At 72.1% G+C, this 56856-nt stretch carries 52 protein-coding genes (2 of these 52 only partly in view); 21 read left to right on the top strand and 31 right to left on the bottom strand.

What is annotated here, in order from left to right; translation table 11 throughout:
• Nucleotides 1-697, bottom strand: partial view of an ATP-binding protein gene (locus VIS07_16245; GenBank protein ID HEY8517062.1) — the 5' portion only. Its footprint begins 1457 nt before the window's first position; only the first 697 of its 2154 coding nucleotides appear in the window; it begins with the start codon at nt 695-697; its stop codon lies off the left edge, out of view.
• A gap of 88 nt (nt 698-785) precedes the next feature.
• A complete protein-coding gene (locus VIS07_16240; GenBank protein HEY8517061.1) occupies nt 786-1415 on the bottom strand; it encodes a lysoplasmalogenase in 630 nt (209 codons plus the stop codon).
• A gap of 113 nt (nt 1416-1528) precedes the next feature.
• Here VIS07_16240 and VIS07_16235 point away from each other — a divergent pair, with 113 nt between their 5' ends.
• The 6 genes from VIS07_16235 (at nt 1529) to VIS07_16210 (ending at nt 6748) form a co-directional block, all read left to right on the top strand.
• On the top strand, nt 1529-2590 hold the full coding sequence (locus VIS07_16235) for an MBL fold metallo-hydrolase (GenBank protein ID HEY8517060.1): 1062 nt from the start codon (nt 1529-1531) through the stop codon (nt 2588-2590).
• A gap of 10 nt (nt 2591-2600) precedes the next feature.
• A complete protein-coding gene (locus tag VIS07_16230) occupies nt 2601-3830 on the top strand; it encodes an alkyl sulfatase dimerization domain-containing protein (protein HEY8517059.1) in 1230 nt (409 codons plus the stop codon).
• Nucleotides 3831-3840: 10 nt separating this feature from the next.
• On the top strand, nt 3841-4932 hold the full coding sequence (locus VIS07_16225) for a glutathione S-transferase family protein (GenBank protein HEY8517058.1): 1092 nt from the start codon (nt 3841-3843) through the stop codon (nt 4930-4932).
• Between the two features lie 408 nt (nt 4933-5340).
• Nucleotides 5341-5538: a hypothetical protein gene (locus VIS07_16220; GenBank protein ID HEY8517057.1), complete on the top strand. Its 198-nt coding sequence runs from the start codon at nt 5341-5343 to the stop codon at nt 5536-5538.
• A 195-nt stretch (nt 5539-5733) separates the two neighbouring features.
• The gene (gene merB, locus VIS07_16215; GenBank protein HEY8517056.1) at nt 5734-6342 is read left to right on the top strand and encodes an organomercurial lyase; all 609 of its coding nucleotides are present in this window, start codon (nt 5734-5736) and stop codon (nt 6340-6342) included.
• A 28-nt stretch (nt 6343-6370) separates the two neighbouring features.
• On the top strand, nt 6371-6748 hold the full coding sequence (locus VIS07_16210; GenBank protein ID HEY8517055.1) for a nuclear transport factor 2 family protein: 378 nt from the start codon (nt 6371-6373) through the stop codon (nt 6746-6748).
• 63 nt (nt 6749-6811) lie between these two features.
• Here VIS07_16210 and VIS07_16205 read toward each other — a convergent pair whose 3' ends face one another.
• Nucleotides 6812-7855 carry a biotin/lipoyl-binding protein gene (locus tag VIS07_16205; GenBank protein ID HEY8517054.1) on the bottom strand — a complete coding sequence of 348 codons (1044 nt, stop codon included), beginning with the start codon at nt 7853-7855 and terminating at the stop codon, nt 6812-6814.
• Nucleotides 7855-8148 (bottom strand): YtcA family lipoprotein, encoded by a 294-nt coding sequence (locus tag VIS07_16200; protein ID HEY8517053.1) that lies wholly within the window; start codon nt 8146-8148, stop codon nt 7855-7857. The genes VIS07_16205 and VIS07_16200 overlap by 1 nt, the downstream gene beginning before the upstream one ends.
• Nucleotides 8149-8269: 121 nt before the next feature.
• Between VIS07_16200 and VIS07_16195 the strand changes: the two genes are divergently transcribed.
• Complete coding sequence (locus VIS07_16195) at nt 8270-9790, top strand: TolC family protein (protein ID HEY8517052.1); 1521 nt, start codon at nt 8270-8272, stop codon at nt 9788-9790.
• Nucleotides 9791-9846: 56 nt separating this feature from the next.
• A complete protein-coding gene (locus VIS07_16190) occupies nt 9847-10647 on the top strand; it encodes an ROK family protein (protein HEY8517051.1) in 801 nt (266 codons plus the stop codon).
• On the opposite strand, the gene VIS07_16185 is transcribed toward VIS07_16190, so the two are convergent.
• Genes VIS07_16185 through VIS07_16175 form a run of 3 tightly spaced genes read right to left on the bottom strand, consistent with a single transcriptional unit; the run spans nt 10623 to nt 13933 of the window.
• Nucleotides 10623-11696 (bottom strand): GNAT family N-acetyltransferase, encoded by a 1074-nt coding sequence (locus VIS07_16185; GenBank protein HEY8517050.1) that lies wholly within the window; start codon nt 11694-11696, stop codon nt 10623-10625. The genes VIS07_16190 and VIS07_16185 overlap by 25 nt on opposite strands.
• Nucleotides 11697-11715: 19 nt before the next feature.
• A complete protein-coding gene (zwf, locus tag VIS07_16180; GenBank protein ID HEY8517049.1) occupies nt 11716-13128 on the bottom strand; it encodes a glucose-6-phosphate dehydrogenase in 1413 nt (470 codons plus the stop codon).
• 22 nt (nt 13129-13150) lie between these two features.
• A complete protein-coding gene (locus tag VIS07_16175) occupies nt 13151-13933 on the bottom strand; it encodes an alpha/beta hydrolase (protein ID HEY8517048.1) in 783 nt (260 codons plus the stop codon).
• A 153-nt stretch (nt 13934-14086) separates the two neighbouring features.
• Between VIS07_16175 and VIS07_16170 the strand changes: the two genes are divergently transcribed.
• Together VIS07_16170 and VIS07_16165 are read left to right on the top strand one after the other, a co-directional pair.
• Nucleotides 14087-14848 (top strand): sulfite exporter TauE/SafE family protein, encoded by a 762-nt coding sequence (locus VIS07_16170; protein ID HEY8517047.1) that lies wholly within the window; start codon nt 14087-14089, stop codon nt 14846-14848.
• A gap of 110 nt (nt 14849-14958) precedes the next feature.
• Complete coding sequence (locus VIS07_16165) at nt 14959-15729, top strand: VTT domain-containing protein (GenBank protein ID HEY8517046.1); 771 nt, start codon at nt 14959-14961, stop codon at nt 15727-15729.
• Here VIS07_16165 and VIS07_16160 read toward each other — a convergent pair.
• The gene (locus VIS07_16160; GenBank protein ID HEY8517045.1) at nt 15624-16517 is read right to left on the bottom strand and encodes a DNA-formamidopyrimidine glycosylase family protein; all 894 of its coding nucleotides are present in this window, start codon (nt 16515-16517) and stop codon (nt 15624-15626) included. The genes VIS07_16165 and VIS07_16160 overlap by 106 nt on opposite strands.
• Nucleotides 16518-16600: 83 nt before the next feature.
• On the opposite strand from VIS07_16160, the gene VIS07_16155 reads away from it, so the two are divergent.
• A complete protein-coding gene (locus VIS07_16155) occupies nt 16601-16915 on the top strand; it encodes a hypothetical protein (protein ID HEY8517044.1) in 315 nt (104 codons plus the stop codon).
• Between the two features lie 30 nt (nt 16916-16945).
• On the opposite strand, the gene VIS07_16150 is transcribed toward VIS07_16155, so the two are convergent.
• The 4 genes from VIS07_16150 to VIS07_16135 all read right to left on the bottom strand — a co-directional run bounded on the left by VIS07_16150 (nt 16946) and on the right by VIS07_16135 (nt 23104).
• Nucleotides 16946-17935: an LLM class flavin-dependent oxidoreductase gene (locus VIS07_16150; protein HEY8517043.1), complete on the bottom strand. Its 990-nt coding sequence runs from the start codon at nt 17933-17935 to the stop codon at nt 16946-16948.
• 67 nt (nt 17936-18002) lie between these two features.
• On the bottom strand, nt 18003-20459 hold the full coding sequence (locus VIS07_16145; protein HEY8517042.1) for a right-handed parallel beta-helix repeat-containing protein: 2457 nt from the start codon (nt 20457-20459) through the stop codon (nt 18003-18005).
• A gap of 341 nt (nt 20460-20800) precedes the next feature.
• The gene (locus VIS07_16140) at nt 20801-21973 is read right to left on the bottom strand and encodes an acyl-CoA dehydrogenase family protein (protein ID HEY8517041.1); all 1173 of its coding nucleotides are present in this window, start codon (nt 21971-21973) and stop codon (nt 20801-20803) included.
• Between the two features lie 15 nt (nt 21974-21988).
• Entirely contained in the window at nt 21989-23104 is a 1116-nt protein-coding gene (locus VIS07_16135) for an acyl-CoA dehydrogenase family protein (protein ID HEY8517040.1), read from the bottom strand.
• Between the two features lie 213 nt (nt 23105-23317).
• Here VIS07_16135 and VIS07_16130 point away from each other — a divergent pair, with 213 nt between their 5' ends.
• A complete protein-coding gene (locus VIS07_16130; protein HEY8517039.1) occupies nt 23318-23992 on the top strand; it encodes a hypothetical protein in 675 nt (224 codons plus the stop codon).
• Nucleotides 23993-24485: 493 nt separating this feature from the next.
• Here VIS07_16130 and VIS07_16125 read toward each other — a convergent pair whose 3' ends face one another.
• The 3 genes from VIS07_16125 to VIS07_16115 form a co-directional block, all read right to left on the bottom strand.
• Nucleotides 24486-26651, bottom strand: coding sequence for an ATP-binding protein (locus VIS07_16125; protein ID HEY8517038.1), 2166 nt, complete (start codon nt 26649-26651; stop codon nt 24486-24488).
• A 185-nt stretch (nt 26652-26836) separates the two neighbouring features.
• Entirely contained in the window at nt 26837-27478 is a 642-nt protein-coding gene (gene nth, locus VIS07_16120; protein HEY8517037.1) for an endonuclease III, read from the bottom strand.
• Nucleotides 27479-27578: 100 nt separating this feature from the next.
• Nucleotides 27579-28259, bottom strand: a complete 681-nt coding sequence (locus VIS07_16115; protein ID HEY8517036.1) for a hypothetical protein — start codon at nt 28257-28259, stop codon at nt 27579-27581.
• Nucleotides 28260-28438: 179 nt separating this feature from the next.
• On the opposite strand from VIS07_16115, the gene VIS07_16110 reads away from it, so the two are divergent.
• Complete coding sequence (locus VIS07_16110) at nt 28439-29143, top strand: pirin family protein (GenBank protein HEY8517035.1); 705 nt, start codon at nt 28439-28441, stop codon at nt 29141-29143.
• A gap of 90 nt (nt 29144-29233) precedes the next feature.
• Here VIS07_16110 and VIS07_16105 read toward each other — a convergent pair whose 3' ends face one another.
• A complete protein-coding gene (locus VIS07_16105; protein ID HEY8517034.1) occupies nt 29234-32617 on the bottom strand; it encodes an adenylate/guanylate cyclase domain-containing protein in 3384 nt (1127 codons plus the stop codon).
• Nucleotides 32618-33493: 876 nt separating this feature from the next.
• Here VIS07_16105 and VIS07_16100 point away from each other — a divergent pair.
• The gene (locus VIS07_16100; protein HEY8517033.1) at nt 33494-35152 is read left to right on the top strand and encodes an FAD-dependent monooxygenase; all 1659 of its coding nucleotides are present in this window, start codon (nt 33494-33496) and stop codon (nt 35150-35152) included.
• A 37-nt stretch (nt 35153-35189) separates the two neighbouring features.
• Here the strand turns inward: VIS07_16100 and VIS07_16095 are convergent, their stop codons facing one another.
• From VIS07_16095 to VIS07_16085, 3 genes are all read right to left on the bottom strand, one after another.
• Nucleotides 35190-36332 (bottom strand): acyl-CoA dehydrogenase, encoded by a 1143-nt coding sequence (locus VIS07_16095; GenBank protein HEY8517032.1) that lies wholly within the window; start codon nt 36330-36332, stop codon nt 35190-35192.
• Nucleotides 36329-36973 (bottom strand): cysteine hydrolase, encoded by a 645-nt coding sequence (locus VIS07_16090; protein HEY8517031.1) that lies wholly within the window; start codon nt 36971-36973, stop codon nt 36329-36331. Before VIS07_16090 ends, VIS07_16095 begins: the two co-directional genes overlap by 4 nt.
• A gap of 68 nt (nt 36974-37041) precedes the next feature.
• On the bottom strand, nt 37042-38658 hold the full coding sequence (locus VIS07_16085) for an FAD-binding oxidoreductase (protein HEY8517030.1): 1617 nt from the start codon (nt 38656-38658) through the stop codon (nt 37042-37044).
• 88 nt (nt 38659-38746) lie between these two features.
• Between VIS07_16085 and VIS07_16080 the strand changes: the two genes are divergently transcribed.
• The gene (locus VIS07_16080; GenBank protein ID HEY8517029.1) at nt 38747-39268 is read left to right on the top strand and encodes a GNAT family N-acetyltransferase; all 522 of its coding nucleotides are present in this window, start codon (nt 38747-38749) and stop codon (nt 39266-39268) included.
• 23 nt (nt 39269-39291) lie between these two features.
• Here the strand turns inward: VIS07_16080 and VIS07_16075 are convergent, their stop codons facing one another.
• The 3 genes from VIS07_16075 to VIS07_16065 form a co-directional block, all read right to left on the bottom strand.
• Nucleotides 39292-39729 carry a cupin domain-containing protein gene (locus VIS07_16075; GenBank protein HEY8517028.1) on the bottom strand — a complete coding sequence of 146 codons (438 nt, stop codon included), beginning with the start codon at nt 39727-39729 and terminating at the stop codon, nt 39292-39294.
• 68 nt (nt 39730-39797) lie between these two features.
• Nucleotides 39798-40595, bottom strand: coding sequence for a methylated-DNA--[protein]-cysteine S-methyltransferase (locus VIS07_16070; GenBank protein HEY8517027.1), 798 nt, complete (start codon nt 40593-40595; stop codon nt 39798-39800).
• Nucleotides 40592-41215: a sigma-70 family RNA polymerase sigma factor gene (locus tag VIS07_16065; GenBank protein ID HEY8517026.1), complete on the bottom strand. Its 624-nt coding sequence runs from the start codon at nt 41213-41215 to the stop codon at nt 40592-40594. Before VIS07_16065 ends, VIS07_16070 begins: the two co-directional genes overlap by 4 nt.
• Before the next feature lie 322 nt (nt 41216-41537).
• On the opposite strand from VIS07_16065, the gene VIS07_16060 reads away from it, so the two are divergent.
• Both VIS07_16060 and VIS07_16055 read left to right on the top strand, forming a co-directional pair.
• The gene (locus tag VIS07_16060) at nt 41538-42362 is read left to right on the top strand and encodes a TIGR03619 family F420-dependent LLM class oxidoreductase (GenBank protein HEY8517025.1); all 825 of its coding nucleotides are present in this window, start codon (nt 41538-41540) and stop codon (nt 42360-42362) included.
• Nucleotides 42363-42469: 107 nt separating this feature from the next.
• The gene (locus VIS07_16055) at nt 42470-42790 is read left to right on the top strand and encodes a PGPGW domain-containing protein (protein HEY8517024.1); all 321 of its coding nucleotides are present in this window, start codon (nt 42470-42472) and stop codon (nt 42788-42790) included.
• Nucleotides 42791-42976: 186 nt separating this feature from the next.
• Here the strand turns inward: VIS07_16055 and VIS07_16050 are convergent, their stop codons facing one another.
• Nucleotides 42977-43240, bottom strand: a complete 264-nt coding sequence (locus tag VIS07_16050; protein HEY8517023.1) for a hypothetical protein — start codon at nt 43238-43240, stop codon at nt 42977-42979.
• A gap of 239 nt (nt 43241-43479) precedes the next feature.
• Here VIS07_16050 and VIS07_16045 point away from each other — a divergent pair, with 239 nt between their 5' ends.
• Nucleotides 43480-44124 (top strand): M48 family metalloprotease, encoded by a 645-nt coding sequence (locus VIS07_16045; protein ID HEY8517022.1) that lies wholly within the window; start codon nt 43480-43482, stop codon nt 44122-44124.
• Here VIS07_16045 and VIS07_16040 read toward each other — a convergent pair.
• Nucleotides 44058-45065: a 2-oxoglutarate and iron-dependent oxygenase domain-containing protein gene (locus VIS07_16040; GenBank protein HEY8517021.1), complete on the bottom strand. Its 1008-nt coding sequence runs from the start codon at nt 45063-45065 to the stop codon at nt 44058-44060. The two genes, VIS07_16045 and VIS07_16040, sit on opposite strands and share 67 nt — an antisense overlap.
• Before the next feature lie 56 nt (nt 45066-45121).
• Nucleotides 45122-47011 (bottom strand): ATP-binding protein, encoded by a 1890-nt coding sequence (locus tag VIS07_16035; protein ID HEY8517020.1) that lies wholly within the window; start codon nt 47009-47011, stop codon nt 45122-45124.
• A gap of 182 nt (nt 47012-47193) precedes the next feature.
• Between VIS07_16035 and VIS07_16030 the strand changes: the two genes are divergently transcribed.
• Both VIS07_16030 and VIS07_16025 read left to right on the top strand, forming a co-directional pair.
• Complete coding sequence (locus VIS07_16030) at nt 47194-47847, top strand: TetR/AcrR family transcriptional regulator (GenBank protein ID HEY8517019.1); 654 nt, start codon at nt 47194-47196, stop codon at nt 47845-47847.
• Complete coding sequence (locus VIS07_16025; protein HEY8517018.1) at nt 47844-49241, top strand: hypothetical protein; 1398 nt, start codon at nt 47844-47846, stop codon at nt 49239-49241. The genes VIS07_16030 and VIS07_16025 overlap by 4 nt, the downstream gene beginning before the upstream one ends.
• 84 nt (nt 49242-49325) lie before the next feature.
• Here VIS07_16025 and VIS07_16020 read toward each other — a convergent pair whose 3' ends face one another.
• From VIS07_16020 to VIS07_16010, 3 genes are all read right to left on the bottom strand, one after another.
• A complete protein-coding gene (locus VIS07_16020; GenBank protein ID HEY8517017.1) occupies nt 49326-49970 on the bottom strand; it encodes a PadR family transcriptional regulator in 645 nt (214 codons plus the stop codon).
• A gap of 84 nt (nt 49971-50054) precedes the next feature.
• Complete coding sequence (locus VIS07_16015; protein ID HEY8517016.1) at nt 50055-50396, bottom strand: DUF2845 domain-containing protein; 342 nt, start codon at nt 50394-50396, stop codon at nt 50055-50057.
• 67 nt (nt 50397-50463) lie between these two features.
• Complete coding sequence (locus VIS07_16010; protein ID HEY8517015.1) at nt 50464-52785, bottom strand: RecQ family ATP-dependent DNA helicase; 2322 nt, start codon at nt 52783-52785, stop codon at nt 50464-50466.
• A 97-nt stretch (nt 52786-52882) separates the two neighbouring features.
• Between VIS07_16010 and VIS07_16005 the strand changes: the two genes are divergently transcribed.
• Nucleotides 52883-53413 (top strand): hypothetical protein, encoded by a 531-nt coding sequence (locus tag VIS07_16005; GenBank protein ID HEY8517014.1) that lies wholly within the window; start codon nt 52883-52885, stop codon nt 53411-53413.
• Between the two features lie 352 nt (nt 53414-53765).
• On the opposite strand, the gene VIS07_16000 is transcribed toward VIS07_16005, so the two are convergent.
• From VIS07_16000 to VIS07_15990, 3 genes are all read right to left on the bottom strand, one after another.
• On the bottom strand, nt 53766-55094 hold the full coding sequence (locus tag VIS07_16000; protein ID HEY8517013.1) for a hypothetical protein: 1329 nt from the start codon (nt 55092-55094) through the stop codon (nt 53766-53768).
• Between the two features lie 79 nt (nt 55095-55173).
• Nucleotides 55174-55935: a hypothetical protein gene (locus VIS07_15995; protein HEY8517012.1), complete on the bottom strand. Its 762-nt coding sequence runs from the start codon at nt 55933-55935 to the stop codon at nt 55174-55176.
• A 10-nt stretch (nt 55936-55945) separates the two neighbouring features.
• Nucleotides 55946-56856, bottom strand: partial view of an amidohydrolase family protein gene (locus VIS07_15990; protein ID HEY8517011.1) — the 3' portion only. 157 nt of this gene lie beyond the right edge of the window; the window shows 911 of its 1068 coding nt (coding positions 158-1068); its start codon lies beyond the right edge, outside the window; its stop codon occupies nt 55946-55948.

The raw sequence follows: 56856 nt of genomic DNA, 5'->3' as shown, positions 1-56856 counted from the left end.
CGCGTCCGCTCGGCGCCTGCGCGATCATCACGCCGAGCGGCATCTGCTCGAGAACGGCGGTGAGCAGCTTGCGCTCGAGGCTCACCGTCTCGAGGAGCTGCTGGCGCTCCCTCCCGGCGCGCTCGCGCCGGTCCGCCTCGTGCTGCAGGAGCCCGCTGCCGCGGCTCGCGTCGGCGGTGTGCTCGCGCGCGCAGCGGCCGATCGCGTCTTGCTCGCTCAGGGACGCGTCGTCGAGCTGGAGCTGCGCGGGCTGCTCGACGTGCATCAGGAGCACGCCGTCGAGCTCCGCGACGCGCCGTGCGATGAGCCGGTAGCGACGCGTCCTTCCACCGGCGCCGATCGCGTAGACGGTCTCGAGCGCGTCGCGGGTGCCGCGCAGCAGCTCGGCGAGGCCGTCTCGGAGCGCGCGGCCTTCCACCTCGGCGCGCGGGCAGGCGGCGTCGCAGGCGTCAAGCCAGCATTCGCCGATCTCGAAGCCGCGTCCCGTCAAGCACCCACTGCGCACGAGCTCGCGCCAGGCCTCGTTGACCGCGATCAACGTGCCGCGCGCGTCGAGAGCAGCGATGGGGATGGGGGCGTGCTCGAAGAAGCTCGTCAGGGCAACGTGTCCCGTGGTGGCGCCGTCTACGAGCGGGTCGTCGAGTGTTGCCGGTGGGACATGCGGCGCACCAGACGCTGACGTCAGCGCAGGTGGCATGGTCACGAAACGTACTCCCGGTCCTCGAGCCAATCAATTCAATTTTCGACGAGACGCGCCCCGGACATGAGCACGTCGAGCCGGACGATCAGCAGGCGACGGTCGAGGCGAGAACGAGCTGGCCCCCGTAGTAGAGCGGGAGACCCCAGAGGCGGTTCAGGAAATTGTGCCCGAGAAAGCGGTCGCGCGCCACGGCCAGGTCGGAAAAGAAGAACATCAGCGCGCCGACCGGGATCGATCCGCAACCGGCGTGGCCCCAGGTTCCGAACGCCGATGCGACCATCAGCGAGATCACGATCACGTACGCCCGCACCGGCAGCCGCAGCGACCGCGGAACGTGCGGCCCGAGCCAGCGGTCGACGAGCAGCACCGGCAACGCGAGCACCAGCACCGTCGCGATCAGAAAACCCGGAGATACACCGCGCACGAGGAACGCCGCAGCGAAGGCGACATGTCCGGCGAGAAAGCTCGCGAGCCCGGCCGTGAAGGCGGCGCGCGTGCGCGGAATCAGCAGCACGTCGCCCCACCAGGAGAGGACGAGCGCCAGCAGGACGAGCCGTCCGTAGGTCGTCTGCCAGGCGCCGGCGGCGAGCGCCGCGGCGATGAAGCCGGTCGAGGCGAGCGGCTTCCACACCCAGCGACCGGCGACCGAGCCGCGGGCTTCCGCGACCAGCAGCAGCGCCGTCGCGACGAGCGTGAGGAGGATCCAGGGCAGCATGCGATTCCGCGGCGGCCGGCGGCGCGCCGGCTGCTCGGCATAACGAGCGGACGCCCCGGAAGCACCCCCGGAAAGAGATTGCATTACAAGTGCAAATAGTCTAGTTCCGGCGAATGCTCGGACGCTGCGTTCTCCTCCTCGTGCTCGTCGTCGTGGCCGGCACCGGCTGCGACACGCTCGCCGATCGCATCCTCGAGCGCGGCGCGCGTCGAACGCTCGAGCAGTCGCGCGACGACCTGCTCGACGACGGCCGCCTCAACGTCGTGCTGTGCGGCACCGGCTCGCCGCTCGCGTCGGCGGACCGGGCCTCGTCGTGCACCGCGGTGATGGCCGGCGGTCATTTCTTCGTCGTCGACGTCGGACCCGGCGCGCTGCGCAACCTCGGCGTTTGGCGCTTCCCGCTCGCCCGCCTCGACGGCGTGCTGCTCACCCACTTCCACTCGGACCACATCGGCGACCTCGGCGAGGCGGTGACGCAGGCCTGGATCGCGGGCCACCGCGAGCCGCTCGCGGTGTACGGACCTCCCGGCGTCGAGCGCGTGGTCGCGGGCTTCCAGGACGCGTACGCGCTCGACCGCGACTACCGCGTCACGCACCACGGCGCGTCGAATCTGCCGCCCGCGGGCGGTCTCATGGCCGCACGCACCGTCGCCTTGCCGAGTGCCGACGAGCCGGCCGTGGTGTTCGACGCCGACGGCCTGCGGGTGACGGCGTTCCGCGTCGACCACACGCCCGCCGAGCCGGCGTACGGCTACCGCTTCGACTACAAGGGACGCTCGGTGGTCGTGAGCGGCGACACGAAGCGCTCGGAGAACGTCGTGCGCAACGCGCGCGGCGCGGACGTGCTCGTGCACGAGGCGCTCGCCGGGCACATGGTCGAGGCGGCGTCGCGCGTCGCGGCCGAAGGCGGCAACGAGCGGCTCTCGAAGCTCAGCAAGGACATCCTCGACTACCACACGACGCCGCGCGAAGCGGTCGAGGTGGCAAGCGAGGCTGGTGTCTCGACTCTGGTCTTGACGCATCTCGTGCCGGCGCCGTTCAACGCGCTCGTCGAATGGGTCTTCCTGCGCGGCACGAAGGGCATCTGGGAAGGCGAGCTGATCATCGGCGAGGACGGCCTGCACCTGGCGCTGCCGCCGGATTCGCAGGAGATCGTCGTCGACGAGATCTCGTGAGGAAACGACGATGAGCACCATCCAGGAGGCATTGGTTTCGAGCCGGCGCAACGGCACGGTGGAGCCGGTCGGCGACGGGCTCGCGCAGTTCCACGGCTTCTGCAACGTCGGCTTCGTCTGGGGCAACGGCGAGGCGCTGGTGGTCGACACCAGCAACCCGATCCTCGGGCCGCGCGCCGCGAAGGGGCTGCGCGAAGCGACGAGCGATCGGCTCGCGGCGATCGTGTACACGCACGGCCACGTCGACCACGTCGGCGGCGCGCCGGCCTTGCTCGCGAGCTGCGAGCAGCGCGGCGAGCCGCGCCCCGCGGTGTGGGGCCACGAGTCGGTGAACGAGCGCCTCGACCGCTACCTCCTCACCTGGGGCTGGAACAACGAGGTCAACCGACGGCAGTTCCAGCTCCCGCCCGGCGTCGACGCGTTCCCGAAGAGCTTCGTCCGACCGGACCACACCTATCGCGACACCGCGCGCATCGACCTCGCCGGCGAGCCCGTCGAGCTGCACCACGCGCGCGCCGAGACCGACGACGCGACCTGGGTCTGGCTGCCGCAGCGCGAGGTCGCGCTGGTCGGCGACCTGTCGGTGCAGTCGCTGCCCAACACCGGCAACCCGAACAAGCCGCAGCGCTACACGCTCGGCTGGGCGGAGGCGCTCGAAGCGATCGCGGCGAAGAAGCCGCGCATCGTGATCCCGGGGCACGGCGATCCGATCCGCGGCGACTACGCGCTCGAGGTGCTGACCGAGACCGCGCGCGCGCTGCGCTTCCTGCACGACGCCGTCATCGAGCGCATGAACGCGGGGCAGTGGCCCGACGAGATCGTCGACGCGCAGATCTCGCTGCCCGAGGACCTCGCGAAGAAGCCCTACCTGCAGCCGATCTACGGCTGCGCGCCGTTCGTGGTGCGCGACGTGCTGCGCTTCTACGCCGGCTGGTGGGGCGGCAACCCGGCCGAGCTGATCCCCGCGCGCCGCTCCGACGTGGCGCGCGATCTCGTCGAGGTCGCGGGGCGCGACGCGTTGCTCGCGAAGGCCGAGGCGCTGCGCGCCGCGGGCGAGCTGCGGCGCGCGTTGCACGTCGCCGTGCTGCTGACCCACGCCGACCCGAACGACAAGCAGGCGCACGAGCTGGTCGCGCGCATCTGCGACGGCATCGTCGAGATCGAGCCGTCGTTCATCGCGCGCAACTTCTACCTGGTCGCCGCGAACCAGGCGCGCGCCGCGGCGGCGAAGGACGCGTGAGGAGACGGCGTTGACCACCCAGGACTCGTTCTTTCGCGTATACGGCAGCGAGGTGTCGTACTTCACCGCCAAGGTGCGGCCCGCATTTCGCGTCAAGCACATCCCGCACGTCGAGATCGTGGCGACGCCGCGCGTCTACCGCGAGGTGATCCGGCCGCGCACGGGCCTGAGCTTCATCCCGGTCGTGGTCACGCCCGAGGGCGACACCTGGCAGGACACGAGCGAGATCCTCGACGCCCTCGAGGCGCGCTTCCCGGAGCCGGCGCTCTACCCGACCACGCCCGTGCAGCGCGTGGTCGCGTACCTCTGGGAGCTCTACGCCGACGAGTTCCTGCTCGTTCCTGCGATGCACTACCGCTGGAGCTTCCCCGAGAGCGTCGCCAAGGCGCGCGCGGACTTCGCCGCGACCAACGGCGACCCCGAAGCGGCGGGCAAGTTCGCCGACCGGATGTCGGGCGTGCTGCCCGGCATCGGTGTGGTGCCGGAGACGATCCCGCTCATCGAGGCCCACGTCGCGGAGCTGCTCGACGACCTCGAGCGCCACTTCGCGCAGCATCCCTACCTGCTCGGCGGCAAGCCGTCGCTCGCCGACTGCGCGCTGATGGGGCCGTTCTACGCGCACCTCTACCTCGACGCCGTGCCCGGGCGTCTGCTGCGCGAGCGCGCGCTGCGCACCTGCCACTGGATCGAGCGGATGAACCATCCGGATCCGGACGACATGGGCGCGTGGCTCGCCGACGACGCGCTCGCCGAGACGCTGCGTCCGCTGCTCGCGCGCATCGGACGGGACGCGGGGCCGTACGTGCTCGACACCGTGCGCGCCTTCGAGGGCTGGGCCGACCAGCACCGCGGTGACGGCGACGAGCCGCCGCGCGGCGTCGGCTTCCACCAGACGTCGCTGCGCGGCGTGACGTTCGGGCGCTACACGAGCCCGTACACGCTGTGGATGCTGCAGCGCGTGCTCGACGCGTACCGCGCGCTCGACCCGTCCGGACGCGCGGCGGTCGACCGCGCGCTCGCCGGCACGGGGTGCGAGGCGCTCGTCGCGTACCAGCCGCGCTACCGGCTCGCGAAGCGGAGCTTCAAGCTCGCGTTCGCCTGAGGCGCGCGAGTCACGCTCGCGTCGCCTCGACGAGCGCGGTGCGCTGTCCGGGCCCGCTGCCTACGCGCGGATCCGCCGGGCTCGTCACGTCGCGTCGCGCCGCCGCCCGCCCGGGCTCCCGAGCGCACGCCTCGGGGCGAGCGAAAAGAATTCGCTCGACCACGGCGTGCCGCTACAACGTCATCTCGGTGCCGCGCGGCATCTCGTGGCGTCGCGCTCGGACCGTGGATCGGCGCCACCAGGCCGGGCGGCAACGGCGACTTCGCCTGGGTCACCGGCGAGCCGTTCGTCTACACCAACTGGGCGGAAGGCCAGCCGAGCGGCCTCGGCGACCGCATCGCGCGCTACGCGGTCGGTGCGCCCGACGCGCCGACCTGGAGAAACCTCGGCGGCGCGACCAAGGACGTCGTGTCGTACGTGATCGAGACCGCGCAGGAAGGCATCATCGCGGTGCTCGAGGAGCCGACGTGCGCCGGCGTGTCGGGGATCTCGAGCATCCGCGGCTACGTCTTCGACACGATCAACGGCATCACGATCGACCGCGTCGTCGAGGTGACGTTCGACCGCGACACGCGGAACGAGTCCGAGACCGAGATCCCGTGCTGAACCCGCCCCCGCCGCTCGAGTGCAGCGACGAGGTGCACTTCGAGGTCGGCACCGAGGACTTAGCGACGCCCGCGCAGGATTGAAGACGAGCGCCCCTCCCGACGATAGGATGAGGTAGCCGGAAGCGCGGCTGCGTCTCGAAGTCGGACGCGCACCACCGGCATTCGTTCGATCGTCGTCGAGGAGGAGGAGCCGATGGACGTCGCGAGCGTTCGCCAACGCTTGCTCGAGAAGTGGACGAGCCCCAAGGGCCTAGACCTGATCCGCGCGGGCGGACCGCTCGTCGCCTCGCTCATGCAAGGCAAGCCGGTCTCGCTCGACGAGGCCGGGCGCCTCGCCGGCGTCCCGGCGGACCAGATCCTCGATTGGTGGGCGAAGCGCGACTACATCCTCGAGTGCGACTCCTGCGGCAACGTGGTCGGCGCGGGGCTGTCGATCGTGCCGGCGCGCCACTCCTTCGAGATCGAGGGCCGCACGTTCTGGGCGTGGTGCGCGATGGACTGCCTGATGTTCGCCGTCGTGCTCGGCAAGGAGGCGCGCGTGCGCTCGACCTGCCCGGTGACCGGCACGCCGATCACGATGCTCGTCGGCAAGAACGGCGTGCGCGAGCCCTCGCCCGCGAGCGTCGTCGTGACCATCGCCTGGCCCGACGGTCCGGACATCCGCAAGTCGTTCTGCGACCGGACGAGCTTCTACGCGACGCGCGAGGCGGCGCTCGAGGCGACGGCGGAGCAGAAGGACGTCGCGGTGGCGACGCTCGAGGAGGCGTTCGCGGTCGGCAAGGATCTCGCGGCGCTGTTCTGATCCGCGTGGGCGCGCGATACTCGCGCGCATGGACGAACGGGCGATGCTCGACTTCGCGCGGCGCTTCTTCGACGCGGTGGCGCGCGGCGACCTCGACGAGGTGCGCCGCTGCTACGCGCCGAACGCGGTGATCTGGACGGCGCAGGACCCGGTCGAGCGCACGCCCGAGGAGAATCTCGCGGTGCTGCGCTGGGTCAAGGACAACATCCGCGACTTCCGCTACGAGGACGTCCGCTGCCAGGTGACGCCGACCGGCTTCGTCGAGCAGCACACGACCTGCGGCACCGCACCGAACGGCAAGGAGATGCGCTTCCCGGCGTGTCTCGTCGTGCGGGTCGAGGACGGGCGCATCACGCGCCTCGAGGAGTACTTCGACACGGCGCTGGTGCGCGCGGCGCTGTCGTAGCTCCGCGGCGCCGACGCTGCGGGCGAGAGCGACTCCTGCAGCGCGCCGCTCGGGGCGTGCCGCTCAGGGCTCCTCGAAGCCCTTGATCGTCACCACCGCGCTCGCGCCCATGCGGAACGGGTACGCCGGATCCGACTCCTCGAGCACGATGCGCACCGGGAAGCGCTGCGCGAGGCGCACCCAGTTGAGCGTCGGCTCGACCGCGGGCAGGACGCCGACGGTCGCGCCGTCCTTCTGGTAGAGCGCCCAGCCGATGCCCTGCACGCGACCGCGGAACTTCCGGCGCGGGTAGCTCATCAGGTAGATCTCCGCGCTCATCCCGGGCGCGATCGAGGCGAGGAAGTCCTCGCGGAAGTTCGCCATCACGTACCACTGCCGGTCGTCGACCAGGGCGAACACCTCCTGGCCCTGGTTCGCGTACTCGCCGACGGCGATGTTGAGGTTGGTCACGTAGCCGTCGAACGGCGAGCGCACGTAGCAGTAGTTCAGGTTGAGCTCGGCATCGTAGAGCTCGGCCTCGGCGGCCTGACGGCGCGCGTTGATGTCGCCGAGCTGGCCGAGCTCGTTCTGCGCGCGCGACAGCTCGTAGTGCGCGCGCTTGACCTCCGCCTCGGCGGCCTCGGCGCGCGTCTGCGCCTCGAAGACGTCGTTCGGCGTGACGAACTTCTTGCCGAGGAGCGGCTTCACGCGCTCGAGGTACTGCTTCGCGTACGCCGCCTCCGCCTCGCGCCGCGCGAGCTCCGCCTGCGCCGCCTCGACCGCGTGCTCGTAGCCGCGGATCTCGAGGTTGGTGAGCTCGAGCTTCGCCCGCGCGCGGTCGACCGCGGAGCGGTACGGCCGCGGATCGACGACGAACAGCAGCTCGCCCTCGCTCACGCGCTGGTTGTCGACCACGTTGAGCTCGACGATCGGACCGCTGACGTGCGGCGCGATGCCGACCAGGTTGGCGCGGACGTACGCGTCGTCGGTGCGCGGGAAGCGGTAGAGCTCGTTCCACACCACCACCGCGAGCACGATCGCGCCGACGACGATCGCGATCCCGAGCAGCCGCCCGATGATCCTGCGCGCGACGTCGTCGCGCTCTGCGGTCGCGACGCGCTCGGCCATCAGGTGCGGAAGAAGACGAGCCAGGTGCCGAGCGTCAGCAGCACGGCGAGGCAGGTGTAGATCAGCGGCAGCGGACCCAGGTAGGGCTCGAGGCCGAGACGGACGAGCAGTGGCCGCACGGCGACCGTCAGCACGACGCCGACGATCATGCACAAGAGCCATGCGGGGAAGAAGGTTCCCTGAACGTCGATCACCGGATCGCAGCCGGCGAGCAGCAGCGAGCCGAGCGGGACGAACGAGAGTGGGACGAGCGGCGCCGCAGAGCGCGTCGTGCGCATGCGCGCGTTTAACACGGTGACCGGGTTCCTATATCTAGGCGCGGTCCGGACGCCTGACTCCGACGCGCGTGTCACGTCGAGGAGCATCGGGTGACGACGCGTGAGCCACATGGCGGCACCTGCACGACGGTCACGAATGGCACGCTTCGGGCAGCCAGTAAAGGAATCGCACGGCCGTCGCACACCGCATGCGGTGCTCGCGGGCGTGCTGTGCGTGCTGTCGCTCTTTTCGGTTCTGCTCACCAGCTGCACGGCGCCGCCCGCGCTCGTCGCGTGGGATCCGCTGTCGCTCACCTCGCACGCGCCCGACCGCGACTGGAAGCCGCCGCAGGACGCGGCCGAGCTGCGCGCCGCACCCGATGCGTGGCGCGTCGGCGAGGACGAGGCGCTGCCGCGCGCGGGCGAGCGCTACGACCTGCCCGCGATCGTCGACCTCGCGCTGCGCAACAATCCGTCCACGCGCCGCGCCTGGCAGGAGGCGCGCGCCGCCGCCGCGCGCTACGGCCGCTCGCTCTCCGACTACTATCCGGAGGTCAGCGTCGAAGCGTCGGCCGGCACCGAGCGCTTCCTGTTCCAGAACGATCCCGCGCCGATCACGATCAAGCAGGACTCGTTCACGCCGCAGCTCGAGCTGACGTGGACCCTGATCGACTTCGGCCGCCGCGAGCACGGCGCCGAGATCGCGCGCCAGCAGCTGGTCGCGGCGAACCTCGCCTTCAACCGCGAGATGCAGGACGTGGTGTTCAACGCGCAGCGCGCGTACTTCGCGCTCGACGCCGCGAAGGCGATGGAGCGGGCGGCGGAGCGCAACCTCGAGCTCGCGCGCTCGGTGCGCGAGGCGGCGGAGGAACGCCTCGCGCTCGGCCTCGCGACGCAACCCGACGTGCTGCTCGCGAAGCAGGTCGAGGCGAAGGCGGTCTACGACCTCGAGAGCGCGTCCGTGATGGTGAGCGACGCGCAGGCGAACCTCGCGCTCGCGATCGGCGTGCCGGCGAACGCGGCGCTCGACATCGTGAGCCTCGAGGAGCTGCCGCTGCCCAAGCGGCTCGGGGTCACGGTCGAGGACGTGATCGACACCGCGCTGCAGCAGCGTCCCGACCTCGCGGCGCGCGTCGCCGAGCTGCGCGCCTCGGAGGCGGCGATCGGGAAGGCTCGGGCCGAGCTCTTCCCGACGCTCGGCTTCTCCGGCCTCTACGGCGAGGACATCTGGCGCTACAGCGTCAACGGCGGGCCCCGCGACGACGCGCGGTCGCCGAACTACGCCTGGCTGGTCAACGTCGAGTGGGACCTGTTCACCGGCTTCGACCGTCTGAACGCGATCCGCGAGGCCGAGGCGCAGCGCGACGCGGCGCGCGCCCGGCTCGCGAGCCTCGAGCTCGAGACCACCGCCGCCGTCTGGCGCGCGTACTTCAACTACCGGGCGGCGCGAAAGAAGTACGAGTACGCGGAAGCGCTGCTGCGCGCCTCGCAGGACGCCTACGAGGCGAACCGGGAGAGCTACGGGCTCGGCCTCAACACCATCGTCGAGCTCCTGACCGGCGAGCGCGACCTCGCGAACGCGCGCTACCTCGTCATCCAGGGCCGCGCCGAGCTGCTGATGCGCTCCGCGGAGCTCGCCTGGGCGGCGGGTGCGATGTCGGTCGGCGCGCTGCGCTGACCTTCGGCTAAGGCCGGCGACGCAACACGCCGTCGTCGTAGTGGGAAGGAGACGCCATGGCGAAGAAGGCTGCCGGCAAACCATCGGCCGCGCGGGGGCGCGGCGCGCGCGCGGCGGGCGCGGGTCCGTACACGCTGGCGATCGACGTCGGCGGCACCGGCCTCAAGATGCTCGTGCTCGACGCGCGCGGAAAGCCGATCACCGAGCGCGCACGGGTCGCGACGCCGCGGCCCGCGACGCCGGCGCGCGTGCTGCGCGCGCTCGAGGGGCTGATCGCGACGCAGCCGCGCTTCGACCGCGTGTCGGTCGGCTTTCCGGGCGTCGTGCACGACGGCGTCGTGCACACGGCGCCGAACCTCGACGGCGCGTGGCAGGGCTTCGACCTCGCGAAGGCGCTCGCGCGCGCGACCAGGAAACCGGTTCGCGTGTGCAACGACGCCGACGTGCAGGGGCTCGGCGACATCGAGGGTCGCGGCGTCGAGCTCGTCCTGACGCTCGGCACCGGGCTCGGCTCGGCGCTGTTCGTCGACGGCAAGCTGGTGCCGAACCTCGAGCTCGGCCACCATCCGTTCCGCAACGGCGAGACCTACGAGCAGCAGGTCGGGCGCGCGGCGCTCGAGAAGATCGGCAAGAAGCGCTGGCGCAAGCGCGTGCGGCGGATGATCGAGCAGCTCGAGCCGATCTTCAACTTCCGCAAGCTCTATCTCGGCGGCGGCAACGCGAAGCACCTGAGGCCGGAGGACCTGCCGGCGAACGCCGTGATCGCCTCGAACGAGGCGGGCATGCTCGGCGGGATCGCGCTCTGGCGCGCGACCAACGAGCCGCCCGCGGCTCAGCGGCGGAAGTTGCGCCGGTAGGCGACGTAGCTCCCGCACACCTCGGCGCCGAGCTTCTCGGCCGTGCGTCGCGACGGCCAGTTGTCGTCGAGCACGAAGGTGTAGCTCACGTGCGTCGCGCCGCGGCGCACGAGCTCGAGGTACGCGTAGGACGCCATCGCGAGGTTGAGACCGCGGCCGCGCGCCGGCGCGAGCACGCCGATGCCGAGGAAGTTGAGCTTCTCGTCGGGCCGGATCTCGCGCCCCGGCGCCGTCGCGGCGAGGAAGGTGTACTCCGGCGCGACCCACAGGCAGCCGACCGGCTTGCCGTCGAGGTAGGCGAGCAGCGAGGTGTCGAGCGCGCCGACCGGCGCCAGGGCGTCGAACATCTCCGCGTACTCGTCCTCGGTGCCCGGCGAGTTGCCCCAGTGGTGCGCGAACGCCTCCTGCCAGGTCGCGTTGAACTCGCGCACGCGGCGCGGCTCCGGGACGTCCTTGAGCGGCACGAGCTCGAAGCCGCCACGTCGCGCGGCCGCGAGCGCGCTCTCCCAGCGCGCCACCAGCTCCGGCCGCACGGCGATTTTGTAATCGACGGCGCCCTTCTCGGTCTCGAAGCCCGCGTCCTTGAGCAGCGTGTGGTAGTACGGCGGGTTCTGCCGCATGAAGCTCGGCGGCAGCGCCTCGTAGGCGTCGATGGTGAACATGAACTCGAGCGGGCCGTAGCCGGCGCGCGCCGCCTCCATCCCCTGCTCGGCGAGCCACTCGCACGCCGCATCGAGCAGCATGCGCGTCGCGTCGCGCGTGTCGGGCAGCGCCTCGAACATCACGATGTGTCCGATGCGCTCGCTCCAGTGTCGGATGTAGCGCTCGTCGAGCACCGCCGCCGCCCGCGCGACGATCTCGCCGCCGACCCGCGCGACGAACGGACGGTAGGTCCGCCCGACGTTGAACGGGCTCGTGCCGAGCAGGATCGGCAGCTGGAACGGCACGATCGCCTGCCAGCGCGCACCGCGCGTCTCGTAGACCCGGTCGTGGAAGAGCAGGAACTCCGTGAGCGCGTCCTCGCCCTGCGGCGTCTCGATGCCGATCACGACGCGTTTCTCTCCGGGCTCACGCCGAGCGGTCGGACGGCGGCGCGAGCGGCTCGACCCAGCCGCCGCACGACTCCGTCAGCCGGTCGGCTTCCTTCGGCCCCATGCTGCCCTTCTCGTAGACGTGCACCGGGCCGGGCTCGTCGAGGATCGGCTGCAGGATCGACCAGGTGTGCTCGACGAAGTCCTCGGACGCGAACATCGTCGCGTCGCCGGCGAGGGCGTCGCCGAGCAGACGCTCGTAGGGCAGCGGCATCGGACCGAGCGCGCGCGCGAAGTCGACGTTGAGGTCGACCGGCTCCGACACCATGCCCTCGCCCGGACGCTTGGCCTGCACGGTGATCGTCACGCCCGGGTCCTGGCCGAGGCGGAAGCGCATGCGGTTGTTCGCCGGCGCGCCGGCCTTGGGATCGGCGAACAGCAGGCGCGGCGGCTGGTTGAAGGTGATCACGGCCTCGGTCGCCTTGTGGCGCAGCGCCTTGCCGGCGCGCAGGTAGAACGGGACCCCGGCCCAGCGCCAGGAGTCGATGTCGATGCGCAGCGCGCAGAAGGTCTCGGTCTGCGAATTTTTCTTGACGCCCGGGACGTCGAGGTAGCCGCGGTACTGGCCGCGCACGAAGTTCTTCGGCGACACCGGCTGGATCGCGCGGAGAATGCGGCTCTGCTCGACGTGCAGCGCCTCGGCGCCGCTCTCGACCGGCGGATCCATCGCGAGCAGCGCGAGGATCTGCATCAGGTGGTTCTGCACGACGTCGCGCAGCGTGCCGACCGCGTCGTAGAACGAGCCGCGGTCCTCGACGCCGAACGACTCCGCCATCGTGATCTGAACGTTGTTCACGTAGCGGCGGTTCCACACCGGCTCGAACATGTCGTTGGCGAAGCGCCACACGAGCAGATCCTGCACCGGGTCCTTGCCCATGTAGTGGTCGATGCGGAAGATCTGCTCCTCCTCGAGCACCGACAGCAGCGACTTGTTGAGCGCGCGCGCCGACGCGAGGTCGTGACCGAACGGCTTCTCGATGACTACGCGCGCGCCTTCGGTGAGCCCGACCGCGTGCAGCTGCAGCACGACCTTCTCGAACAGCGAAGGCGGGATCTCGAGGTAGAACAGCGGGTGCTTCGCGCCGCCGAGCAGCTCCTTCAAGCGCAGGAACGTGCCCTGGTCGCCGTAGTCGCCCTTGATGAAGCGCATGCGCGCCGCGAGCCGGCGAAAGACGCCGTCGTCCAGCGCAACGCCGGCCGCGACGATCGCGTCGCGCGCGTGGTTTCGCATCGCCTCGTCGTCCCAGTCCGAGAGCGCGACGCCGATCACTGGCACCTGCAGCACGCCGCGTCGCTCGAGCTGGTAGAGCGACGGGAACGTCATCTTGCGGGCCAGGTCACCCGACGCTCCGAACAGGACGAGCGCGTCTGAACGCGTGCTGCTCTCCATGACCGCTCCTCCAGCGGCCGATCTATTCAGGAAGCAGCCGACGAAGCAACTTCGCGTAGAGCCCGGGCGTGCGCGCGAGCTCGGCGAGCGAGTCGACGGTCTCGATGCGGCCGCGGCGCGCGGCCGAGGCGAGACGGCGCGCGAGCGGCAGCGGACGGCTCGGATCGTTGCCCCACGCCAGCACGCCGACCGGCACCTTGAGCGCCGCGACCGGCGCGAGATCCTCGAACAGCACCCAGTGCGGCACGGCGCGGTTGGCGGCGACGAAGCTGTCGAGCCGGTGGTGGATCCAGATCTCCGTCACCAGGCCCGCCGCCTCGCGCGGGATGCCCAGGCTCATCGACGCGAGCGCGACGGCGTCCGCTGCAGCGTCGAGCCCGTACTTCGCCGCGAAGTCGGCGATGGCGACGATCGTCTGCTCGCTCGGGTTCGGCTCGTCGCCGACCGTGGGCGCGACCTGCACGAGATGCTGCACGCGCTTCGGGTTCGTGGTCGCGAACAGCAGCGTGGTCGCGGCACCCATCGACTCGCCGCCGACGATCGCCTGCGCGATCCCGAGCGCGTCGAGCACCGCGCCGACGTCGGCCGCCATGCGCTGCGGATCGTAGAGCGCCGGATCGGTGACCGGCGTCGAGCCGCAGTGGCCGCGCTGGTCGAACGTGATGATGCGGAACTCGCGCGCGAGCGGCTCGAGCATCCGCCGCACCTGGTGCCGACAGCCGCCGAGGCTGTGCGCGAACAGAAACGGACGCCCCTCGCCGAAGGCCTCCACCTGCAGCTCGAGGCCGTCGGACGAGACCTTCAACGACTCCTCCGCCATCACCGTGGTCGCGAGTATCGCGCAGTGTGCGAGGCTGTAAACAGCCCGAAAATCCCCGAGGCGTCCACGCGCGTTGGATCGGCGCGCGCGCTCCACCCGGGCGGGCACGCCGCCGCCGCGTTATAGGACCCGCTTCCCATGGAAGCCTGGTCGCCGCTCGGGCTCGTGCTGCTCGCCGTCGCGGGCGTGCTCGCCGGATTCGTCAACACGCTCGCCGGCGGTGGCTCGCTGGTGACGCTGCCCGCGCTGCTGCTGCTCGGCCTGCCGGCGGACGTGGCCAACGCGACCAACCGCGTCTCGGTGCTCGCGCAATCGATGGTCGCGGCGCGTGGGCTCGCCGGCGGCGAGCGCCTGCCGGGCTCGCACGTCGCCTGGATCGTCGTGCCGTCGCTCGCAGGCTCGCTGGTCGGCGCGTGGGTCGCGGCCCGGCTGCCGGCGAGCGTGCTCAAGCCGGTGCTGGTCGGCACGCTGTTCGTGATCGCGATCCTGATGCTGTGGAAGCCCGAGGCGCTCGTGCCGGCGAGCGGCGCCGAGCCGCGCGACCCGCGCGGGCGTCCGCTCGCGGTGCTCGGGCTCTTCGCGATCGGCGCCTACGGCGGCTTCCTGCAGGCGGGGGTCGGGATCTTCCTGCTGCTCTTCCTGAGCGGCGCCCTGCACTACGACCTGGTGCTCGGCAACGCGCTCAAGGCCATGCTGGTCGCGGCGCTGACGGCGGTCGCGCTGGCCGTGTTCGTCGTCGAGGACAAGGTGTGGTGGCTGCCGGGGCTGATGCTGTCGGTCACCTCGGTGATCGGGGCGCAGCTCGGCGTGCGCTTCGCGCTCCGCGGTGGGCAGGACGCGATCCGCAAGGTGGTGTTCGTCGCGGTGGTCGCATCGTGCATCGCGGCAGCGCTGCGCTAGCGGCGCCGCGCGCTCGCCTGACTCCGCCCGAGCCGAGCGCGCGCGGGGCCCGCTCCCACGCGGCCCACGACTCGCGCGCCGTGCGGCGCTGCGCTACGCTCCGAGTCCCCATGCCTCGCCGTGTTGCCTTCTTTCTCGGCGTGCTGGCCGTCGCGTCCCTGTTCGCGGCATGGACGGTCCGAGCGCAGCTCGGGATCGAGCTCTCGACGCACGGCATTCGCGAGCAGGTCGAGGCGATGGGCTGGAAGGCGCCCGCGCTCTACCTGGCGCTGCTCACCTTCCGGCAGTTCCTCTTCCTGCCGGCGATCGTGATCCTGCCGGTCGGCGGGCTGTGCTTCGGCGCGACCGTCGGCACCGTGCTCGGCGCGACCGGCATCGTGCTGTCGGCGCTGATCACCTTCGCGATCGCGCGCGGCATCGGCGGCCGCTGGCTGCACGAGCTGTTCGGTCCGCGCTACGCGTGGCTCGAGCGCCGCATCCGGGACGCGGGCGCGCCGGTGGTCGGCATCGTCACCGCGCACCCGACCGGGCCGATGGGGGCGTTCTTCTGGGGTGCGGGCTTCTCGTCGATGGCCCTGCTGCCGTTCGCGATCGCGGTCGCGGCGGGCGGCTCGGTGCGCGCGATGGCCTACGCCTTCTTCGGCTCGACGCTGCTCACGCCGGGCTCGCCGCGCTTCTACGTCGCGTGCGCGCTGCTCGCCGCCGCGGTGATCCTGCCGCTCGCGCACCCCGGCGTGCGCCGCAAGGTCCTCGGACCGCCGGCGCGCGAGCGCCGTCAGGAGCCGAGCTCGTCGATCGAGCGCGGCCAGTCGTCGCGCAGCAGCCTCGAGAGCGCGCGGTCGGCGAGCAGCCGGCCCTCGTTCTGGCAGACGGCGCAGTAGTTGGTCTCGTTCTCCGCGTAGCGGATCCGCTGCACCGGCTTGCCGCACACCGGGCAGGGCTCGCGGTAGCGGCCGTGCACCGCGAAGCCCGGTCGAAACGCGGTGATCTCGCCCGGACCGGGAAAGCGGCCCGCGAACTCGGCGCGTAGCCGCTCGAGCCACGTGGTCAGCGTCTCGCGCGTCGCGCGGTAGAGGCGCGCGATCTCCTCGTCCGTGAGCTTGCCGGTCTGCTTGAGCGGCGAGAGCCGCGCCGCGTGCAGGATCTCGTCCGAGTACGCGTTGCCGATGCCGCTGAAGACGCGCGGGTCGGTGAGCGTACGCTTCAGCGTGTGGCTCTCGCGCGTCAGCGCCGCCTTGAACTCCGCCTCGCTGCACTCGAGCGGCTCGATGCCGCCTGCATGGTGCTCGGCGAGCGCCGCCTCGCCGCGCACGAGGTGCAGCGAGGCGCGCTTCTTCTGGCTCGCCTCCGTCAAGAGCAGAGTCCCGTTCGGAAAGTCGAAGGCCGCGAGCCCGATCTTGCCCGTCGGGTTGGCGCCGCGCTTCTCCCAGCGGAAGCGTCCTGCGATCATCAGGTGGAAGACGAGGAGGAGCTCGTCCTCGAGCGCGAGCACGACGCGCTTGCCGAGGCGTCGCACCGCGCGCACGCGCTTGCCCTGCGCCGCCGAGATCGGCGGCTCGACGCTGCGCACGAGGAACGGGCTCTTGAGCCGAATGCGCTCGAGCTCGCGGTCCTGCACGCGCTCGCGCAGCAGCTCCACGTAGAGCTCGACGTCCGGCAGCTCGGGCATCGGCGACCGGGATAGCACGCCGGCGACGCGCGGACGCGAGCGCGGCCGTCGCGCCGGCGGCGCGCGCAGGTTATGAGCGCGTCATGCCCGTCTCGCTCGCCGCACCGCGCCGCCGCGCGCGAACCCTTCTGCTCGTCGCGACGCCCTGGCTCGCGATGTCGATCCTCGTCGCGTCCTGCACCCCGGAGCCGCCCGCGAACGCCTACTCCGCCGAGGTGGTCGAGAACTTCCAGGCCGGCTGCCGGCGCGGCGCCAGCGAAGCGGTCTGCAACTGCGCGCTGCGCCGCATCCAGCAGAAGTGGACCGAGGAGGAGTTCCGCTCGCTCGAGGCGCGGCTCGGCGACGAGGCCGCGGCGCGCGAGATCGCGGAGACGGTCGCGGTGTGCGCGGGACGCTGACGGCGGGACGCCGAGGACGCGCCGCCGGCGTCACGCGAGCGAGTCGCGCACCTCGGCCGCGATCTCGAGCGAGCGCAGACGCGCTCCGTGGTCGAAGATGTGCGAGGTGATGATCAGCTCGTCGGCCTTCGTGCGCGCGAGGAAGCTGCGCACCTGGGCGCGCACGGTGTCGGGCGAGCCGATCGCGCTGCACGACAGCACCTCGTCGAGCATCGCGCGCACCGCCGTCGGGAGCTGACGCTCGTAGTCCGGCACCGGCGGCGGCAGCCGCGTCGGGCGTCCGGTGCGCAGGTTGACGAACGCCTGCTGCAGCGAGGTCGCGAGCACGCGCGCCTCCTCGTCGGTGTCCGCGGCGATCACGTTGTAGCCGAGCATCACGCGCGGGCTCGCGAGGTGCTCCGAGGGCTTGAAGCGCTGCCGGTAGACGTCGATCGCCTCCATCAGGAAGCGCGGCGCGAAGTGCGACGCGAAGGCGAACGGCAGACCGAGCGTCGCGGCGAGGTGCGCGCCGAACAGGCTCGAGCCCAGGATCCAGATCGGCACGCGCAGCCCTTCGCCCGGCACGGCGTGGACCTTCTGCCGCGGCTGCGGCTGGAAGTACGCCATCAGCTCGAGCACGTCCTGCGGGAACTCGTCGGGGTCCGCGTTGAGGTTGCGCCGCAGCGCGCGAGCCGTGAGCGGGTCGGTGCCGGGCGCGCGCCCGAGGCCGAGGTCGATCCGTCCGGGAAACAGCGCCTCGAGCGTGCCGAACTGCTCCGCGATCACGAGCGGCGCGTGGTTCGGCAGCATGATGCCGCCCGCGCCGACGCGGATCGTCGACGTGCCGCCGGCGACGTAGCAGATCACCACCGCGGTGGCGGCGCTCGCGATCCCCGGCAAGCCGTGGTGCTCGGCGAGCCAGAAGCGGTGGTAGCCCCAGCGCTCGGCGTGCTGCGCGAGGTCGAGCGAGTTGCGCAGCGCCTGCGCCGCGTCGCCTCCCTCGACGATCGGCGCGAGATCGAGAACCGAGAACGGCGTCATCGGTTCTCACCGGATACCAGCGCGCTCGAGATGAGCCCAGGCGCCGCCGGCGCGCGCTGCAGCGTCCTCAGCCGGCGGGGCCGTGGTAGCCGAGGTCGACCAGGCCGACGTCGGGCGCGCCGCTGGTGAGCGTGCTGCGTCCGCCGAGGCCGAGCTCGGCGGCGGTCGTGGCCCCGGCGTCGATGCACGGGCTGTCCACCGTCTGCCCGGCGCTGGTGCTGCTCAGGCGGAAGTCGTTGCGCATCGGGTCGACGAACTCGGGATACACCGACATCGAGCCCGGGCCGATCGTCGAGCCGACGAGCTGGTAGTTCGCGACGCCGTTTCCGAAGACGTCGTTGAAGTCGAGCACGAAGCTGCCGCTGCCCTGCTCCTTCACGCCGACCGGGTTCGCGACCACGACGTTGTTGAGCGCGGTGCCGAACACCGCGCCAGAGCCGTCGTCGCCGAGCCTGAGCCCGCCGCTCACGTTGCCGAAGATCGTATTGTTGACGACGCGGTGGCCGGCGTTCGAGAAGCCCGAGATCGCGAGGATGCTGATCCCGTAGTCGCCGCAGCCCGCGCAGCCGTTGCCGTACACCAGGTTGTTGACGATGCTCCCGTCGCGTCCTGCGTACGAGATGCCGTGGCTGCCGTTGCCGCGCACGACGCTGTGCCGGATCGTCCCCTTCACCGCGCGCGAGAACTTGACGCCGGTGACGGCGCTGTTCAGCACCTCGCAGTCGACCACCGTGACGCCCGTCACGGCGCCGCCGCCGACGTCGTGCGGCCCGACCTGGATGCCGTTCAGCGATGCTCCGGCGACGACGAAGCCGTTGATCGTGTGGTGGTCGTGCCCGATCAGGAAGCCGTTGCCCGACGGCGGCGCGACGATCACCGTGCGCCGCGTCTCCGCGCGGATCTTGATCGGCGCCTTCGCCGTGCCGTCGCGCCGCGTCTCGATCTCGCCTTCCGTGCAAACGCCGGGCAGCACCTGCACCGTGTCGTCCGGATCGGTGAAGGTGAGCGCCTTGCGGATCGTTCGCCACGGCGTCGCGCGGTTCTTCGCCTGCGTCGCCGTGCGGCCGTCGTCGCCGTTCATGCAGTCGACGTAGTAGGTCTGCGCCGGGATCGGCCCCATCGTGCCGAGGATCTTGACGTCGTCGTCGGGGCCGGTGCCGTTCGCGAAGGCGTCGTTGTCCCAGACGCGGTGACCCGTGCCGTCCCGCACGTAGATCCCGAACTGCGCGTTGCCGTGCACGACGTTGTCGTGGATCGAGCTCGCGTTGCCGGAGTAGCTGATGCCGTTCGCGCCGCTGCCGCGCACCTTGTTGCGCGCGATCTCGACGTCGTCGCCGTTGCTCACGATGATGCCGTTGCTGCGGCTGCGGACGACGGTGTTCCTGCGCGCCACGAGCCCGGTCACCACACCGTCGCCGACCTCGTGCGGCCCGAGCCGGATCCCCTGCACCGCCTTTTTGATCTTGAAGCCGTCGACGACGTGATGGTGGTGACCGACGAGGAAGCCGACGGTGCCGGCGGGCGGACGCAGCACCGCCTTGCCGGCGACGCGCGAGCGCAGCACGATCGGCGCGCCCGGCAGGCCGTCACGGCGCGTCTCGACGCTCTCGGTGCACTTGCCGGGCTCGACCAGCACGGTGCTGCCGGGCTGCGCGTGCGCGAGCGCGCGCGTGATCGTCTTCCACGGCGTCGCCGCCTGCTTCGCCTCGCTCGGCGTCCGCGCGTCGTCGCCGGCGACGCAGTCGACGCGATAGGTCTGCGGCGGTGGCGGGATCGTCGCTCCGACGAGCTTGACGTCGTCGTCGGGACCGCTGCCGTTGCCGGTCGCGACGTTGTCGAACACCTGATGGTCGACGCCGTCCTTCACGTAGATGCCGAACTGCGTGCTGTTCTTGACGACGTTGTCGTGGATCAGGCTCGCGTCGCCGGAGTAGCTGATCCCGTTCGCGCCGCTGCCCGCGACGTCGTTGAACGCGATCTGGACGCCGTCGCCCGCGACCACCTGGATGCCGTTGCTGCGACTCGCCCGGATGACGAGGTTGCGCACGACGACGCCCGTGACCGGCCCGCCGCGCGTCACGTGCGGTCCGACCTTCACGCCCTGCACCGCGCGCCGGATCGTGAAGCCGTCGAGGGAGACGAAGTCGTGCGCGACGAGAAACGCGTTGCCGCGCTTCGGCGGCCGCAGCACCGCGCGGCCCGGGACCGCGGACCGAAGAAGGATCGGCTGGCTCAGGCTCCACCCGTCGCGCCTCGATTCGACGCGCTCGCGGTAGGTCCCCGGCGCGACCAGCACCGTGTCGCCGCCTTCCGCGTGCAGCAGGCTCTTGCCGATCGTCTTCCAGGGCGTCGCCGGGTTCTGTGCCTCGAGCGGCGTGCGCGCGTCGTCACCGACGGTCGCGTCGACGTGGAAGGTCAGACCGAGCGCCAGCGCCGCACGCGGCGTGACAAAGCAACCCAGCGCCGCCACCAGCAGCGCCACGAGGCACTGCTGCCGCGGACGACGCCAAAGGCGACCCCGCACGAGGCGCGGGTCCTCTGCTCGCACCGTTTGCATCGAGCTCGAGCAACGAGCGCAGCAGCGAGGGGTGGGACGACGTGGAGTCGAGAGGATGAGCCAGGTGCTGCTTGGTCAGTCCTCTGCCTGCCGCGGACGCGCGGAAGATAGTCGCGTGCGCAAAGCGAAGGAAGCCCCTTTGCGCAATTTCACGGGCGACGCCGTGCAACGCGCGACACTGCGCAGCACGCGACGCTGCGCAGCGCACGATGCGCGGAAGCGAGTGACGCTCTGGAGAGCGGCGACGCTGCGGGACGGCGCGGACCACGCGCACGCGCGGCCCGCGTCCGCCCCGTCAGCGCAGCGTCTCAGCGCAGCTCGTCGCGCGAGTAGCCGAGAATCGTGCGCGCGATGATCAGCTGCTGGATCTGACCCGTGCCCTCGTAGATGTCGGTGATGCGCACGTCGCGGAACCACTTCTCGAGCAGGTGCTCGCGCGACACGCCGAGCGGACCCAGGATCTCGATGCAGCCCTGCGTGATCTTGCGCACCGCCGAGCCCGCCTTCGCCTTGCAGATCGAGGACTCGAGGTTGTTCGGCTCACCGCGGTCCGCGAGCCACGCGGCGCGCAGCACGGTCAGCATCGCCGCTTCCTGCATCGCCTCGAGCTCGAGGAACTTCTGCGCGAGCGCGTTCTGCGACGCGATGCCGCCGCCGTAGCGCACCTCGACGCCCGCCTTGGCGAGCTCGTCGCGCGTGAAGTCGAGCGCGGCCTGCGAGATGCCGAGGCCGATCGCCGCGACCGACGGGCGCGTCATGTTGAAGGTCTTCATGACGCCGCGGAAGCCGCCCGAGCCGCCCTTCGGGATGCTCTCGTCGCCGCCGAGCAGGTTCTCGCGCGGGATGCGGCAGTTGTCGAAGACGTAGGCCGCGGTGTCGTCGGCGCGGATGCCGAGCTTCTTCTCCTTGCGCACGACGATGAAGCCCGGCGTGCCCTTCTCGACGAGGAACGACTTGATGCCGGCGCGTCCGGCCGACGGATCGATCGTCGCCCACGCGACCACGCCGTCCGCGCGGCAGCCCGTGGTGACGAAGATCTTCTCGCCGTTCAGCACCCAGTAATCGCCGTCCTTGGTGGCGGTGGTCTTGACGCGCGACGGATCGGAGCCGCAGCCGGGCTCGGTGATCGCCATCGCGAGCGTCAGGTGGCCCCACTTCTGCTGCTGCTCCGGCGTGCCGGCGGCGCGCAGCGCGGCGTTGCCGAGCCCGCCCGACGGACGGCGCAGGCGCACCGAGTAGTCACCCCAGGTCTGCCCCGCGGTGATCAGCATGCTGAGGACGTTCATGCCGCTGTCGTCGAGGTCGCGGCCGCCGAGCAGCGAGTAGAAGCCCGGATGGTCCTTCGCCTCGGGAAGCTGGTCGGGCGGAAACTCGTCCTCGTGCTCGTCGTAGTAGCGCGCGTACTTGCGCGCGATCAGCGCCTCCTCGCGTACGGCCGCGAGAACCTTCTGGTCGTTCTCGGAGAGAGAGAAATCGATCATGGCTGCGTCTCCTGCTCAGACCGTGGCGGCGCCTTCGAGAACGCCGATCGTGCGCGCGTGGCGGTACCACATCTCGACGGGATGCTCGCGGATGAAGCCGTGTCCGCCGAGCACCTGGACGCCGTTGTCCGCGATCTTCATCGCCTGCTCGGCGACGTAGCTGCGCGCGAGGTGCGCCGACCGCGTCGCGTCCTTGCCCTGCTCGAGCTCGCTCGCGGCCTTCCACACCATCCAGCGCATCGCGTCGGTCTCGATCGCCATGTCGGCGAGCATGAACGCGATCGCCTGCTTGCGCGCGATCGGCTCGCCGAACGCGACGCGCTCCTTGGCGTAGGGGATCGCGTACTCCATGACCGCGCGCGACAGGCCGACGAGCGTCGCGGCGAGTCCCACGCGCGACGTCGCGAGGAGCCGCGCGTAGTCGAAGCCGCGCGTGCCGCCGATGCGGTCCTCGGGCGGGACCTCGACGCCGTCGAGCTCGAGGCCGGCGAACGGCACGGCGCGCAGCCCGAGCGTCGGCTCGGTGTCGGTCACCGTCAAACCAGACGCGTCACGCGGCACGACGAACGCAGAGACGCCGGCGAGGCCGCCGCGCTGCGCGTCGGACTCGCGCGCGATGACCAGGAAGTGGCTCGCGCTCGCGGCGAACGGCACGAAGCTCTTGCGGCCGCGCAGCACGAAGCCCTCGCCGCGCGCCTCGGCGACGGTGTCGAGGGCGAGCGGGTCGAAGGCGGGCCGCGGCTCGACGAGCGCGACCGAGGCGACGTGGAAGTCGCGCCCGCAGAACTGCGGCAGGAAGCGCTGCTGTTGCTTGACGCTGCCCTGCTCGACGATGGTCATCGCGAACAGCGCGGGCGCGAAGGCCGCGAGCGCGAGGCCGGCGTCGCCTGCGCCGAGCTCCTCGAGGAGCAGCGCGAAGGTCGTCGGCGAGCGCGGCGCGCCGCCGCCGCCGCAGGACTCGGGGATCTGGCTCGCGATCAGGCCGAGCTCCCAGGCGGCGCTCAGGACGTCGGCCGGGGCGGAGCTGGTCTCGTCGGCGTCGCGGGCACGGACGCGCAGCACTTCGGCCGCGAACTGGCGCGCGGTGTCGCGCACGAGGACCTGCTCCTCGGTGGGCTCGAATGAGATCATGAAATTCTCCTGCGGCGGCGGGATTGCCGGGGCGGAACCGAACGATCGGTCGGTCCCGGTCTCGATACTGCACTGGCAATGCAGGAACAAGTCCCCTGCTACGGCCGACGCGCGCTTTTCATGGCCGGCGCCGGGCCCGATCTATAGCTTGCCGCCGCGATGCCGATAGCAACCGTGGGCACGGGCCGGAGGACGGTGGGGCGAGAGGTGACGGTGGGCGCCAGCTCGGACGGAGGGGAAACGCTCGCAGCGCGGCTGCTGGGCGCGGTCTTCCCGCTCGCCCAGGCGCTGCGCGAGAACCGCGCACTGCGGCTCCGCCGCCCCGAGATGGCCGCACCGACGCCCCGCTTCCGCGACACCGACGTCGCGCACTGGCAGGCGGCGCTCGAGAGCTCGCCGTCGCTCGGCGCGGTGATCGATCAGGTCTACGAGCACGAGGCCGGGCACTGCGCGGCCGTCGCCGCCAAGGCCCAGCGGGCGCTCGCGACGTCGGCGGTGGTGATCAGCATCCTCGCGCTCACCGTCATGCTGCCCGCGATCGGGCAGATGTTCGCGGTGTCGCCGTGGCTCCTGGTCGCCGCGCTGTACGCCTTCGCGGCGCTCTTCGGAGCGGTGCGCGCCGTGCAGCTCGCCCGCTTCCTGCACGTCGAGCTCGACGCGCTCGCGGAGCCGCTCGAGGAAGCGCGCAACGCCCGCGGCGAGACCGCGTCCGGCGTGCTGCTGCTCCACGTGCGCGCGCGCCGCGCCGCCGCCGTGCTGCACAACCGCATCGTCGCGCAGGCCGCATCGAATCTCGCCGACGCGACCTTCGCGAGCCTGCGCAACGCGTTCGTCGCGGTCCTGCTCTGGATGGCGCTGGAGGTGGCGCCCGCGACGTTCGCGTACTGAGTCTGCGCGTCAGGTCGTGCTGCACGCCTGCTCGACGGCGGTGCCGGAAGGCGCGGCGCGGCGTGCGCGGGCTCGGGGGATATGAAGCACGTCGCGCGCCTCGTGCGTCTCGCCGCCGAAGGTGCACGTGCTTCTAGAATCCCCCGATCCCGCGCTCGGCGACCGCTTACGTCCCAACACGGAGGTACGGCGCGCGCTCATCCGGAAACCGATGCTCGTCGTCCCAGCGTCGCACCGCTGTCAGCGCGTGGCGGGCGTGCGGACGGGGCGCTCTCGCCGAGCACGTCCACCAAGATCCGCGCGTCGCAGGGCGCCGACACGTGCTCGGCATGCGCCCCGGCCGCGCGCCCGACGCGCGCGGCCCCGCGCCCGAGACGATCGCGCGGGCAACCGTCCGGTCCCCACCGAAGCCGCGCCGCGCCCACCTCTCGAGAGTCGCGTCGTCGGACCTAAGCCCTACCGCGCAGCGCTCCTCGGAACGCGCGTCGCCGGATCAGCGCCGCAGCTGACAGAGGCTCGCGATCACCGCGACCAGCTCCGCCGGCTCGACCGGCTTCGCCACGTGCGTCTGGAAGCCCGCGGAGAGCGTGCGCAACCGGTCCTCGTGGCGCGCGAACGCCGTCAGCGCCACCGCCGGGACGCGGCCGCCGCGCTCCGGTGCGAGCTGGCGGACCTGCCGGATCAGCCAGTAGCCGTCGCGCACCGGCATCCCGATGTCGGCGAGCAGCACGTCCGGGCGCCACTCGGCGAGCTGCTGCAGGCCGTCGAGCGCCGACGTCGCCGTGCGCACCTGCGCGCGGCAGCGCTCGAGCACCGCACGGATCATCTCGAGCGTGTCCGGCTCGTCGTCGATCGCCATGATGCGCAAGCCGTCGAGGGAAACTTTCGTTTGAACGCCGTCGACCTTGTGTTCCGCGTCGCACGCGTCCTGCTCGATGCGCAGCGGCAGGACCGGGAAGCTCACGGTGAACGTCGCGCCCTTGCCCTCGCCTTCGCTCTCGGCGCGCACCTCGCCGCCCTGCAGCTCGACCAGGTGACGCACGATCGCGAGACCGAGCCCGAGGCCGCCGTGGCGCCGCGCGGACGACGCGTCCGCCTGACGGAAGCGGTCGAAGACGTAGGGCATGAAGTCGCGCGGAATGCCCTCGCCGTTGTCGCTGACGCGGATCTGCAGCTTCGAGTCCGCGCGCTCGAGCCAGACGTGCACGCGCCCGCCCTTGGGCGTGAACTTGATGCCGTTCGACACCAGGTTCCACACGATCTGCTGCAGGCGCTCGGGATCGGCGAGGATCGGTCCCGCGTCGGGGTCGAACGCGTGGTGCAGGTTGATGTTCTTCGCCAGCGCGGCCGGGCGTAGCGAGTCGATCGCCGCGGAGATGATCGACGCCACGTCGGCCACCGGACGGATGTCGAGGCGCGTGCGTCCGGTGACGATGTGCGAGACGTCGAGCAGATCCTGGATCAGACGCGCCTGCGAGCGCGAGTTGCGCTCGATGGTCTCGATCGCGCGCGCACGCGTCTCGGGATCGACGTCCTCCTCGCGCAGGATGTGCGCCCAGCCGAGGATCGCGTTCAGCGGCGTCCGCAGCTCGTGCGAGATCGTCGCCAGGAACTCGTCCTTCAGACGGCTCGCTTCCTCCGCTTGCTCGCGCGCCGCCTGCTCGCGCACCAGCAGCTCCTCGCGCTCCCGCTCGACCTGCTTGCGCTCGGTGATGTCGATCGTCAGCCCGAGGACGCCGACGATGTCGTCGTCGGCGTCGCGCAGCGGCTGGAAGTGCGTCTCGTAGTCGCGGCCGCTCCAGCGTCCTTCGTACAGCCCGGTCTCGCCGCGCAGCGCGGCGAGCGCTCCCTCGATCGACGGCCCCGCGTCGCCGCGCGCGCCGATGTAGTCGATCAAGGACACGCCGTTGATCTGGTCCGGCGCGAGGTCGAGCGCTTTCAGGCCCGCGCCCATGCTGGACGTGATGCGCAGCTCCTTGTCGGTGGTCCACAGGATCGCGGGGATCTGCTCGAGGAGGAAGCGGAAGCGCGCCTTCTGCTCGCGCAGCGCCGCCTCGGTGCGCTTGCGATCGGTGACGTCGAGCGAGGTGCCGATCACGCCGCAGATCCGTCCCGCGGCGTCGCGCAGCGCCTCGAGCCGGTAGTCGAAGGTGCGACCGGCGAGCGTCATCTCGTAGCTGCCGGGCTTGCCCTCCAACGCGAGCAGGTGGTTGGCGATCGGCGGAAACGTCGGGTCGTCGGTCTGGAAGACCTCGTACAGCGAGAGGCCGACCATCGACTCCGCCGTCGCGCGCCGCATGCCGACGACCGAGGTGACGTGCAGCTCGGTGTCGGTCGTCCAGGAGATGCCTTGCAGCTGCTCCGGCAGCAGGCGAAGCCACTGCTCGGCCGGCGTGATGCGCGCCTCGCCGTTCGTCGGCTCGCTCGCCAGATGGTCGATCGTGCGCGCGGCGCGGCCGGCGGGCGGCGCGAGGTCGAGCGCGAGCGCGCGCTTGCCGGCGGTCAAGAAGCGACGTTGCCAGCGCTCGATCTCGCGGACCGAAACGTCGTAGCGACGCGCGGCCTCCGCCGTCGTGAGCTCGCCGCGCAGCACGCGCAGCACGATCTCGGCGCGCCGCCGCGCGACCGAGCGCGATCCCGCGTCGTCTACCGCACGCATGGAGTCCGTCGCCCCCGGACCGTCGAATCCGGGTGGCGTTCTTCGTCGCGCCGCCGCCGCGGCGCCGGATGCGGACGCAACCCTCCCATCGCCAACCTCCACCGCTACATCGGCGGGACGCTCACGAAGCCAAAGAAATCGCGCCTGCGCCAGCGGATGGCGCATCGCGTGCGCCTGAGCGCTCGCTAGCGGCTTCGCACGACGCCGATACGCGGGCAGTAGCGCGCGATCGGACAGACCGAGCAGCGCGGCGACGTCGGGTGGCAGATGGTCTGGCCGAACGCGACCAGCAGCGCGTTGATCTCGAGCCAGTGCTTCGCCGGCAGCTTCGCGCGCAGCGCCATCTCCGTCTGCTCCGGGGTTTTGGTCTTGACGTAGCCCCAGCGGTTGCTGATCCGGTGGACGTGCGTGTCGACGCAGATGCCGGGCTTGCCGTACGCCTCGACCAGCACGAGGTTCGCCGTCTTGCGGCCGACGCCGGGCAGCGTCAGCAGGTCGTCGATCTCGTCCGGCACGCGTCCCGCCCAGCGCTCGACGAGCAAGCGTCCGATCTCGCGCAGCGTCCGCGCCTTGGTGCGGTAGAAGCCGACCGGGTAGATCGCCTTGGCGAGCACGTCCTCGGGCGTCGCGGCGAGCTTCGCCGGCGAGTCGGCGAGCGCGAACAGACGCTCCGACGCCTTTGCCGTCACCTCGTCGCGCGTGCGCAGCGAGAGGATGCACGACGTCAGCGTGCGGTACGGATCGCCCGTGCTCGTGCTGATGAAGGTCACGACGGGCGCGTTCCAGCCGTCGTGCTCGCGTCGCAGGATGCCGAGGACGCGGCTCACGTTCGCGTTCGTGACCGGTCCCGGGCGCTGCGATCGCGGAGGTCGCGGCGGACGCCGGCGCGTCGCGCGCGGGCTTCGGGTCGCGACGAGCGCCATGCGGCTACGGCGTCGCTGGCTGCGCGCCGCGCTCGAGCCGCACCGCGAGCGCGGCGAAGGCGGCGACGTGCTCGTCGGTGAGCTCGAAGTCGACGGCGCCTGCGGTGAAGCGCACGTCGCGTCCGCGCGCCGCGAGCTGCAGGGCCTCGGCGGGCAGCGTGCAGCGGAAGCGCTCGCTGCGCGAGCTGGTCGAGGCGTGCAGGACCTGGCGGCTCTTGCGCTCGCTCTCGTAGTCCGCCGCGGGGCACGGGAACGAGCGCCCGTCGATCGTCAAGCTCCCGGCGTCGACCTTGAGCGTGCCGCCGCCGCCGTGGCGCTCGACCGACAGCCACGGCCCCTCGACCGCGCCGTCCGCCGCCCGGCGCGCGGAGAGCTGGAACCACTCCTTGCGCGGCAGCGTGCCGCCTTCGGTCGTGCGGTACCACTCGCTCGCGATCGTCTCGGCGCCGCTCGCCTCGTCGCGCCGCACGTCGAGCGAAACCCGGCTCGCGACCAGGATCTGCTCGACGCCGCCCGCGCCCGTCGCGGGACTCGTCGGCGCTGCGGCGTCGCGCTCGGCGAGCTGGCGGCGCAGCGTCTCGACCTCGGCGCGCAGACGCGCGTTCTCGCGGCGCAGATCCTCGAGCTCGTCGGCGTGCGCGCCGGCGACGTGCAGCGTCAGCACGGCTGCGCAGGCGGCCGCCACCACCCACGCGCGTCGGGGACGAAAGTCGCTCCAGCTCGACCCTCGCATGGCCCGTGACCCTAGCCGGCGCCCGGCGCGCGCGCGAGCCTGCGCGGCCGTCGCTTTTCGGCGCCAAGGCGACGCTTCAGCTCCGGCGGTCGCGTAGAGTGCTCTCGGGGGGACGCGACAGGAGGCACCAGATGAAGTCTCTACGACGCAGCGAGGAGCGCGGACACTTCGACCACGGCTGGCTCGACACGCGGTACACCTTCTCGTTCGCCGACTACTACGACCCGGCGCACATGGGCTTTCGCTCCCTGCGCGTGATCAACGAGGACCGCGTCGCGCCGCTCCGCGGCTTCGGCCCGCACCCGCACCGCGACATGGAGATCCTCACCTGGGTGATCTCGGGCGCGGTCGAGCACCGCGACAGCATGGGCAACCACGGCGTCGTCCGTCCGGGCGAGATCCAGCGCATGACGGCGGGCACCGGCGTCACCCACAGCGAGATGAACCCGCTGCGCGAGGAGCTGCACCTCCTGCAAATCTGGATCCTGCCCGAGCGGCGCGGCCTCGAGCCGACCTACGAGCAGCGCGCCTTCCCCGAGGCCGAGCGCCGCGGCACGCTGCGCCGCATCGCCTCGCGCGAGGGCAGCGCCGGCGGCGACGGCGCGGTGCAGATCCACCAGGACGTGTCCCTCTACGCGACGCTACTCGAGCCCGGCGAGAGCGTCACGCACACGCTCGCGCCCGGACGTCACGCGTGGCTGCAGATCGTGCGCGGCGAGGTCGAGGCGCTCGGCGAGCGGCTGCGCGCGGGCGACGGGCTCGCGGTGAGCGACGAGCCGAAGGTCGAGATCGTCGCGCGCACGTCCGCGGAGGCCCTGCTCTTCGACCTCGCCTGACGCGCGCCTGCGGCACGGCGCCCGTGCTGCGGCCTCGCGTCGAGCCGCGGCGTCGTGTTGCCGCGTCGTGCTGCCGCGTCGCGATGCGCGTCAAGCAAACGCCGCGAGCTCGGCCGCGACCTCCTGCGCGCGCGCATCCGCGCCGATCGCGGCGAAGCCGTCGCGCGCGCGGACCAGCGCGCGACGCCGCGCCTCGTCGTCGCGGGCGAGCTGCGCGAGGCGCGCACGCTCCAGCTCGACGACCGGGATCCAGCTCTCGGCGCCGGTGCGGACGATGCCGTCCGCCGCGCGATCGAGCAGCGCGCGCACCTCGTCGCGCACCGCACGCCGTCCGCTCGCGAGCAGCACGCGCGCGAGCGAGAGCTGCGCCATCAGCTCGACGAGGGACGCGCCGCGCTGCGCGGCGAGCTCGACCGCGTCGCGCGCCATCTGCTGCGCGCGGTCGTGCCGTCCCTGCGCGGCGTAGATCTCCGCGAGCTGCGCGAGCGAGCCCGGCTCCCAGTGCAGGAACGTGCGCCGCGTGCGGATGACGTCGAGCGCGCGCTCGAGCGCGGCGGCCGCCTCGTCCCACTGCTTGCGGTCGAACAGCGCGCAGCCGAGCCGTCCCCACGCCGACGCCTGCGAGAAGGCGCTGCCGATCTCTTCGGCGATCTGCACCGACTGGCGCGCGCACGCGAGCGCGCCGTCGTAGTCGCACAGCCAGTGCGCGAGCTTGGCGCGCATCTCGTACGACCAGCCGAGGATCTCCTTCTCGCGCATCGCCTGCGCGAGCTCGCTGCTCTGCTCGAGGTCACGCGCCGCGCTGCGCAGGTCGCCCGCGTCGACGCGGACGCCGCCGCGCGACATCAGGAGCCAGCTGTGGGTGTCGAAGCCCGTGCGGTCGCTGCCGAGCCCCGGTTGCGCGGACGTGCGCGCAAGCCCGAGCTCGATCGTCGCGAGCGCGTCGCGCAGGCGACCGACCATGATCTGCGTCTGCACGAGCGCGCACTGGATCGACAGCGCCGTCTCCGGGCTGTTCGCGTGCTCGACGACCCGCACCGCCTCGGAGATCAGCTCGAGCGCCTCCTCGCCCGCGCCCGAAAGACCGCGCACCGCTCCGTAGGTGACGAGGAAACCCGCGACCGCACCCTGGTCGCCGCTGCGCCTTGCGAGCTCGATGCCCGAGCGGAAGAGCGCTTCGGCCTCCGCGTCGGTGAGCCCCGAGCGCCAGCCGAGGTTGAGGAGCTGGATGCTCGCCCAGATCGCGATCTCGACCGTCTGCGGATCCTCCGGCAGCTTCGCGACCAGCGCGCGCGCCTTCTGCCAGAGCCGCGCCGCCTCGCCGACGTCGCTGCGCGTCGCGCGCTCGGCCGCGCGTCGCGTCCAGCGCGCCGCCGCGAGCAGATCGCCGGCGTGCTCGTGGTGGTGCGCAAGCAGCGCCGCGACGTCGTCGATCCGCTCCGCGTGCAGCTCCTCGAGCGCGCGCGCCACCGCGGCGTGCACGCGCGCGCGCCGCGCACCGAGCTGCGAGCGGTACGCGACCTCCTGCGTGAGCGGGTGGTTGAAGGCGTACGCTTCCTCGCCGCCCTCGCGCGCCTCCGCGTGCACGAACTCGAGCCGCTCGAGCGTCGCGAGAGCCGTCTCGAGCGCCGTCGTCGGGACCTCGGCGATGCGCTCGAGCACCGTCCGCACGAAGCGCTTGCCGATCACGGCGGCGGTCTGCAGCAGGGCTTTCTCGTTCTCGGGCAGCCGGTCGATGCGCGCCGCGAGCACCGCCTGCACGGTGCCCGGCAGCACGGGATCGGGCAGACCCTCGACGAGCCGGTAGCGGCCGCGCGTCCCGACGAGGTGTCCTTCGTCGGCGAGCGCACGCACCGTTTCCTCGATGAAGAACGGATTGCCCGCCGTGCGCTCGGTGATCCGCCGCGCGAGCTCGCCGAGCGCGGGATCCGTACCGAGCAGCTCGGCGAGGAGCTGCGCGCTCGCCTCGGGCTCGAGCGGCGCAAGCGTCAAGCACTCGCACGCAGGCTCGCTCGTCCAGTCGGAAGCGTACTCGGGGCGGAAGTTGACGAGCAGCAGCACGCGCGCGTCCGACGCCATGCTGGCGAGCGCGCGCAGGAACGCTTCGCTTCCCGCGTCGAGCCAGTGCAGGTCCTCGACCAGCAGGAGCAGCGGCTCGCGCGCTGCGCGGGCGCGGATCAGCGACTGGAAGATCGAGAGCAGCCGCCGCTGGACGGCGTCGGGATCCGCCACGCGCGGCGCCGCGTCGCGAGGATCGGCGACGCCGAGGAAGTCGAAGACGAGCGGCAGCGCGTCGTGCAGCGTGCGGTCGTGCAGCAGCAGCGTGCCGGCGATCTTGCGACGCGCTTCCTCTGCGGAATCGCCGTCGAGGACGCCCAGCACGCCGCGCAGCAGCTCCTGCACGGGGAGGAAGGGAACGGCGCGTCCGTACGGCACCGCGTGCGCCTCGTGCACCGCGACGCCGGCTGCGCGCGCACGCGCGGCGAGCTCGAAGCACATCCGGCTCTTGCCAAGCCCCGCGTCCCCGACCACCGCGACCACGCCGCCGCGACCGCCGAGCGCGCGCGCGAGGGCCGCGTCGAGGCGCGCGCTCTCGGCGTGCCGGCCGACGAACGACGAGAAGCCGCGCGCACGCGAGAGCTCGAGCCGCGTGCGCAGCGCGCCGACGCCTTCGAGCTCGAAGATGCCGACCGGCTCGCGGACGCCGCGGATGCGGTGCGGACCGAGGTCGCGCAGCCGGAAGCGTCCCGCCACCAGCGCCGCGACGTGCTCCGTCAAGTATACGCGCCCCGGCGTCGTGAGCTGCTCGACGCGCGACGCGAGGCCGACCGTGTGGCCCTGCGCCGTGTAGTCCATCCGCAGGTCGTCGCCGATGCGTCCGACCACGACCTCGCCCGAGTTGAGCCCGATGCGTGCCGCGAGAGCGATCCCGCGCTCGCGACGGAGCTCGTCGCCGTAGCGCGCGAGACCGGCCGAGAGCTCGAGCGCCGCGAGGCAGGCACGCTCGGCGTGGTCCTCGTGCGCGATCGGCGCGCCGAAGAGCGCCATCGCGCCGTCGCCCGTGTATTGATTGACGGTGCCCTCGAAGCGGTGCACGGCGTCGCTGACGATCGCGAAGAAGCGGTCCATGATGCCGTGCCACTCCTCGGGGTCGACCTCCTCGGCGATCTCCATCGAGCCCTTGAGGTCGACGAACATCACCGTCACCTGCTTGCGCTCGCCCTCGAGCGCGGCGCGCTGGGTGAGGATCTTCTCGGCGAGATGGCGCGGCGTGTAGGCGCGCGGAACGTCGCGCGCGGGCGGCGTCGGCTGCGCGGGCAGCGCGGTCCCGCAGGCCGCGCAGAAGCGAGCACCGACGCTCGCGACCTTGCCGCACGCCGGACACGATGGCGGCAAGACGGCGCCGCACGCTTCACAGAAGCGCGCCGTCGCTTCGGCGGCATGGCTGCAGCGCGGACAGAGGATGACGGACACGGACCGCCTCCGGCGTGCGTCGTATCAGGCGGCCGGACGTCGGGGTAGCGCGGCGCAGCTCGCGGCCATCAGGGTGCGGCGTCGACGCACCGCAGGGGGTACGTCGACGCCGCGTCCGGGCCTCAAACACGTCGTCCAACTCCCCCGTCCCGGAAGTGCGTGAGCATACGGCAGACGGGGCCGATCTGCCAGTCGTCAATCTCTAAATATGCTCCAAATATGCGGCGGGAGGCGTCGCGAGCGGTGCGGAGCGCATCCGCGGCAGCACCTTCCGTGCCACCGACGCCAAGGATTTCTCCAGAGCGTTCGCGCGGTTATGGCATCGGTGGATTCGGCACGGCTGCAAGGAAGCCGCGACGCTTGCAACCGCGCAAGCGCCGCTCGAGCAGCCGCCGCACGCTCGCGTGCGGCGCGCGATCAGTCGATCGCGTCCTTCATGTCGTCGACGGCCTCGTCGACCTCCTCGCCCGCACGTTCGGCGGGTCCGTCGCGCTCGGGGCAACCGGTCAAGGCGAGCCCGGCGGCGAGCAAGACCGCGAGCGCGACCGCTTGGTGCCAAGGTCGACGGCGACGCGGCCGCCCGGGGGAGGGTGAGGGTTCTGCGCTCCGTGGTGAGTGGTTCATGGCGGCTCCTTTCTCCTGCCCGCGCGCCGTCGCACGTCGGATGCGACGCAACGGCTCCTCTCGGGCAGGGTGCCTCATTCAGCAGGCCGAGATGCGTTCCGCGTGTCAAGATGCGCTCGCCTCCGACCGATGAATCTTCTGCTCCGCGCGAACCGGGGGTCACGCGCGCGGATCTGCGTAATTTCGCCGAGTGGACGTCCCCCTCGCTTCCCGTCGACATTTCGCTCCGGTGACTCGGCAATGGAGGGCGCAATGAAGGCACCGGTGGACGCGTTGGTGATCGGCGCAGGTCCGGTCGGGCTTGCGATGGCGATCGAGCTCGTTCGGCACGGGCTCACCTGCCGCATCATCGACAAGAACGAAGGGCGGACGGACAAGTCGAAGGCGCTGACGCTGTGGAGCCGCTCGCTCGAGGCGCTCGACGACATGGTCGGCGCGGCGCCGTTCCTCGCGGCCGGCATGCCGGCGCACGCGGCGGCGATGTACGCGGACGGCAAGCGTCTCGTGCACACGACGTTCGACGGCCTCGAGAGCCCCTACCCGTACAGCCTCATGATCCCGCAGAGCGAGACCGAGCGCGTGCTCGAAGAGCAGCTCGCGGCGCGCGGCGTGACCGTCGAGCGACGCACCGAGGCGATCTCCATCCGTCCGGACGCCGACGGCGTGACGGCGACGATTCGCCACGCCGACGGCAGCGAGGAGACCCTGCGCACGCCCTGGCTGCTCGGCTGCGACGGCGCGCACAGCACCACGCGCCACGAGCTCGGCATCGAGTTCTCGGGCGAGGTCGAGCCCAACGACTGGATCCTCGCCGACGCTTGCGTGCACGGCCCGCTGCCGTCCGACGAGATCTCGGTGTTCTGGCACAGGAAGGGCGTCATCGCCTTCTTCCCCATCGCGCCAGGCCGCTTCCGTCTCGTGGCCGACGTCGGCTTCGCGCGCGGCATGGAGCACCCGCCGGATCCGACGCTCGAGCAGGCGCAGGCCGCCCTCGACGAGCGCGGCCCGGGCGGCCTCACGCTGAGCGATCCGTTCTGGCTCGCGGGCTTCCGCATCCACGAGCGCAAGGTGAAGAGCTACCGACACGGTCGCGTCTTCCTCGCCGGCGACGCAGCGCACATTCACAGCCCGGCCGGCGGCCAGGGGATGAACACCGGCCTGCAGGACGCCTACAACCTCGGCTGGAAGCTCGGCCTGTTCCACGCCGGACGCGCGCGCGAGGTGCTGCTCGACAGCTACGACGTCGAGCGCAGCGCGGTCGGTGAGGTCGTGCTGCGCAACGCGGCCGCGATGACGCGCGTCGCGACGCTGCGCAACCCGATCGCGCAGGAGCTGCGCAAGCGCATCGTGCCGCTGCTCGCGTCGTTCGATCTCGTCCGCGCGAAGATGGCGTCGACGATGGCCGAGCTCGAGATCGACTACGGCGCGAGCCCGATCTGCGGCGAGCAGCGCGGCGTCGCGGCGACGAGCTGGCTGCTCGGCTACGGCGTCAAGCAAGGAAGCCGCGCTCCGGACGCGTCGCTGGTCGACGCGGCGAGCGGCAAGCCGACCCAGCTCTTCGACGTGCTGCGCGGGACGCGCCACGTGCTGCTCGCGTTCGGCGGCCTCTCCGGCGCGGACGCGTCGGCGATCTCGCGTCTGGTGGGCGGCGCGCGCGAGGTGGCGGCGCGCTTCGGCGGCCTCGTCGAGCCGTGCCTCGTGCACGCCGGCGCCTCGGCGCCGGCGGGCGTCGATGGCGGCGTGCGCGTGCTGCTCGACCCGGAGCAGACCATGCACCGTCGCTACGCCGCGGGCCACGAGACGCTCTACCTGATCCGCCCCGACGGCTACGTCGGACATCGCAGCCAGCCCGCGGACGCGGACGCGCTGCGCGCGCACCTCGAGGGCTACCTGGTGCCGAGCGCCACGTAGGGCGCGCGCGCGTCGGCGCGCGCGACCCCCGTGCAGATCAGAAGCCCTGCAGCGTCGCCGCGCGGTCGCGGTGGTAGGGCGCGTCGCCGAACAGGATCTCGGCCGCGCGCGCCCGCTTCAGGTAGAAGCCGATGTCGTGCTCGTCGGTCATGCCGATGCCGCCGTGCATCTGCACGGCCTCGCTGGCGACCAGCACGAAGCCCTCGGAGAGCCGCGCCTTCGCGACCGACGCGAGTAGCGGCGCCTGCGGCGAGCCGTCGTCGAGCGCGCGCGAGGCGGCCATCACCGCCGAGCGCCCGAGCTCGGTCTCGATGAACATCCGTGCGGCGCGATGCTTGAGCGCCTGGAAGGTGCCGATGACGACGCCGAACTGCTTGCGCTCCTTGAGGTAGGCGAGCGTCATCTCGAAGGCGCGCAGCATGGAGCCGAGCATCTCCGCGCACAGCCCGACCACGGCGCGGTCGAGCACCGGATCGAGCACGTCGGCGCCCTTGCCGAGCTCGCCGATCAGCGCGGACGACGGCACCTCGACGCCGTCGAGACGCACGCGCGCCGCGTTGCGGTGGTCGACGAGCTGCTGCCGCGTGACGGTCACGCCGCTCGCGCGCGGGTCGACGAGGAAGAGCGACAGGCCGTCGCGCTCCCCGCTCTGTCCCGAGCTGCGCGCGGAGACCACCAGACGCTCCGCGGCGGCGCCGTCGAGCACGATGTCCTTGACGCCCGTCAAGCGAAAGCCGCCGCCCTGCGCCTCGGCGCGGGTCTCGACGCGGTACGGGTCGTGCCGCGCGCCCGGCTCGTGGTGCGCGAACGCGAGCACCAGGTCGCCCGACGCGACGCGCGGCAGCAGCTCCTTCTTCTGCGCGTCGCTGCCGCCGAGCAGGATCGCGTTGCCGGCGAGCAGCACGGTCGAGAGAAAGGGCTCGGGCGCGAGCACCTTGCCGAGCTCCTCGAGCACCACGGCGAGCTCGGCGTAGCCGAGCCCGAGACCGCCGTACTCCTCCGGGAGCAGGATGCCGGGCCAGCCGAGCTCGGCCATCGAGCGCCAGGTCTCGAGCGAGAACCCGAGCGGATCGCCGGCGTCACGCAGCGCGCGCACCCGCGACACCGGCAGGTTCTTCGCGAAGTCCGCCGCGCTGCTCTGCAAAAGCTGCTGCTCTTCCGTCAAGACAAGATCGCTCACGCTGCACTCCCTCCCGGTGCCGACAGCGCGGCCACCACCTCGTCGCAGGTCGTCACGGTCGCGAGCATGCGCACCGTGTGCTCGAGCACCTGCCGCGCATACTCGAGCGGCGTACCGGTCACGCCGTCGTGCGGCATCACCACCTGGTAGCCGCGGTTCACCGCCTCGATGGTGGTGCCGAGCAGCGCGATGTTGAGGCTCACGCCGAGCAGCACGACGGTGCGGACACCGAGGCTCCGCAGCAGCGAGTCGAGCTCCGAGTCGTGGAACAACGACACGCCGTGGTGACGCGCGACGACGTAGTCCGTCTCCGCCGGGCCGAGCTCGGGGACGAGCGCGGCCGCCTCGCTGCCCGCGAGCAGACCGGGCCCGCCCGCCTTGCGCGTGACCGCGAACAGCCGGCAGTTCACCGTCGAGCCGCCGCCGTCCGGCCGCCGCACGACGATGCCGTGGAACACCGGCACCTTCGCCGCCCGTGCCGCATTCACGACGCGCGCCATGCGCGGCACCATGCCAGACTCGCGCACCGCCTCGGCGAGCGCCGAGAGCGCGCCGCCGGTGCCGATCACGCCGCGCTGACACTCGACGGTCAGCACCGCGCTCGACTCCGGCCGCAGGATGTCGCGCAGATCGAGGGGCATCGCTTTCTTCCGGGCGCGGCGACGTTACCGCGCGCCTCGCACCCGCGCCAGCGCGCGGCGACCCGCGCTCACGGATCGATCAGCACCCCTGGATTGAGGATCCCGTTCGGGTCGAGCGCGCGCTTGGCGGCCGCGAGGGCGCGCGCGAAGCCGTCGGGACGCTGGCGGTCGTACCACGGCCGGTGGTCGCGCCCGACCGCGTGGTGGTGCGTGATCGTGCCGCCGAGGCGCAGCAGCGTCTCCGACGCAGCAGCCTTGATCTCCGCCCACTGCGCGAGCTGCGAGCCGCGCTTGCCCGGCGCGATCACCGAGTAATACGGCGCCGGGCCGTCCGGGTAGACGTGCGTGAAGCGGCAGTTCACCTGCCCCGCGCCGCACACGCGGCGCACGGCGTCCTGCGTCGCCCGCATGACCTCCGTGTGGAATTCCGGGAAGCGGTCCCAGGTGATCGCGGTCTCGAAGGTCTCGGTGATCATGCCCATCGCGGCGAGCGCGTCGCGCAGGTACGGGCCGTCGAGGAACGCCTTGCGCCAGGCGCCGACCGCGCCCTCGCGCGCGGCCGACTCGTCGTCGCGCGTCTCGCCGGCGCCGGGCGGCACGTTGCCGCCGTGGTCGCGACAGATCTCGAGCGCGCGCGCCATCCACGCGTCGGGACGGTGGTCGGCGGACTCGAAGCCGAGCACGAGCACCGAGACGTCGCCCGCGGCGGCGCCCGCAAGCATCGCTTCACCGGGGTCGAGCAGGCGGCAGTTGGTCGGCGCGAGGCCCGACTGCGAGATCGCGCGGACGGCCTCCGCGCCGGCGAGGAAGTCGGTGAAGGTGACCGACGCGGAGGCGCGCCAGCGCGGCCTGTCCTGCAGCCGCATCCAGGCTTCGGTGATGACGCCGAGGATGCCCTCCGAGCCGATGAACATGCGGTCCGGGCTCGGGCCGGCGCCGGAGCCCGGCAGACGCCGCGTCTCGATCGTACCGGTCGGCGTCACGACGCGCAGCGCTTCGACGAAGTCGTCGATGTGCGTGTAGAGCGTCGCGAAGTGCCCGCCCGAGCGCGTCGCGATCCAGCCGCCGAGCGAGCTCACCTCGAAGGACTGCGGGAAGTGGCGCAGCGTCAAGCCGTGCGGGCGGAGCTGGTCCTCGAGCGCGGGGCCGAGCACGCCGGCCTGGATGCGCGCGGCGCGCGAGGTGCGGTCGATCTCGAGCACGCGGTCGAGCGCGCCCAGGTCGATCGTCACCGCCGCTTGCTTGACGCCTTCCGCCGGCGGCTCGACGCCGCCGACGACGCTCGAGCCGCCGCCGTACGGGATCGCCGCCGCGCCCACGGAATCGCACCAGTCTAGCACCGCGACGAGCTCCTGCTCGCTGCGCGGACGTGCGATCACGTCCGGCGGATTCGGGTACTCGCGCGCGAGCGCGCGCACGACGTCGCGGAAGGACTTGCCGTAGCTGTGTCCGGCGCGGTCCTCGGGATCGGTCGAGCAGATCGCTTCGAGGCTCGCCGGTGGCGAGATGCGCGGCGCGCGCAGCGCGAGCTCCTCGACGCACGGCGGCGGCGTGACCGTCGGCGCCTCGATCGAGAAGCGCGCCGCGAGGAGCTGCGCGATCTTCTCTTGCTGCTCGGCGCTGGGCCCCTGCCCTTCGTAGCCCCAGCCCCAGAACTTGCGCCGCGGACGAGCGTTGGACGTCATGCCGCCGTCCTCTCATTCGCGCGCCCCGCGACGCAACCCCCGCGCGCTTGCGTCGACGGCTCGCTTCCGCGGATGGTGGCGCGTGCCCATGCGCCTCGTGCTTCGCGACGCTCGCCGCAGCGTCACCGATCGGACCTGGCTCGAGAACGTCTACCCGCTCTACCTGCACGACCTGTCGCCGTTCGACGACGGCTACTACCAGCTCGACGAGGACGGGACGTGGCGACCGGATCACCTGCCGTCGTGGCTCGACGAGGAAGACGATTTGCCACTGCTGATCGTCGTCGACGGGCGGCGCGTCGGCTTCGCGCTCGTCAACCGCGCGCCGTCACCGCACGTCGCGCCGGGCTGCGACTACCGGATGGCGGAGTTCTTCGTGCTCGCGCGCGAGCGACGCTCGGGCATCGGCACGCGCGCCGCGCACGCCGTGTTCGACCTCCTGCCCGGCGTGTGGGAGGTCAGCGAGCTGCCGCGCAACGAGCGCGCGATCCGCTTCTGGCGGCGCGTGATCGGCGAGTACGCGCGCGGTCGCTACGTCGAGCACTGCACCGACGACGAGGTGCGCCAGGAGTTCCGCGCGCGCCCCGCGCTGCGACGCAGGGCGCGCTGAGCGACGGGCTCGCTCGGGTCAGCTCAGGTTTGCTCGCGGCCCTCGAGCCACGAGATCCAGATCAGGAACGAGCTCTCCTCGAGCGCCTCGATGTCGTGCGGCGTCTTGTGGTCGAGCGCGAGCAGCCCGCCCGGCCCGACGTCGATCCTCTCGCCCGCGACCACGAGCCGCACGCGTCCGGACAGGACGTGGATCGCGACCCGGCCCTCGGTCTCGTCACGGTTGCGCTCGATGCGCGAGCCCGCCTTCATCACCGTGAGCACGACGCGCAGGTCCGGATACTTGACGAGCGTCATCGCGTTGCGGCCCATCCGCTGCCACTCGTCCTCCTGACGAAGCTGCGCCTCGTCGGCGGCGAGGTCGCGGAACATGATCTTCTCGGCGAGGCCGGGCAGCGAGCGCACCGACGCCTGGCCGCTCTCCGCCGCTCGGGCCGATTCGCCCGCGGATTGCGTTGCCATCGTTCGTCGTCCCTCCTTCGCGTGCGCGATCGCTCGCGGGGCCTGCACGCGGTTGGTCTGCGACGACGCTACCACGATGCGCCGGCGGCGCGAACGCCGGTCGCGTCGGTCGGACGGCACACGGCGCACGGCCGGTAGCCGATCGCGCGCGCCTCGGCGACCGACGCGACGACGATGCGGTTGGTCTCGGCGACGCGGCGCTCGTAGCGGCAGCCGCGCCGGCACACGATCCGCGTCGACGTGCAGCCGACGAGCGCCGGCGTCGCGCGCTCGAGCAGCAGGAGCTGTCGCTTGACGTCGATCGAGCCGAAGCTGTAGCCGCCCATGGTGCCGTCGCTGCGCACGACACGGTGGCAGGGCACGAGCAGCGGCACGGGGTTCGCGCCGAGCGCGTTGCCGACCGCGCGCACGGCGCCCGGCTTGCCGATCCGCGCGGCGATCCACGCGTAGGTACGCACCTCGCCGAGCGGGATCTCGCTCGCCGCGCGCAGCACCTCGCGCTGGAACGGCTGCGCCGCGCCGAGGTCGACCGCGACGTCGAACCAGCTGCGCTCGCCGCGCAGGTACTGCGCGATCTCGTCGCGCGCCTGCTCGGCGAGGCGGCGCGCGGCGCGGGTCGGCGCGTCGATGCGCCCGCTGCCGAGCGCGAGGCGGCGGATGCCCGTCTCGCTCGCCGCGATGTCGGTCTGCGGCAGCAGCCGCTCGACGATGCTCGCTTCGTCGCGGGTGGCGACGAGCCGCAGCGGCGACGCCGCGGACGGCCGCGTCGGCGTCGGTGTGGCGAGGAGCTCGCGCAGCGCGCGGTCTTCCGCCCGATCTTTCCGATCTTCCGCGCGATTCTCGTCGTGGCCTCGTGCAACGCTCACCGCTTTCCTCCGAGGTGACGGCGCAGCGCCTGCTTGCCGCGCCGGAGTTGTGTCTTGACGGTGTTGACGGTGACGCCGCGCACCCGGGCGATCTCCTCGTAGGGCAGATCCTCGAGGTAGCGCAGCACGACGACGACGCGGGTCTCGGCCGGCAGCCGAGCCAGCGCGGCCTGCACGTCCATGCGGTCTGCGACCGAAGCGCCCTGCGACCTCGCGCTCGACTCGGCGACCAGGTCCTCGTGTCGCCGCTTGCGCCAGGCGTCGATGCAGACGTTGGTCAGGATGCGGTAGAGCCAGGTCGAGCCCTGCCAGCGCGCGCGGAACTCCGCCGCGTGCAGGTGGATCTTGAGAAACGCGATCTGCACGCAGTCTTCGGCGTCGTGCTCGTTGCCGAGCATGCGCCACGCGACGCGGTGGAAGCGGTCGTGGTAGCGCTCGGCGAGGCGTGCGAGCGCCTCGGTGTCGCCGCGCGCGACGCGCTCGAGGAGCGCCGCGTCGGTCGTCGCGTCCGGCGCTGCGTCTCGGACCGCGTCCGCGGCGACGTCCTGCGCCGCGTCTCGCGACGCGTCCGGCGCGAGCGTCGCACGCCGTGCGGCGGCGCTGCGCGGGGCACCGGGCATCAGCTCGCCGCCCGCCGGCACTCGATCGACGTCATCGCCTGACGCATCGCTTTGCCCGTCCATCGGCTTCTCTTGCGGCTCGTGTTGCGCCCATCGCGTGGCTCATCCCGCCGTCCTCCGCTGCGCTGCGGGCGCCCGCCGGCGTGCGACCCGGCGCCGCGTCTTCGGAGTGTCGTACGCACGAGACGCCCGCTTCGGGTGACAGCCGAAACGCACGACGGGCACACGGCGGAGGCTGCGCGACGTTACGGAGGCGGCGAAAGGCGAGCAATGGGGTCGCGACGCCGCGGCGTCCGCCGTACGCTGGCGGCAGGAGGTCGCGATGAAGGCCGGCATCTACCTACGCAACATGGGACCGCAGTCCGAACGCTCGATGCTGCTCGCGTGCGCGCAAGCGGCGGAGGACGCCGGCCTCGACGATCTCTTCGTCGCCGACCACATCGCGATCCCGCCCGACGACGCCGAGGGCTCGGGCGGCCGCTACCTCGACCCGCTCGCGACGCTCGCCTTCCTCGCCGGCGCGACGCGACGGATCGGCCTCGGCACGGGCGTCCTCGTCCTGCCCTATCGTCCGCCGCTCGCGACCGCGAAGTGGGTCGCGACCATCCAGGAGCTGTCGGGAGGACGCTTGCGGCTCGGCGTCGGCGCGGGCTGGATGGCGGCCGAGTTCCGCGCGGTCGGCGTGCCGCGCGAGCGTCGCGGACGCATCACGGATGCGACGCTCGCGTTCCTGCGCGAGTGCTTCGCGCGCGACGAGGTCGAGCGGAACGGGCAGCGCTTCCTCTTCCTGCCGCGACCCGAGCGACCGCCGATCCTGGTCGGCGGCGCGCCGCCGCACGCGCTGCGGCGCGCGATCGAGTACGGCGACGCCTGGATGCCGACCGGCGGCGACGTCGGTCGGCTGCGCGAAGCGGTCGACGAGCTGCGCAGCCTCGCCGCTGCGGCCGGCAAGCCGACGCCCGACGTCGTGCTCGTCACCTCGCTGCCGCTCGGCGACGAGGAGCGCACCGCGGAGAAGATCGGGGAGCTCGCCGCGATCGGCGTCTCCGAGGTCGTGCACGGCTGGCGCTACGGCAGCGTCGAGGAGTTCACGGACGCCGCCCGCACGCTGGCGCGGATCGTGCAGCAGGCTGCGCCGCAGGCGTAGGATCCGAGGCCGCGTACCGAGCTTGCGCGGCGCCGGACGACGATCGCGAGCAACTCGTGCAAGAGATCGAGCAAGCAACGGAAGAACGTACGCGCGATGCCGCACCCGTGGCCGTCGCCGAGCCGGGAAACGGCTGGGCTGCCGCGTTCTACGCGACCTATCGCCTCGCGCGGCGCATCGTGATCGCGGTGGTCGGCACGACCGTCCTGCTGCTCGGCGCGGTGCTGCTGGTGACGCCGGGACCGGCCTTCGTCGTGATCCCGATCGGTCTCGGCATCCTGGCGATCGAGTTCTCGTGGGCGCGGCGCTGGCTCAAGCACGTCAAGCAAGCCTACGCCGGGGTGCGAAACGCGTACGGCGGTGCGCCGTCGAGTTCCGCCGACGTACAGCGCCGCCAGACGTGCGAGCGCGCGCCGCGCGAGCTCTAGCCGAAGCGCGCTCCAGCAGCAGGCCGAGCTCGCCGCGAGCCCGAAACGAGCAACGCCTCGCGGTTGCGAGGCGTTCTCGGTTGCACGCGGGATGCGGCGCGTGCGCCGCGCGGCGACGTGATGCTTGACGTCGCCGCCGCGCCCGGCGGGACGACGCGCGCCGTCCCGCCGGGCTGACGAGCTCCTTCAGTGCGTGTTGGTCGGATCGCTGACCGGCCGCGCACCGACCGAGCGGTTGAGCAGGATGAACGGCGTCTGCCGACGCTCCGAACGCGCGACCTGCGAGCGCTCGCTGCCGGTCAGCGCGTAGGGCTTCGCGGCGCCGCGGTCGGGCGTCGCGAAGGCGTGCTGGTTGCGCGGATTGAACAGCCCGGTCTTCGAGGCCGCGAGCGCAGCCGTCGCCGACGCGAGCGTCGCTGCCAGCGCCAGGGTGGTGAACAGGGTCTTCATGGTGTCCGTCCTTTCGTCGTCGTCTTTCGTTTCGTCGGTTCTCGCTTCGAGGCGCCGCATGCGGCGTCATCAGTGACTTCGATGGTGTCCATGCTTTCTCGTTGTGGCAAGGGTTCGGATTTCAACGATTGACGCGCGTGCCTATGCGATGGGCAGCTGCTCATCGGTTGAGCATTCGACGGGCTCCGCGCCGCTGAAATCAGGCGAAATCGCGACGGCACGTGCCTTGCCATCGCGGCGTGGCGCGGATCGCGATCCTGCTGCTCGTCCTGTCGGCACTGCCGTCGTGCAGCGCGCTGCGTCCGCTGGCGGGCGCGTCGACCGATGCGGTCGCGCGCGACGCCGTGCGCGTCGCACGCCTCGAGCGCCTGGGACGCGCGCTCGCACCAGCGGAGGGCACGCGCGAGCGGCTCACGTTCGCGCTCTCGTCGCGCGACGAGCTCGGCGCGTGGTCGTGGCCCGACGGTCGCGTGCGGGTGAGCCGCGCGCTCGTCGACCTGCTCGACGACGACGAGCTCGCCGCGGTCCTGGCGCACGAGCTCGGCCACCTGCTCGATGGCGACGGCGCGAGCGACGTCCCCGCCGCGCTCGCCGGCGACCAGCCGCGTCGCGGACCGGAGGCGCGCGCCGACGCGATCGGCTGCACGCTGCTCGCGACGCGCGGTCTGCCTGCGGAGGCGCTCCCGACGATGCTGCGCCGACTCGCGGACGCGATCGCGCACGGCGCGGCGGGACCCGATCCGACGACGCTGCTGCAGCGCGCGCGCGTCGCGGATGCGATCTGCTCGACGACGCGCGCGGGCGCGTCGCCTTCCGATCAGGACGCCGCGCCGAGCGCGTCGCGCAGCCCGGGGAAGACCTTCGACACCTTCCGCACGACGTAGTCGCCGTAGGTCCCGTCGAACGCCTGCAGATCGAGCCCGTCCCAGCGCCGTCTGTCGCGCGGCGTCTCCTCGGGGCAGGTCTCGATCGGACGCACCACCGTCTCCCAGCCGGGATCGAAGAAGAACGGAAACGACAGCCTGTCGCGCGTGCCGCGGTTGCGCACGCGATGCGGCGTCGAGCGGTAGCGGCCGCGCGTCATGCGGTCGAGCATGTCGCCGATGTTGCACACGAACGAGCCCTCGATCGGCGGCGCCTCGCGCCAGCCGTCGAGCGTCTCGACCTCGAGCCCACCGCTCTCGTCCTGCTTGAGGATGGTGAGCAGGCCGTAGTCGGTGTGCTCGCCGACGCCCCACTGCGCATCGCGCTGATCGGCGGGCAGCGCCGGGTAGTTGAAGATGCGGAACAGGATCAGCGGGTCGTGCGTGTAGCGCTCGTCGAAGTACGCCTCGTCGAGCTCGAGGCTGAGCGCGATGCCGCGCAGCAGCGCGTGGCCGAGCTCGGTCAGCGCGCTCATGTAGGCGAGCACCGTGCGGCGCAGCTCGGGCACGTCGGAGGGCCAGAGGTTGGCGCCGTGCAGCGGCGTGCCGGCTTTGACGAGCGGATGGTCGGCGGAAAGCTCGCTGCCGAAGTAGATCCCTTCCTTCGCGTCGGGACGCCCGGAGGTGAGCTCGGCGCCGACCGGGAAGTAGCCGCGCCACGCGCGACCGCCACGCTCCATCGCGATCTCGAGCTTGCGCTCGACCGGCAGCGCGAAGAAGCGACGGCTCGCGTCGACCAGCTCGTCCTGCAGCGTCGCGTCGACGCCGTGCCCGACGACGTAGAAGAAGCCCACGTCGCGGCAGGCGCGCGCGATCGCCGCTGCGACCTCGAGCTTTCCCGCGTCGCCCGCAACCAGCGGCGCGACGTCGATGATGGGCAGGCTCCCGGACGCGTCTCGCACGGCGCTCCTTCTAGCGTCCGGACGCGCGCGTGACAGCTCGCGTCCGAGCGCGACGGCTAGCGTCCGGGCGACGGCGCCAACGCCGCCACCGCCGCGATCGCAGCCGAGATCTCTGCGGGGTCGGCGGGCTTCGCGACGTGCATCTGGAAGCCGGCTGCCAGCAGCCGCGCGCGATCCGCGTTCGACGCGTACGCGGTGAGCGCGATCGCCGGCACGCGCTTCGCCGGTCCGGGCAGCCTGCGCACCTTGGAGATCAGCGCGAACCCGTCCTCGCCCGGCATGCCGACGTCGGACACGATCACGTCCGGCAGCCAGCGCGACAGGATCTCGAGCGCCTGACCGCTCGACGCGGCGACGCGCACCTCCGCGCCGAGCTGCGCGAGCAGCGTGCGAACGACCTCGTTCGCGTCCGGCTCGTCGTCGACGACGAGCGCACGCACGCCGTCGAGGCGCGTCTCGGGCGAGCGGGGCTCTTCACCGTAGCGCGCGGTCCGGTAGCCCTTGTCGCCGGACAAACCGGCCAGCGGTGCAATTGGTAGCTTGACGACGAAGGTCGCGCCGCGGTTCTCGCCCTCGCTGTGCGCCTCGACCGTGCCGCCGTGCAGCTCGACGAGGTGGCGCACGATGGCGAGCCCGAGGCCGAGGCCGCCGAACGTTCGCGTCGACGAGCGATCCGCCTGCCAGAAGCGCTCGAACAGGTGCGGCAGCTCGTCGGGAGAGATCCCCTTGCCGGTGTCGCGGACCAGGATCTCGACCTGCGAGTCGACGCAGCGCACGCCGACCCGTACCTCGCCGCCGCGCGGCGTGAACTTGACGGCGTTCGATACCAGGTTCCAGACCACCTGCTGCAGGCGGCTCGCGTCGCCCGCGAGCGGCGGGATGGGCGCGTCGAGGTCGGCATGCAGACGAACGCCCTTCGCCTCCGCCGCCTGCCGCACCGTCTCGACGGCGCGCTCGATCGTCTGCACGAGGTCGACGCGCTGCACGTTCAGGCGCAGCCGCCCCTCGACGATGCGCGACACGTCGAGCAGATCCTCGATGAGCTGCGCCTGCATGCGCGCGTTGCGCTCGATCACCTCGAGCGCGCGCTCGCGCTGGGCCTCGTCGAGCTTCCGGTCGCGCAGCATGCGCGCCCAGGCGAGGATCGGCGACAGCGGCGTGCGCAGCTCGTGCGACACCGTCGCGAGGAAGGCGTCCTTGGCGCGGTTAGCCTGCTCCGCCTGCGCGAGCGCCGCCTCGACGCGCTCGCGCGCGCGGTGCTGCTCCGTGATGTCGACGCAGGATCCGACGTGGCCGTCGAACTCGTCCTCGCGCACGCGCGGCACGCCGCGCTCGACCACCGAGCGGTAGACGCCGTCGTTGCGCCGCAGCCGGTACTCGACCTCGAAGGGTGCGCGCCGCGCGACCGCGCCCGCGATCGCCTGCCGGCAGCGCTCGCGGTCCTCGGGGTGAACGTCGTCGAGCCAGCCGTCGCCCGGAGGCGCGCCGTCGCGTCCCGTGAACGAGAGCCACGAGTCGTTGAAGAACGTCCGCCGGCCCGCGGCGTCGGACACCCAGATCAGCACCGGCGCGGAGTTCGCGAGCATGCGGAAGCGCTCGTGGCTCTCGAGCAGCTCACGCTCCGACTGCTGGCGCCACCTGGTGAGGAACGCCGCCATGGCGCCGGCGACCGCGAACACGAGCACCGTCACGCCGAGCGCGACCGGCGCCTCGACCGTCTCGTACGGACGCAGGAAGACCCACACCGCGAGCGCCGACAGCGCCGCGCTGACGACGCCCGGTCCGACGCCCGCGACCCACGAGCTCACGAAGATCACCGGCCAGAACGCGAAGAAGGTGAGCCGGTCGCGCAGCAGCGGCACCGACGCGGTCACCATCGTCGCGGCGGCGACCGCGAGGACGGCGCTCAGGTAGCGCAGCACCATGGTGCGCAAGGGAGCTTGCATCGTGTGTTCGCTCGCGTGCGATCGCGGGGCGAGCGCGGTGTCTCATTGAGCGCCAAAGGCGTACGGCCTTGCAAGCCCGTCCGGTAGTGTCGCGCCTTTCCCGACGCAGGGTGCACGACATGCGCCGCGGTCGATACCGAGCGTATTGACATACTCTTGGTATCCCAATACCGTTGGTATCGATGGCGCTCGCGACCCTTCCCAAGCGGCTCACCCGGCCCGAGGCGGCCGAGGAAACACGGCGACGCGTGCTCGACGCCGCACGCGCCGTCTTCCTGCGCAACGGCTTCCACGGCACGACGGTCGACGCCGTCGCGGCGGAGGCCGGCTTCACCAAGGGCGCGGTGTACTCGCGCTTCGCGAGCAAGGCGGACCTGTTCCTGGCGCTCTACGAGGAGCGCCAGAAGCAGCGCGCGCTCGTCTTCGCCAAGATCCCACGACGCGCTCGTCGCGAAGACCTGCAGCGCGCGATCGCCGAGTCCTGGACGCGCGTGCTGCAAGAGGATCGCGACTGGCTGCTGCTGCTGATCGAGTTCTGGACCTACGCGGCGCGCGACGACGAGCTGCGCCAGCGCTTCGCGAAGCTGCACGAGGAGACGCGGCGCAACATCGCGCGCTCGATCGAGGAGGGCGCAAAGGCTTTCGGCGACGAGCTCGCGCTGCCGAGCGAAGAGATCGCGCTCGCGCACATGGCGCTCGGCAACGGCTTCGCGCTCGAGGTGCTGCTCGACCCGACGCGGGTCGAGGCCTACCAGCGCGCCAACCTGGCGCTCGCGCGCGGCATGCGCGAGCAGCCGTCGGCTGCGGCGAAGCGTCGCAAGGAGCCGCGCAGGTGAGCGTCACGCGCTTGGCGCGCATCGCCGAGGTGATGCGTGGTCTCGCCGCGGCCCGCGAGGGTCAGCGCCACGAGCGCCTCGACCGCCGCACGCTCGAGGCGCTGCAGCGCGAGCGCTTGACGGAGCTCGTGCGCCACGCGGTCGCGCGCTCGCCGCTGTACGCAGATCTCCTTCGCGGCATCGACCTGTCGCGCACCGTCGACCCGCGCGACCTGCCGATCGTCGACAAGCAGACGCTGATGGCGCGCTTCGACGACTGGGTGACGGATCGGCGTCTCCGCCTGGCCGACCTCGACGCGCATCTCGCGAAGGCGCGCGGCGACGAGCTCTACCTCGGCGACTACCGCGTCATGGCGACCAGCGGCACGACGGGACGGCGCGGCATCTTCGTCTACTCGCGCGCCGACTGGGCGCCGGCGCTCGGCGGCTTCCTGCGCGCGTCGCAGACCGCGGGCGCGCGACCGCGGCTGCCGCGCTACCGGATCGGCCACGTCGCCGCGACGAGCCCGCTGCACATGACGGCGCGCTTCGGCATGAGCGCCGACGTCGGGCTGCACCGCGTGCTGCGTCTCGACGCCCGCTCGCCATTGCGCGAGCTCGCGGACGCGCTCGCCGCCTTCCGCCCCGACCTGATCGGCGCCTACCCGTCCGTGCTCGCGCTGCTCGCCGACGAGCAGATCGCCGGACGCCTCGACGTCGCGCCGAGCTCCATCATCGTCTCGAGCGAGGTGTGCACGCCGGAGATGGCGCGGCGCATCCGCGCGGCCTGGGGCGTGACGCCGTTCGACGTCTACGCATCGACCGAGAGCGGCGTCGTCGGGATCGACTGCGAGCAGCACCAGGGACGGCACGTCTTCGAGGACCTGGTGCTGCTCGAGAACGTCGACGAACGCGGCGAGCCGGTGCCCGACGGACAGCCGGGCGCGCGCGTGCTGATCACCAATCTGTTCAACGGCACGCAGCCGCTGATCCGCTACGAGCTCTCGGACATCGTCGTGCTCGACGGCCGGCCGTGCGCGTGCGGACGCGGCACGCGGCGCATCGTCGCGATCGAGGGGCGCAGCGACGACATCCTGATGCTGCCGGGACGCGACGGTCGCGACGTCGCGGTGCACCCGCTCGCCATCCGCAGCCCGTTCGCGGGACTCTCCGATGTGCGTCAATACCAGCTCGTGCACGACGACGCGCTGCGCGTGCGCGTCGTCCCGAGCGAGGGCGCGGACCCGGCGCAGGTCGCAGCACGCGTGCACGCGACCCTCGGCGGCAAGCTCGCCGAGCTCGGCGTCGCGGTGCCGAAGATCGAGGTCGAGACCGTCGCCACGCTGACGCGCGACCGCGGGCCCGCGGGCAAGCTCAAGCTGATCGAGTCGAAGCGCGCGCGCAGCGCGGCGTGACGCTCGCCACGTCAATCAACGACGCGACGCTCGTCGACGAGGCCCTCGCGGTCGTCTTCTCGAGCGGAGCGCTCCGAGATCGGCTCAGCGCTGCTGCGACGAGCCGCCGCCGGCGCGCGCCGCTGTTTGACGAGGTGCCCCCCGATCGCGGCGATCCGACGACGTCCCACCGTCGCGCGTCTCGCTGGCCCCTCGCTGGTGCCACTCGTCGACGACGGCGCGCACCTGATCGAGGAAGGCGAGATCGCTCGTCACGTGCGCGAGACGTCGCGCGAGGAGCTGCGGCAGGATCGTGAAGCCTTCGCTCTGCGCGCTCTTGCGACACGCTTCGTCGTGCTCGCGTTGCAGGACCGCGCGCGTCGTCTCGAGCGCGTCCTTCCAGTCGTCGATCAGCGCGAGCGCGGCGTCGTGCGGCACGCAGTCGAGGAACATCGCGCGCGACGAGATCGGATCCTCGCCGGCCTCCGCGGGCGCGACCGGCGTGCCGATCCACTGCACGAGCGCATCGCGTCCCTGGTCGAGGATCTCGTACGGCGCGCGGCGTGCGTCGGCGTCGGGCTCGCGCGCAGCGAAGCCCACGAAGCCGCTCGACATGAGCCGCTGGAGCTCGCGGTAGAAGTTGCCCGTGCTGATCTGCACGCCCGCGCGGTCGCGGTAGCGCTTCATCAACGCGTAGCCGTGACCCGGGCCGCTCTGCTGCAGCAACCCCAGAACCACGAAGCGAAACATCTGCCGAGCGCTACCAGCGCGTCTTTCGCAGGGTCAATGCGGGGATACTACGTGTGCGCCGGTGGCCGTGCCTGGCGCACGCGCTCAGTAGCCGTAGTCGCCTTCGGTGATGCGCGCCAGGCGACCGTCGCGGAACACGAGGTAGCGGATGAACTCGCGCGGCCCGCGGTTGTAGGTCCAGCGCTCGACCTGCACGGTCTTGGTGACCACGAGCCCCGAGGCGGTCTCGAACGAGATCAGCTCGGTCGAGAAGGTGCGGAACGTCGGATCGCCGCAGCGACGGTGCACCTCCTCGATGGAATCGCCCTCGCGGACGAGGCGGTTTCCGCAGCGGAGCGTCCCCGCCCACGCGTCCCCCGCGCCCACGATGCAGGCCAGCATCAGCGCCGCCAGCGCGACACGACCGCTGCTCGACGAGCGTCGCACGCGAAGGGCAATCTCACTCGCGCCGAGCCGGAGCAAGCGTCGCTGCGGTCTTCGGCGTCGAGCCCGCTCAGCTCCCGCCGGCCGGCGGCGGTGGCGGCGGCGACGACGGCGGCGCGGCTGCCGGGTTCGGCCGTCCGCGACGACCGCGGCGTCCGCGACGCCGACGTCGGCGCCCACGCCGCGGCTGTCCGTTGGCATCGAGCTGTGGCTGCGGACCGCCGCCCTGCGCGTTCTGCGGACGCTGCTGCGGCTGCTGTCCGCCGGGCGCACCGCCGCGCGCCTGCATCGGCTGCGGCTGCGGTCCCTGGCGATTGCCGCGTCCGCGCCGGCGCTTCTGCTGCTGCTGACCACCGCGTCCACGGCGCCGACGCTTCTTGTTCATGCGCTTCGGCGACGCGACCGGCGACCAGAAGGTCGACGGACGCTCCGGACGACCGCGGCAGATGTCGCACAGCCCGCACGGCGTGCCGTTGTCCTCGCCGAAGTAGCGCCGCAGATAGACCGCGCGGCACTCGGTGCTCCGCGCGTAGTCGTCGACCGAGTCGAGACGGCGTGCGTCCTGCGTGCGCATGTTGGCGAACTGCCCGGCGAGGCTGCGGGTGCGCTCCTCGACCTCCTCGGGCGGCACCGTCGGGTGCACCGTCAGGTCCTCGGCGATGCGCACGATGTTCGCTTCCTCGAGCGTCGCGAGCAGCGCGTTGGTCGGGCGCTCGCCGAGGTCCGCCGACAGCGCGAGCGCGTTGATCGTCGGCGTGCGGCCTTCCGCCGCCCACGCTGCGAGCGCGCTCCCGAGCTTGTAGAGCTGGTCCGGACGCAGTCGCGAGCGCGACAGCAGCGCCTCGTGCACCGCGCGATCCGACGCGTCGTGCAGCAGGATGCAGTTCGCCTTCGCGCCGTCGCGTCCCGCGCGTCCCGCCTCCTGGACGTACTGCTCGAGCGACGCCGGCGACTGCTGGTGCACGACGTAGCGGATGTCCGGCTTGTCGATGCCGAGGCCGAACGCGCTGGTCGCCACCATGACGGTGCGGCGCCCCGGCTTCATGAACATCTCTTGCTGCACCGAGCGCTCTCCCGCCGCCATCTTGCCGTGGTAGCGGTGCACCGGGATGCCGAGCTTCGCGAGGATCGTGTAGACCGTGTCGACGTCGCGCGTCGTCGAGCAGTAGATGATGCCCGGTCGGCGCAGACGCTGCGCGAGCCGCGCGAGCGCACGTAGACGCGCCGCCTCGCGACACTCGAGCACCTCGAACGCGAGGTTCGAGCGGTGCGGCGAGCTCGCGACGATCACCGGCGAGCGCATGCCGAGGAAGCGCACGATGTCGGTGCGCACCTTCTCGGTCGCGGTCGCGGTCAGCGCGAGCATCGGCGGCGCGCCGAAGTTCCGCAGCACCTCGCCGAGGCGCAGGTAGGCCGGGCGGAAGTCGAAGCCCCACTCCGAGATGCAGTGCGCCTCGTCGATCGCGGCAAGCGAGATGCCGGACTTCGACAGCACCTCGTACATCTCCTCGGAGCCGAGCGTCTCGGGCGTCGTCATCACCAGCAGCGAGCCGCCGCGCGCGATGCGCTCGAGCGCCTCGGCGCGCGCCTTGCCGCGCACGGTGCCGTCGATGCGCACCGTCGGCACGCCGAACTTGATGAGCTTCTCGTGCTGGTCCTTGAGGAGCGAGAGGAGCGGCGAGATGAGCACCACCGGCTTCGGCAGCACCATCGACGGCACCTGGTAGCAGGCGCTCTTGCCGAACCCGGTGGGCATGACGATGAGCACGTCGCGTCCGGCGAGCGTCTCGCGGATGCCGCGCTCCTGCTCGGGGTAGAGGCGCTGGATGCCGAGGCGGCGCGCCGCGGCGGCGACCGCGGGATCGAGACCGCCGCCGGCGTCGGTCGACACGGTCTCGCCGAGCGGCGTGTCGTCGTGGTCGTCGTGTTCTTCGTCCTCGTCCGTGTCGTCGTGCTCGACCGAGGCGAGGTCGATCTCGGCGAGGTCGCCGCCGTCGGCTTCGGAGGTGTCGTCGTCCTCGCCGGCGTCCGCGTCGTCCTCGTCCTCGTCGTCGTCGTGCTCGTCGGAATCGTCGGCGAGCACGTCGGCGAGGTCGACGTCGGCGGCGGCGACCTCGTGGTCGTCGTCCGCGTCGAGGTCCGCCGCATCGGCGTCATCCTCGGACGCCGCGAGCGTTCGGCTCGCCGGTGGGACGTCGCTGCGCTCCGCCGTCGCGAGCGGGCCGTTGCCGGCGACGCTTCCTTCTCCGCCGGTGCCAGCCGCGTCATGCGGCGCCGCGTCCCGCGCGGCGGCGGCGTCGGCGTCCGCGTCGACGTCGACCACGCCGAGGTCGTGCCAGGATTCGCCTGCGGCCGACGCATCGGGCAAGGCGAGCGTCGCCTCGTCGTTCACCGTCTCGCTGCGTGCGACGGCGGCGCTCCCGCCGTCGGCGGAAGCCTTCTTCGTGGACCGTCGGCGCGGCTTCTTGACGGCCGGGGCGCGCTCGGTCGTGGCGCTCGCGTCCGCGTCCTCGGCAGCCGCCGGTGCGGCGGCGGTCTCCGTTGCAGCCGCGGCCACGGCGGCCGCGCTCGCCGTCTTTCGCCGACGCGGCTTCTTCGGCTCGGCGGCCGGCGCGCTCGACGCTTCGACGGGCGCCTCTGCGGCGGGAGCGTCTGCGGTTCGCTTTGCCGCCTTGCGGGTTCGGGTGCGCTTCGCCGGCGCGACGTCCGCGACCTCTGCGGGCGGCACGGCGGCGCGGCTCGTCTTCTTCGTCGCCTTGGCGGTCTTTGCCGAGCTCGCCGACTTGGTCGCTCGTGTGCGCTTGACGGGCTTCTCGGCGCTCTCCTGCGCCGCTTCGACGCTCTCGCGCGTCGCCTCGTCGACCTCCGGGGTCACCGTGGTCTTCCGGGTACGCGCCGAGCTCGTGCGTTTGGTCGCCGAGCTTCTCACGGAACGGTCGCCTGACCGATCACGTCAGTCTCCTCGTCAAGCCGGCGGGCAAGGCCGGACGGGCCGCGGTAGCGGCTTCCCGCTGTGCTGACCGCTGGCAGAATCACTTACTGGCTTCGCTGAACCCTTGCGGAGGGTGATGTCGCTCCGGCGCGACGGGCGCTGCCCGGAGGTCGAGCAGGGCGATCGAGGAACGCGGGCGACCTCGAACCACCCGGACCCGCTTCACCTGCTCGTGGACGTCACGCTTCGCCTTGGGCTACTTCTCCCGTGCGGCGCGTGCGGGCCGGCGGGAACAAGGGAAGCATTCCCGGAACCGGAACGCAACGACGCTGTGGGACGGCCACGCGAGGTGCCGCCGACGACCCTCTTCGTCGGCGGCGGTCGGTCTAATCGCGGGCCGACCGGCTACGAATCTAGAGAACCCGAAACCGGGGGGCAGATCAAGCGAAATCTGCTGGTCGACGCGGCCCGTCCGGCGCCGACGCGACCACGCCCGTGCGACGCGCCAGCTCGTCGACGTCGCGACGCAGGATCGGGTAGCAGCGCGCGAAGAACTCGTCGCTGGTCGCGACGTCGACGTACGGCCACGCGCCGTACGTCGCACGCCACGCTTCGACGAGCTCGTCGCGCGAGCTGGCGACGAAGCCGCGGTCGAGCCACAGCCGCGCTTGCGCGTACTGCGGTCCGATCGTGTCGCGGCGATCGACACCGGTGCCGATCGACAGACCGAGGCGGCGCAGCGCCGTCGGGTGCGCGTAGTAGCGGATCGCGCGCCGCACGGCTTCGTCGTCGGGTCGAGCGAAGCTCGCGCGCGCGTCGTCGGCGATGCACCACCACTGCCAGGGGTTGCGCTCGCGAAGGTAGCGCGCGAGCGTGCGCGCGCTGGTCACGACGACTCCCGGTGTCGCATGCTGCGCGTCGATCGCGGCGTCGAGCGCGGCTTGGTCGTCGGGGTCGACGAGGACGTAGGTCGCGTCGCCATAGGAGAACGGGACGCGGCTCGTGACGCGCTCCGGAACGGGTCCGACGACCGCGTCGCGCGCGTCGTCGTCCGGCAGGTCGTGCGCGATGCGAACGCTCTGCCGATGCAGCCAGCGGAGAAGATCGTCCGCGCGTCCGGATGGCCGGCCGCGCAGTGCCGCGCGCACCTGCGCGAGCTGCGCGACGTCGCCGATCCGCTCCTGCCAGAGGTCGACCAGGGCCGCGCGTCGGATCGGACCGCGCACCACGCCTTCGCCGAGCAGCGCGACGTTCAGCATGTCGAGGACGAGGTTGCAGCACGTGCGGACGCGGCGCGCGCGCAGCCAGCGCGGCAGCGAGCTCCACGCCCAGAAGAACCACGGCAGGTTGCGTCGCCACGCGCGTGCGGGCGGACCTTCGGGCGCGGGGAGGACGATCTCCTCGCCCCAGAGCCTGAGCCAGCCGCGGTCGCGCTCGAGCGAGCCCGGGAACCACGGCGCGCGGTACCAGAGGTCGAGCTCGTCGGGGGTCGCCACCTCGGCCGCGCCGAGCATCGGCAGCAGGCGCCGCATCGCGTGGAGGCGGCGTGCGAGCGCTCGGATCGTCGCCACCTCGTGCTCGAGGTCGGTGGGCGGATCGATCACCACCGTCAAGTCGAGGTCGCTGCGCGGCAGCCTCGCTTCACCGCACGCGACGCTGCGCCGCGCGTAGACGCTGCGCACGAAGCCGAGGCTCGCGAGGCCGCGTGCGGCGGCGCGCGAGAGGCCGCGGTAGAGCCGTCCGGCGACGTCCGCTCGCGACGCGCTCATGACGTCCGCGTGGCCCGGGCGCTCGACGGCATCCGCTGCGACGCGCCCTTTGGCTTGACGGACAACCGACGCACGCCGCTCAGGACCGAACCGGCATCGGCCACGGCGCGATGCCGCCCGCGACGATCGCGTCGAGCCGCGCCGCCGAGAGCGGGAAGCCGAACATCTCGTTGCGCATGTCGAGCCGCGCGCGACCGATGCGCCGTACGAGGTCGGCGGCGTGGAGCCAGTCGTCCGCGCTCGCGGCGTGTCGTGCGACGCTCGTCAGCTCGCCCGGGCCGTGCGCGATCTCGTCGTCGAGGATCTCGCGGAACACCGCCGCCATGCGACGGTCGAACGGCGTCGCGTCGAGCTCCGCGAGCACCGCGTACAGCGCGCCGCCGCCGCCCTCGGTGAAGTTCACCACGGCGCGCTCGAGCGGCGTGCCGGCGCGGTACGGCGCGCGCAGCTCCTGCAGACGCGTCTCGGCCGGCAGCTCGCGCAGCGCTTCGAGCGTGACGCGCTCGCCGGTGAGCTCCTCGAGCAAGCCCACGAGCAACCGGTAGTGCTTGACCTCGTCCGCCACCTTGTCGCGCGAGGCGCCCTCGGGATGATCGTCGATGGGTGATCCTGCGAGGACGGCGTCGCGCTGCGCGGGCGGAAGCGCGCGCACGAGCCGCGTCTCCTTCCAGGCCTGCGCGGCGAGGAAGCGTACGTCGCCCTCGCGGCTGCGGTGGTGCGCGAGATACGTGCGCGCGATCTCGGCTTCGCCGGCCCAGCTCGTCGCGGCGAGCGCCGCGAGCTCGTCCATGCGGCGGCGGACGTCGTCGCTGCTCACGACCGCGGCCCCGAGGCGGTCCACGCGCCGGCGTTCACGACGCGCGGCGCGCGACGTCGTGCGCGCGCAGACGGTAGAAGCGCCGCGCGTTTTCGGCGAGTAGATTGCGCTTGACATCCGGCGTCAAGTCCTCGCGGCGCGAGAGGTGCGCGATCTCGTTGCGGCAGCGCTCGAGGTTCACCTCGTGCGGAAAGTCCGAGGCGAACAGCAGTCCGTGCTCGCCGACCACCGCCAGCGCCGCCGGCACGCCGGACTCGCCGGGCTCCGGCGTGAAGCACACGCGGCCGTCGCGGACGTAGCTGCTCGGCTCGCGCTGCACGCCGCCGACGTACTCCGGAAAGCGTCGCACGTGGAACGCGCGATCCATGCGCTCGAGGAGATACGGCACCCAGCCCACGCCGGCCTCGAGAAACGCGACGCGCAGCCGCGGGAAGCGATCGAGGACGCCGCTCATGAGGACGCTGGTCAGCTGCGTCATCTGCGCGAACGGGTGCGCGAGCGTGTGCACCTGCGCGAAGTAGCGCAGCCGCTCGAGGCCGAGGCCCTGCGACGGTCCGCCGTGCACCGCGAGCGGCACGTCGAGGCGCTCGGCCTCCGCCCAGACGGGGTCGAAGCACGGATCGCCGAGCGTCCGCTCGAGGCCGACCGCGGGCAGCACGCCGCCGACCATGCCGAGCTCCGCCACCGCCCGACGCAGCTCTTCGGCCGCCGCGGTCGGATCCTGCAGCGGCAGCAGCGCGACGCCGCCGAGCCGCGGGCTCTCGGCGAGAAAGCGCGCCGCGAGCCAGTCGTCGTAGGCGCGGCACAGCGCGACCGCCCAGTCCGGGTCGCGGATCAGACCGGTCGCGAGACCGGCGGTCGGATAGAGCACCGTCGACGCGATGCCCGCGGCGTCGAGGAAGTCGAGCCAGGTGCGCGCGTCGACGTCGAACGTCTTGTGCAGCC

The organism is Candidatus Binatia bacterium, assembly GCA_036563615.1.
Lineage (GTDB): Bacteria > Desulfobacterota > Binatia > UBA12015 > UBA12015 > DATCMB01.
Note: the sequence above shows the minus strand (reverse complement) of the source record. Positions and strands in the feature narration are given on the sequence as shown.

Excerpts from the sequence above, each read along its gene's own strand:
- VIS07_16240 (HEY8517061.1), bottom strand. The coding sequence starts at position 1,415 with ATGCTGCCCTGGATCCTCCTCACGCTCGTCGCGACGGCGCTGCTGCTG.
- VIS07_16235 (HEY8517060.1), top strand. The coding sequence starts at position 1,529 with ATGCTCGGACGCTGCGTTCTCCTCCTCGTGCTCGTCGTCGTGGCCGGC.
- VIS07_16230 (HEY8517059.1), top strand. The coding sequence starts at position 2,601 with ATGAGCACCATCCAGGAGGCATTGGTTTCGAGCCGGCGCAACGGCACG.
- merB (HEY8517056.1), top strand. The coding sequence starts at position 5,734 with ATGGACGTCGCGAGCGTTCGCCAACGCTTGCTCGAGAAGTGGACGAGC.
- VIS07_16210 (HEY8517055.1), top strand. The coding sequence starts at position 6,371 with ATGGACGAACGGGCGATGCTCGACTTCGCGCGGCGCTTCTTCGACGCG.
- VIS07_16205 (HEY8517054.1), bottom strand. The coding sequence starts at position 7,855 with ATGGCCGAGCGCGTCGCGACCGCAGAGCGCGACGACGTCGCGCGCAGG.
- VIS07_16195 (HEY8517052.1), top strand. The coding sequence starts at position 8,270 with ATGGCACGCTTCGGGCAGCCAGTAAAGGAATCGCACGGCCGTCGCACA.
- VIS07_16190 (HEY8517051.1), top strand. The coding sequence starts at position 9,847 with ATGGCGAAGAAGGCTGCCGGCAAACCATCGGCCGCGCGGGGGCGCGGC.
- zwf (HEY8517049.1), bottom strand. The coding sequence starts at position 13,128 with ATGGAGAGCAGCACGCGTTCAGACGCGCTCGTCCTGTTCGGAGCGTCG.
- VIS07_16170 (HEY8517047.1), top strand. The coding sequence starts at position 14,087 with ATGGAAGCCTGGTCGCCGCTCGGGCTCGTGCTGCTCGCCGTCGCGGGC.
- VIS07_16165 (HEY8517046.1), top strand. The coding sequence starts at position 14,959 with ATGCCTCGCCGTGTTGCCTTCTTTCTCGGCGTGCTGGCCGTCGCGTCC.
- VIS07_16160 (HEY8517045.1), bottom strand. The coding sequence starts at position 16,517 with ATGCCCGAGCTGCCGGACGTCGAGCTCTACGTGGAGCTGCTGCGCGAG.
- VIS07_16155 (HEY8517044.1), top strand. The coding sequence starts at position 16,601 with ATGCCCGTCTCGCTCGCCGCACCGCGCCGCCGCGCGCGAACCCTTCTG.
- VIS07_16150 (HEY8517043.1), bottom strand. The coding sequence starts at position 17,935 with ATGACGCCGTTCTCGGTTCTCGATCTCGCGCCGATCGTCGAGGGAGGC.
- VIS07_16140 (HEY8517041.1), bottom strand. The coding sequence starts at position 21,973 with ATGATCGATTTCTCTCTCTCCGAGAACGACCAGAAGGTTCTCGCGGCC.
- VIS07_16135 (HEY8517040.1), bottom strand. The coding sequence starts at position 23,104 with ATGATCTCATTCGAGCCCACCGAGGAGCAGGTCCTCGTGCGCGACACC.
- VIS07_16125 (HEY8517038.1), bottom strand. The coding sequence starts at position 26,651 with ATGCGTGCGGTAGACGACGCGGGATCGCGCTCGGTCGCGCGGCGGCGC.
- VIS07_16110 (HEY8517035.1), top strand. The coding sequence starts at position 28,439 with ATGAAGTCTCTACGACGCAGCGAGGAGCGCGGACACTTCGACCACGGC.
- VIS07_16100 (HEY8517033.1), top strand. The coding sequence starts at position 33,494 with ATGAAGGCACCGGTGGACGCGTTGGTGATCGGCGCAGGTCCGGTCGGG.
- VIS07_16090 (HEY8517031.1), bottom strand. The coding sequence starts at position 36,973 with ATGCCCCTCGATCTGCGCGACATCCTGCGGCCGGAGTCGAGCGCGGTG.
- VIS07_16085 (HEY8517030.1), bottom strand. The coding sequence starts at position 38,658 with ATGACGTCCAACGCTCGTCCGCGGCGCAAGTTCTGGGGCTGGGGCTAC.
- VIS07_16080 (HEY8517029.1), top strand. The coding sequence starts at position 38,747 with ATGCGCCTCGTGCTTCGCGACGCTCGCCGCAGCGTCACCGATCGGACC.
- VIS07_16075 (HEY8517028.1), bottom strand. The coding sequence starts at position 39,729 with ATGGCAACGCAATCCGCGGGCGAATCGGCCCGAGCGGCGGAGAGCGGC.
- VIS07_16065 (HEY8517026.1), bottom strand. The coding sequence starts at position 41,215 with ATGCCCGGTGCCCCGCGCAGCGCCGCCGCACGGCGTGCGACGCTCGCG.
- VIS07_16060 (HEY8517025.1), top strand. The coding sequence starts at position 41,538 with ATGAAGGCCGGCATCTACCTACGCAACATGGGACCGCAGTCCGAACGC.
- VIS07_16050 (HEY8517023.1), bottom strand. The coding sequence starts at position 43,240 with ATGAAGACCCTGTTCACCACCCTGGCGCTGGCAGCGACGCTCGCGTCG.
- VIS07_16035 (HEY8517020.1), bottom strand. The coding sequence starts at position 47,011 with ATGCAAGCTCCCTTGCGCACCATGGTGCTGCGCTACCTGAGCGCCGTC.
- VIS07_16030 (HEY8517019.1), top strand. The coding sequence starts at position 47,194 with ATGGCGCTCGCGACCCTTCCCAAGCGGCTCACCCGGCCCGAGGCGGCC.
- VIS07_16020 (HEY8517017.1), bottom strand. The coding sequence starts at position 49,970 with ATGTTTCGCTTCGTGGTTCTGGGGTTGCTGCAGCAGAGCGGCCCGGGT.
- VIS07_16000 (HEY8517013.1), bottom strand. The coding sequence starts at position 55,094 with ATGAGCGCGTCGCGAGCGGACGTCGCCGGACGGCTCTACCGCGGCCTC.